The organism is Amycolatopsis sp. NPDC028719 (assembly GCF_055565395.1).
On record NZ_JBVHUL010000001.1, the window covers coordinates 1308997 to 1362968 of the forward strand.

The following is a 53972-nucleotide window of genomic DNA, read 5'->3' on the forward strand; positions in this document are numbered from 1 at the left end:
GGTCGGCGTACCCGGCCAGCCGTTCCCCGGCGGCCGTGAGCTTCCTGGTGGCGCGGTCGAAGAGCTGCGACCCGAGTTCGGCTTCGAGGGCCTGGATCTGTTCGGTGACACTGGACTGCGCGTAGTGCAGCTCGGCGGCGGCGTGCGTGAAGTTGAGCGTCCGCGCGACGACGCGGAAGGTGCGCAGGTGACGCAGTTCCATGACGGCCCCCATCGGCGTTCCCGATACCCGCCATCGTAACTGCCTGCTTCCGCCGGTGTCACGGAGAGTCCAGGCTTCTTCTTGTGGCAAGACTCCTCACCGGCCTTTCGCTGGGCTACTTCCTGGTCATGCTGGACACGACGATCGTGACGGTGGCGCTTCCCGCGTTGGCACCGTCCTTGTCGGACCAGCAATGGATTTCGAACGGCTACACGCTGACGTTCGCGGCGTTCCTCTTGACGGCCGGCGCGTGGTCGGACCGCTTCGGCGCACGCCGGGTGTTCTTCACGGGCCTGACGTCGTTCGCCGTGCTGTCCTTGTTGTCGGCCTTGGCTTTCTCGCCGGTCGCGTTGATCGTCCTCCGCGCTCTGCTCGGCGTGGCGGGTGCGCTGTTGGTGCCGTCATCACTGTCTTTGATCGCTTCGGCCTACCCCTCCGCCGCCGCGCGAGCGAGAGCGATGGGCGTGTGGGCGGCGGTGAGCGGAACGGGCCTGGTGGCAGGCCCGCTCCTGGGCGGCCTCCTGACGCAGGCGTTCGGCTGGCGCGCGATCTTCGTGGTGAACGTCCCGGTGGCGTTGGTGGCCCTGGCGCTCTCCCGTTCGGCCCCCGCGACGCCGCCCAAGCCGCGCCGGTTCGACGTGATCGGTCAGCTCTCGGTCGTAGCCGCTTTGTCGACATTGACGTACGCGCTGGTCGAGGCCGAATTCTGGGTGCTCCTGCTGTCCTTGGCGGCGGCCGCGGTGTTCGTGGCGTCCCAACGCCGTCCGGGTGCGATGCTGCCGGTTTCCCTGCTTTCCGGAAAGCTCCTGGCGGGCGCGATCGTGAACTTCGGGTTGTCGGGCGTGTTGTTCGTGCTGTCGCTCTATTTCCAGGAAACGCGCGGTTATTCGCCGTCGGCCACGGGCCTGGCTTTCCTGCCATTGACGATCCCGACGGCGTTCAACCCGATCTTCACGGGTCGGCTGGTGGCCAGGATCGGCCCCCGCGTCCCGGCGATCTCGGGTTTCGTGCTGATGGCGTCGGGTGTGTTCCTCCAGGCATTCACGTCCTGGTCGGTGCCGGCGCTGGCGCTGCTGGGTTTCGGGGTTTCCCTGGCCATCCCGTCGTTGCTCACGGCGGTGGTGGGCTCGGCCCCGCCCGAGCTGGCGGGCACGGCGGGGGGAGCGCTGAACGCCGCCCGTCAGACGGGCGCTGTCCTCGGCGTGGCCGTCCTGGGCGCGCTCCTGAGCACGACCTCGACGACGACCGCGCTCGTCGTGGCCGGCGCCGTACTGTGCACCGGCGCCTTTCTGTTTCCGGAAAGGTGACTGTTTCCTATTTCCGCAGGCAACAGGAAACGCCTTGTTGACGCACGCCGCCTGACGAATCCTGGGTGCAGGGCCCGGAAATCCTCCGGAATCCCTGAAAACCACCCATTCCTTTGGAGGATTCGTCATGTCCATGCCCAAGAAGCTGGCCAGAATCGGCGGCCCCGTGCTGGCGCTCTGCATCATCGCGGCGGCGCCGCTGATCGGGTCCACCACGGCGTTCGCGGACGGCGACGGCACCACCCCGCCGCCGCCCACCACCAGCGGCCCGCCGCCCGCGGGCACCGACGGCAACCCTTGGCACGGTTGATGTGCGCCGGGCCGGCCGGGCTCCGGCCGGCCCGGACCGCGTCAGCGCGCGGCGCAGGCGCAGTCCAGCGCGGCGCGTTCGTCCCGCACCGCACCGGCTTCCGGCAGATCGAGCGCGTCGAAGCCGGTTTCGGCGGCCGTCCAGTGCGGGACAGCGCCCGTGTGCTCACCCAGCGCGTGGAGCGTTTCGGCGACACCGCGGTGCGCGCGCGCCTGGTACGCGCGGTTTCCACTGCCGTCGGCGAGGTCCAGCGCCGCTTTGCTCGCGGTCAAGGCGTCCCGCCGGGCACCCCGGGCGAGCGCGGTCGCCCCGCGGTCGAGGTAGAGCTGGATGCGCAGATCGGCGTCCGGCACGTTCGCCGCCACCTCACGAGCCTTGTCGTGGTAGCGCACCGCCTGGTCGAACCGCCCCTGCTTGCGGTGCACGTTCCCGAGGTTGTTCAGCGCGTAGGCCTCGACGCAGTGGTCGCCGACCTCGGCGGCGTGCGCGTGCGCGTCGGTGTAACTGGCCAGCGCCTCCGCAAGCAGGCCCAGGTTCTCCTGCACGGACCCGAGGTTGTTCAGCGCGTGCCCCACGCCCTGGACGTGGCCGATTTCCTTCAGCATCCGCGCGGCCGCCGAGTGCTGGCCCAGCGCGACGTCGAGGTTGCCGTGCAGCTCGTTGAGGTAGCCGAGCATGCTCAGCGCGTGGGCCTCGCCCCGCCGGTCTTCGGTCTGCTCGTACTTCGTCAGCGCGACCTCGAGGTGGGCGATCGCCTGCTCGTGCTTCCCCAGCTCCATCGTGGGAATCGCGAGCGCGCACAGCGTCGCCGCCTCACCCCGCGGATCACCGAGGCGGCGCCACTTCGGCAGCGCCCGGGCGGCCAGCTCCAGCGCCTCCGCGAGCTGCCCGCGCCGATCGTGCGCGGTGGCCAGCCGCAGCAGCACGTGCGCCTGGCCGTAGTCGTTGCCCGGATCCGCCGAGACGATCTCCCACGCGAGCTCGAGGGTGCCGATCCAGTCCTCGAACTGGTTGGTCGTGTTGAAGTAGCGCCACAGCAGCACGGCGAGGCGCCACGTGTGCTCGGGCAGGTCGTGCCGGGCGGCGTAGTGGATCGCGGCCACGAGGTTGTCGCGCTCGGCGACGATCCACCGCAGCCCGGCGCCGGAGTCGGCGAAGTCCGGGGTCACCGCGCAGGACCGGTCGGACGCGGGCAGCTGCGCCCGGTCGAAGGGGTACGCGGCCCCGACGGCGGCCGCCAGCGTGACGAGGTAGAAGTCGAGCAGCCGCACCAGCGCCGGCCGGGGCGCCGGCTCGACGGCGGCGAACTCCTTGAGCGGGTCCAGCATCTGGTACCGCTCCGGCGCGGCTTCCTCCAGCAGGCTGACCTCGTGCAGGTCGTCGAGCAGCAGCCGGGCTTCGGTGACGTCGCAGCCGGCGAGCGCGGCGCCGCCGGCGACGTCGACGTCCGGCCCGGGCAGGCTGCCGAGCAGCCGGAACAGGGCGCGTTGCGGTTCGCCGAGCTGCTGGTAGGACACCCGGACGGCGGCGATGCCGTCTTCGTCGTCCGCGCCCCAGGGGCCGTTCTCCTCGAGCAGCCGGAGGAGGTGGTCGAGCGGCCACCGGTCGTGCCGCCGGAACAGCGCGGCCGCCACCCGGATCGGCATCGGCAGGTACCCGCAGCGCTTGACGATCAGCGCCACTTCGGCCGCCCGTCCGCGCACCCGCGGCGGTTCGGTCAGCGCGTGGAACAGCTCGGCCGCTTCTTCCGGCGGCAGCGGCGAAAGCCGGATGTTCTCCCCGGTGTCCGCGTCGCCCATCCGCCGGCTGGTGACGACGGCGAGGCAGCCGTCGGCCTCGGGCAGCAGCGGCCGGATCTGCTCCGGCGAGGCGGCGTTGTCCAGCACGACCAGCGTGCGCGTGCCCCACAACGTCGTCTGGTAAAGCGTGGCCTTCCGGCCGACGGTGGCCGGGATCTGTTCGGTCGGCACCCCGAGCTCGACCAGCAGCTCGGTGAGCGCGTCGCCGACGCTGGTCTCGGGAACGCCCGGGGTGAAGCCGTTCAGCCGGGCGAGGAGCTGGCCGTCGGGGAAGCGCTCACGCAGCCGGTGCGCCGCCTCGACGGCGAGACCGGTCTTGCCGACGCCGGGCGCGCCGCTCACCCAGACGGCGTGGCGCCCCTTCGCGGCGGCCTTCTCGATCATGGCGATTTCGGTGGCGCGGCCGGTGAACCCACCGGGCCGCGACGGCAGGGAGCTGGGTGGTTCCCCGTGTTCGGCGCGCGCGGCGAGGTTGCGCAGCACGGGACCCGGCTCCATACGCAGCCCCGCGAGAGCGTCGCGAGTGCTGTTGAAGACGCGCAGCGCGCCGACGCGGTCGCCGCCGGCGATCAGGGCGCGCATGAGGAGTTCGGCGTGCTTCTGGCCGGCCGGGTCGGACCGGACGAGCGGCCGCAGCCGGTCGCGCGCCGAGCGGTGGTCGCCGGTGTCCAGCTCCAGCTCGGCGAGGTCACCGACGGCGTCGGGCAGGCTTTCCTCCGGGAGCACGACCTCAGGCCCGCCGACGCGGTCGATGTCGATGTCCTCGAGGAACCGCCCGCGCCACAGGCCGACGGCTTCCCGCAGGAGCTCGATCTTCCGCCGCGGGTCGTCGGTTCGGCCGGCTTCGGCGCGCAGCCGCTCGAACCGGACGGTGTCGAGCTGGTCGTCCCCGATGCGCAGGAGGTAGCCGGTCGGCGTCGTCTCGATGCCGACGCCGCCCGTGTCCTGGACGATGTCGCGCAGCCGCTTGATGTAGCCGCGGATCAGGGTGGGCTTGGCTTCGCGGTCGGCCCAGACGATCTCGGCGAGCCGGGCGCTCGAAACGGGCTTGTTGGCGTTCAGGAGCAGCACGACGAGGACGAACCGTTGCTGCTGGTCACCCAGCTGGACCGGCACGCCGTCGTGCCACGCCTCCAGCGGGCCGAGCATCCGAAACTCCACGCAGCCTCCCCGGCGTCAGCTTGCTGTCCCCGATTGGTGTCGCGCAATCGACCGTTGGAGTTTCGGTAATCCGCATTTCTTGCACGTTCGATACACACCGGGTTGCCAGACTCCGCCGGTCGTATCAGGGGTGAAGGAGAAACCGGTATGGGGTCCGACGTGTTGCCGTGTTACGTGGCGTGCGACATCTCGCTGTCGATGGCCGACCACATCGACGAGCTGAACAGGGGGCTGCGCGAGTTCCGGGGGGCGGTCCACGCCGACGCGTCGGTCGCCGACCGCGTGCTCTGCAGCGTCATCGGCTTCGGGGAGGAGCCTGCGGCGGTCCACGGGCTGTACCTCGCGGGCGAGGTCGCCGAGCTGCCGCCGCCGGGCCCGTGCACGGGCACCAACTTCGGCCCGGTGTTCGCGTACCTGCGTTCGGCCATCGACACGGACGTCCGGCTGCTGGAGACGCACCGGGTGCGGGTGCACCGGCCGCTGGTGTTCTTCCTGTCCGACGGCCAGCCGACGGACCCGGTGACCTGGCCGGCGGCGTTCTCGTCGTTGTGCGACCCGGCCTGGCCGCGCCGTCCCCGCGTGGTGACGTTCGGCGTCGGCGACGCGGACGAAGAGGCACTGGGCCGCATCGGCACGTTCCGCACGTACCTGAGCCGCGACGGCGTCCGCCTGGGGACGGCGCTGATCGCCTCGGTGATGCACGTTCTGTCCACTTCCGGTCCACCGCCCGGCCGCACTCTGTCCTGAAAGGGGGTGCCGACCATGGAAACGCACTGAAGGAGAAGGACCGTGAAGCGTTCCGAGCTGGTCCAGGAGCTGAAGACGCTGCGCAAGGGACGCGGGCTGGCGGGCCGCGTCGAGGACCGGGTCGGACCGCTGCTCCGCTCGGCGTGCTCGGTGGCCGACGACGACGGGCTGGTGGCGATCCGGGAGAAGGTGTCGGGCCGCCTGTCCGAACTGGCGGCGCACCTCCCGGACGACCTCCGCTTGGCGGCGCTGGCGGCCTTCGCGATCTGCGCGGAGGCCCGCCAGCCGCTGTACCAGGACCGCGTCCGCTGGGCGGCTGCGCGCGTGGACCGTGACCCCCGGACGGTCCGCCGCCGCGTGGACGAGGCGATCGACCTGCTGGCGGAGCTGGCTGCATCGACGTCTTCACCACCGCCCGTTCCCGGCGGCCACTGGCACACGGCATCGCTGGCCATCGCTCTGGAGCTGGACGAGCTGCTGGTCCTCGAGCGCCGTCGGATCGTGGCCGACCAGGAGGGGCTCCGGTCGCTCGACCTGGCGGTGTCACTCCCGGCGGGACGCCCGTCAGCCACTGTTCTCTATGGAGGGACTCTGGTGGATCGGGGGATGGAAACGTCTTCGCGCTGGGGGTACGGACTGGAGCTGCCCCGCCCGTTGTCCCGGGGCGAGCCGTGGGAGGTGGCGATGCTGTTCCGGCCGTCGTCGTTGCGGCCGTACATGGTGACGGTGCCTCGGCAACCGTGCGATTCGTTCGACCTGCGGGTCCGGTTCGGCCGGGTTGTGCCTTCCGGGGTTTGGGTGCTGGACGGAGCGTTCCAGCGGGACGTGTCGGATCCGGGGTACCGCGGCCGGCCTCAGGCGGTCGATTCCTCGGGGGAGGTGCACCTGCGGTTCCGCGGACTGATGCCCGGGTTGGCGTATGGAGCGCGGTGGGGGTCGTCGGAGCATCTGGCGGAGTCGCGAAAGTGAATGAATCACTGGGGCAGTTTCGGCGGCGATCCCGCTGACCATGATGGAGCGGTTCGAACGGTCCGGCCTCTGACACGGCCTGCTCAGGGCAGGTCAGGATCGGGATGTTCGGCGGCGAACCGGTCGGCGGTATCACGGTCGACGAGCGCGTTGTCGGCCAGCTATTCGACCGCACGGCGTCGCGCCCGGACGTCGCTGAACGCGTGCCAGGCGGGGAGAAGCTCCGGGTGTTCTTCGTACAACTCGTTCTTGAAGCGGCGAAAGACGCCCTTGCCCTGGATGCCCCTCGCCAGCCGCCGGCCGGCCCGCTCATCATTGATGCCTTCGGCGAAGTCCGCCATGTCCTGGTACCAGACATAGGACGGCAACGGCTCGATCGCGATCAGGTCCAGCTCGTCCAGGTCGACCGGGTGCTCGCCGTCGATTCCGCCGTCCGTGGTCCAGAACCCCATCTCGCCGGTCCGGGGGTCGACCAGGTGGAAGTACTCGAAGTCGGTCTGGTCCTGCAGGGCTGCCCCGATTTCTTCGAGCTCGAACTTGTCCAAGCCGAGCATGCGAAAAAGGTTAGCTCACCTCTTGCCCCTCCGACTCTGCCCAAAAGTGTTCGCTCCGCTGACCGCGTGCCAGTGTCCGAACGGGCGTTACGGCAGGCTCGGGTGCGAACGATCCGACTACGCAGGGGAGTTGCCGATCGCGTTCACGGTGGACACCTTCCAGGTCGGGCTGTACGGCGGCATCGTGCGGAACCACCACGACGACGCCAAGACCGCGGAAGGATTCGCCCAGGCGAACCTGCAGATCGGTGCGCAACCCGGGTTGATCGCCGAACTGGTCGGCAGCCACGCACAGGCCAAGGGTGAAATCGTCAAGGCGCTGACAGCTCTGACATCGGTGTGTGAAGCGAGCAGCGTCGAACTCGATCGCGCCCGGCAGATGTACGACCGCGTCGATGCGGGTTCAGCCGAGCGGCTGGACCAGACGTATCCCGACCCCGGGAGCCCACCGCAGACGTCGTCGGTGCCGGGGCTGCCCGCGGCCGCCAGTACCCAGGCCGTCCGGCTATTGGACACAGCAGTTCCTCGACGCCACCATCCAAGTCAACCCGGTCGAGGAGTTTTCGAACTGGGTAGCGGGCGACTGGGAGCAGTTCGCGAATGCGTCGGACGCCCTGGACTCGTTGGCCTTCTTCTGCGCCGACCTCGCCCAGGACCTGAAGACGAACATCACCAAGCTCCTGACGAGCTGGACCGGCAACGCTGCCAACGAAGCCTTCCAGTACTTCAGCGGCCTGACCGGCACAGTGAACGGTTGCGCGGTCGGCCTCGGCGCCCTGCGACAAGTACCGTGAAGCAGCTCAGGGGGTGTGGGAGTTCTCCGAAACAATCAACGACGTCCAGAACACGGTCCGCCTCATCCGCGGCGGCGTCCTCGACGTCATCGGCTCCGGCGGCAGCTTCGAAGCGCACCCGCTACCCGCCGGCTACGACCACCCGGGGGCTTGAGCCGTGGCCCAGGAATTCTCTCCGGACCCGGTGAAGAACCGCGCCGTCACGTACTTCTGACCAAGCTGGCGGCCACCACGCCGAATCCGGCGGCGGCCGAACCGGCCAGAGAGCTTCTGGCCGGCAAGGTGACCCCGCGCGGAGTCTTGAGTTCGAATGTGTATGCCGGCTTGCTCGGCAGAAGCACCTCCGGTTTCGCCGAGTGGTACGGCAACCTGTCCGAGTCCGAGAAGGACACGCAGGCCGAAGCAGGACGGAACGCCTTGTCCCAGTTGGCATCCGAGGACAAGCCGCACCGCCCCGCCGCCGGCGAGACTCCGTGGACGAAGAGGACTTCTCAGAGGTGGACTGGCTCGATGGCTGACCAGCGAAACGACTCACCGCTGTTCGACGCCGAGCTATCCTCCGCAAAGCGTATTTCGGTGTTTGGCTCCTCAGCCTCGTCTTCACCGGCTTCGCCATTTGGGGCGTCATCGGCTATCCCCATTGGTCGTGGGCGCTGCCCATCGTCGCGGCCGCGGTCGCACTGGCCGCGAACCACCGCCTGCGCATCGCGAATCGCCGTGGCGAAACCGTGCTCCTGGCGGTCGCGACCTTGGTGTTCGTCGTGGTCTCGGGCGCAATGCTCGGCGTCGCCCTGCGCCTGGCTCGTGCTTGACTACGACGTGAGGGTGCCCCCGGCAGGATTCGAACCTGCGACACCCGCTTTAGGAGAGCGGTGCTCTATCCCCTGAGCTACGAGGGCTGACACTTCGTGGACAGCCTACCCGACAGTCGGCAGGAGGGCGTAGGGCCCGCTGGCGGTGCCCCGGGCTCGCTCGGCGCACCTTCCGACGCTACTTTCGTCGGTAAGCGACAGGGCGGGAACCGCGGTGCGTACCTACTACGACCAGGACGACTACGACGGCTACGAAGCGGGCCAGGACCTCCTGGTCCGCCGCTTCACCTCCTGGGCCGACGCTCAGCGCCTCGAGATCGACCCGTATGCCGTCGTCTCGGCGCTTCAGTTCCGGCACACCTCTGTCGATGGGCGGCTCGCTCACTGGACTGCCGCGCTGGTCCGGGACTTCCTGCTGGGTACGTGCCACGCACGCTGTCGGCCACCGCCGATGAGGCCGCTCTCGTGCCTGAGACGCTCCGGCTGTTCCTCCGGTACCTGCACGAGAACGGGCTGGCCGATCCCTGGGTGAGCCCTTGGCGGATTTCGAGGACGCCGTCGCGAAGGCGGCCGCCGCAGTCCCCGCCGCGATGGCCGACGAGCGCAAGTTCGGCGTCAGCAAGTACTGGGTGATGACCGCCGACCGGAAGGGGGTCGACCGGGCGGACCTGGATGCCATGAACGCTTTCTTCGCCTGCCGGTCGCGCTGCCGCCCGAGTCGGAACTCGTGGACGCCGCGAAGAACTCGTCGCTGGTGATCAAGCTGCGTAAGTTCGTCGAGTGGGTGGGTGACGGCCGGACGGTGACCGGCACCGGCACCCTGAAACTTGCCGATGCCCGCGAACTGGTGTCGCTGCTGGACACCGGCGATGAACTCGACCGTGCGGGCAGCAGCGTCCGCAGCAGCGCCGATCTGCCCCACTCCGCCGTCCTGTTCGAGGTCGCCAAGCGTGCGCGGATCGTGCGGGTGGTCAAGGGCAAGCTGGTGCGCGTGGCGAAGGCCGCTCCTGTCTTGAAAAACGCTCTTGCGTTGTGGACGGCGGCGTTCGACGCCGTTCCCGGGCCGGGCCTGCTGGTCAAGCAGGGCGGCTGGGGCCCCGGCTACGCCGAGCTGCTTGACAGCCGCCTCGGCATCGTGCTGCCGGACGTGCTCAACACCCTCTACGGCATGCCGGAGCCGGTTCCCGTGGTCCGGCTCGCCGAAAGCGTGTGGCTGTCCTGTGTCGAAGGCGGCTTCCTCGATCTGGCACCGTCGAGCGAGCCGATCTGGCGGGACGGGCTCACGGGTGAGTTCCGCCGGTTGCTCACCACGCTGGCCGGATTCGGTGCGGTCGAGCTGACCACCGGCCCGGCCGATCCGATGTACAGCATGGATCTCGTGCCGGAGAACGCCGAGCTCCCGCCCGACGTCCACTGCGGGAGGGCCGGTTCGCGCCCTTGGTGGGTGAGCTGGTCACCGCCGCTCCCGCCGGCGTGCTCGGGGTGGTCGCGGAGCACTACAGCGAAGAGGAGGCCGCGGCGGAGCTCGCCGGCTGGCTGGCCGCGCACGGTGGCCGGGAGGCGGGACTGCCCCTGCTGCTCGACGCCGTCCGCGCATGCCCGTTCCGCACGCGGGCGTCCGTCATGCTTCAGCTCCTCACCGACTTCCTGTCGGACGGCGACGCGCTGCTGCACGATCTGCGCACCGACCCGCGTGTGGGTCCGATCGCGACGCAACTGCTCGTCGAACGCGGCGCGCTGGCGATGGACGACCTCGACGAACGCGAGGGCCTGCTCGGGGTGACCGAGCAGTTCCTGCAGATGCTCGAGACGGCCGGCCCGGAAGCGACGTCCGCGATGCTGACCGAAGTGCCGGGCGACGAGCGCGGGCATCTGGCGAAAGCGATCCTCGCCTCGGGCCATCCGGACCAGGCCGGCCTCGCTGAGCTGGCCGAGGTGTTCGAGGAGATCCGGGCGGTGCGCAATGCCCATCCGCTGGGTGGTCTGGCCCGGACCTCGCGCGCCAAGGGGAAAGGCAAGAAACGCCGTCGCTGAACCAGACTCTCGTCGTCACCCAGGTGAGTGGTTCTGCGGCGTGTCCAAGCCCCGGGATACACCCTGCCGGACCGCCCACCCGACCTGACCTGGACGGACCAGCGCCTCACCTGGTCGTGTCTGGTTTCGAACTGCTGAACAACAGTAGGTAACCTTCGTTAACGGGACGCGGGGAGCCGCCTCCTACTGGCTGTTGCGGAGGGCTTCGTTGATCAAGCTCATGTTCGCCGACGACGAGGAACTGGTGCGCTCGGGGTTGCGCGCGATGATGTCCGGGGCTCAGGACATCGAGATCGTGGGCGAGGCCTCCGATGGCAGATCCGCAGTGGAGGTCGCCCGGCGGTACCACCCCGACGTCGCCCTGCTCGACATCAAGATGCGGGCCCCCGACGACGGTATTCGCGCACTCCGGGCCATCCTCGCCCTGCCCGATCCGCCCACCGTGGCGATGCTGACCACCTTCGACATCGACGAGTACGTCAGCCTGGCCCTCCGGCTCGGCGCCAACGGCTTCCTCCTCAAGGACATCGATCCGGCGGCCCTCCTGCGAGCAGTCCGGGACCTGGCAAGAGGGGGTGCTGTCCTTGATCCGGGTGTCGCCGCGCGGATGGTCCAGTCCCACCGGGACGAACAGCGCGCGGCCCAGCCTGCCCGGAAGCTGCTCGCCTCACTGTCCGAACGCGAACGCGAGGTCGTCGCGCTCATCGGCCAGGGACTGAGCAACGCCGAAATCGGCGGGCGCCTGCACCTCTCCGAAGCCACCGTCAAGGGATACGTCTCCGCGGTGCTCTCCAAGATCGGGGCGGCCAACCGGGTGCAGGCCGCGCTGCTGGCCTACCGCGGTGGGCTTCTCGACCAGTAGATGCTGCTCACGGCGCTGGAGTTCCTCGGGCTCGTCGCCTTCGCGGCGTCCGGGGCGCTCGCCGCCGTGCGGGCGCGGCTCGACGTCTTCGGTGTGGTGGTCGTCGGGCTCACCACCGCGCTCGGGGGCGGCGTCATCCGGGACGTCCTGCTCGGCATCCACCCGCCCACGACGCTGCGGAACTGGCCTTACCTCGCCGTCTGCGCCGTGACCGCCCTGGTCGTCTTCGCCTTCCACCCGCAGGTCGCGCGGCTGCGGCGGGGCGTGCTGCTCGCCGACGCGCTCGGGCTCGGCGTCTTCGCCACCTCCGGGACGACCATCGCGCTGAACGCCGGCGCGACCGTCTACGCCGCGTGCCTGATCGGCATGACCACCGGCATCGGCGGTGGCGCGGTCCGGGATCTCCTGCTCCGGGAAATCCCCCTCGTCCTGCGGAAAGAGATCTACGCCGTGGCCGCGCTGGCCGGTTCCGTGCTCGTCGTCGTCGGTCACGCTGTGCGACTGCCGGAAGGGCCGGTCACCGTGATCGCGGCCGCCGGCGTGGTCGCGATCCGAATGATCGCGCTCTGGCGGCACTGGAACGCGCCGGTCGCGCGAACGCCGGAGTGAGGGATTCTCTTTGTTAGTTCTGTGTGTGTTCTTAGGCGAGTCTCAGCACGCTGAGTAAAACTGTCGCCATGCGCATCCTTGTGGTGGACGACGACCGCGCCGTCCGTGAGTCGCTCCGGCGGTCCCTGGAGTTCAACGGTTACCAGGTTCAGCTGGCCAGCGACGGTGCGCAGGCGCTGGAAGCGATCATCGCCGACCGGCCGGACGCCATGGTCCTGGACGTCATGATGCCCCGGCTCGACGGCCTCGAAGTGGCGCGTCGCCTGCGCAGCACCGGCGACGACCTGCCGATCCTCGTGCTCACCGCGCGCGACACCGTCTCCGACCGGGTGTCCGGGCTGGACGCCGGCGCCGATGACTACCTGCCGAAGCCGTTCGCGCTGGAAGAGCTCCTCGCCCGGCTGCGGGCGCTGCTGCGCCGCGCCAGCCCGGAGGCCCAGAACGGCCAGGCTTCGGAGATGTTGTCCTTCGCGGACCTGACGCTCGACCCGGGCACGCGCGAAGTCCGCCGTGACGGCCGCGAGATCAGCCTGACCCGGACCGAGTTCGCGCTGCTGGAACTGTTCCTTTCCTACCCGAAGCACGTCCTCACGCGGGGCCGGATACTGGAGGAAGTATGGGGTTACGACTTCCCGACGTCGGGCAACGCGCTGGAGGTCTACGTCGGCTACTTGCGCCGCAAGACGGAGGCCGAGGGGGAGCCGAGGCTGATCCACACGGTGCGGGGAGTGGGCTACGTCCTGAGGGAAACCCCGCCGTGACCGAACCCGGCGATCCCCGTGGCACGCGCTGGGGGACGCGCCGGTTCTCGCTGCGCGGCCGGGTGACGCTGCTCGCCGCCGCCTGTGTCGCCGGCGCCGTCGCGCTCGTGTCGCTCGGGGCGTACATGGTCGTGCGCAGCAACCTCTACCAGCAGCTGGACGACGGCCTGATGGCGCGCGCCCAGGCGGCCGTCGCGTCGCCGCAGGTGCAGACCGAGCTGCGGCAGGTGCCCGGCGCCTTCCTGGCCAGCGCCGACCTGCAGATCGGGCAGCTCACCGCCGCGCCCGACGTCCAGCACGCCGTGATGACGTACCCGCTTTCGAGCTCGGCGCCGCCGTTCGGCCAGGACGAGCTGAACGTCGCGAACGGGGACTCGGCGGAGTCGATGCGGACGGACTTCCGCACCGACAGCCGGGTCGTCGCGCTGCCGACCGGGCACGGCGAGGCCATCGTGCTCGCGCAGTCGATGGGCCCGACGAAGCGCACGCTGAACGAGCTCGCGCTGGTGCTGTTCCTGATCGGCGGCGCCGGCATCCTGGTCGCCGCCGCGGCGGGGACGGCGGTCGCGCGGACCGGCCTGCGCCCGGTCGACCGGCTGACGTCGGCCGCCGAGCGCGTCGCCAGGACCGGCGACCTGCGGCCGATCCCGGTCAGCGGCGACGACGAGCTGGCGCGCCTCACCACGACCTTCAACACCATGCTCGGCACGGTCGCGGACTCGCAGGAACGCCAGCGCCAGCTGGTCGCGGACGCGGGACACGAGCTCCGGACGCCGTTGACGTCGCTGAGAACCAACCTCGAGCTGCTGCTCGCCGCGAGCAAGCCGGGGGCGCCACCGCTGCCGGACGCCGACCGCGTCGACATCGTCGCGGACATCAGCGGGCAGCTCGACGAGCTGACGCAGCTCATCGGCGACCTCGTCGAGCTCGCGCGCCAGGACGAGCCGCGCGAACGCTTCGAACGCGTCGAGCTGCTGGACGTCGTCGAGCGGGCGCTCGACCGGGCACGGCGGCGGGCGGGCGAGATCAACTTCGACGTCTCGCTGCAGCCGTGGGTGCTCACCGGCGACAACAGCTCGATCGAGCGGGCCGTGCTGAACCTGCTGGACAACGCTGTGAAGTTCTCGCCGCCGGACGCGACGGTCTGGGTGCGGCTGTACCCGCTCGGCGACGGCACCGCCGTGGTCGAGGTCGCCGACGCCGGCCCGGGCATCGCCGAGGAGGACCTGCCCAAGGTGTTCGACCGCTTCTACCGCTCGTCGGAGGCGCGGACGCTGCCCGGTTCGGGCCTCGGCCTGGCGATCGTGAAGCACGCGGCCGAGCGTCACGGCGGCGCGGTGTACGCGGCGCGGGCGCCCGAGGGCGGTGCGCTGATGACGATCCGGCTGCCCGGGGCGCCCGGCTGATCCGAGCGTTTTCGAGACGTCGCGGGCGGCATCGGCCAGGATCGGCGGATGTCCGCCCGCGAGCTGGTCCGCCGTTGCCTCGTCGCGGCGGTGAGCGGGCCGCTCGCGACGCTGGCCTTGTGGGCGTTCCCGGCGAAGGACCTGTGCACCGGCGCGGAGTGCTTTTTCGTCGCGCTCGTCGCGGTACCGCTCATGGTGCTCGGGGTGGCGCTGCTCGCGTATGCGCTCATGGCGCTGGCCCGGGTCCGTCCGGCCTGGCCGGTCGCGCTCGGCGGGCCCCTCGTGGTCCTCTCGCTGTTCACCACCGTGCTCGACGTGTCGTCGTTCCCGGTCTTCGCCGCCGTGGTCGCCGGCTGCTACGCGCTCGCGGCGCTCGTCACCGCGGACGGCATGCCGAACGCGTGGCGGGTTGCGCTCGGGTCGCCGGTGGTGGTGTTGTTCGCGTGGGGCGTGGTGTGGCCGATCCTGCGGTGACCTGGTCATTCGAAGTTCACCCACGCTGATCCTGCGAATCTCGTGTTGAATCGTGTAGGATTTTGTGTGGTTGAGGTGTGACGGGGACGGAGTTGAGCGGTGCTGGCGCGTCAGCGACAGGCGGTGATCCTGGAAGAGGCACGCCGGACCGGAGCGGTCCGGGTCAGTGACCTCGTGACCAGGCTGGGCGTCTCCGACATGACGGTGCGGCGCGATCTCGACGTCCTCGCCGGGCGCGGGCTCGTCGAGAAGGTCTACGGCGGCGCCACTTCGATCGTCGGCAAGAGCACCGACGAACCCGGCTTCGAGGCGAAGTCCGTGCGCCAGCGCGCGCAGAAGGAGGCCATCGCCGAGCTCGCCGCGACACTCGTCCGGCCCGGCACCGCGATCGGCATCTCCGCCGGCACCACCACGTGGACGCTCGCCCGCGCGCTCGACGCCATCCCGGGGCTCACCATCGTGACCAACTCGATCCAGGTCGCCGACGTGCTCCGCGCGTCGACGCAGCCGGAGCGCACCGTCGTGCTCACCGGCGGGGTGCGGACGCCGTCGGACGCGCTGGTCGGGCCGGTCGCCGTGCACAGCCTGCGGTCGCTGCACCTCGACGTCGTCTTCCTCGGCGTGCACGGGATGGCCGACGGGCCGGGCTTCACGACGCCGAACCTCACCGAGAGCGAGACCGACCGCGCGCTGGTCGAAGCCGGGCGCAAGCTCGTCGTGCTCGCCGACCACACCAAGTGGGGCACCGTCGGGATCTCCACGATCGCCGACCTGGACGAGGCCGACGTCGTCGTCACCGATGACGGGATTCCCGACGAGGCCAAGGAAATACTCGCCGAAAGGGCAACGGAACTCATGATCGCCGAAACGGCGGAGACAGTCGAGGCCGAAGAAGCGTGAAGCGCACCGTACGACACCTGGCCGACGGCCGGGAGATCATCTACTTCGACCAGCCCGGCGCGCCCGACCGCGTCGCCGAGGACACCCGCGACCTGCCGCCGGTCTCGGCCGCGTCGGAGATCCGGCTGGACCCGCTGACCAACGAGTGGGTCGCGATGGCCGCCCACCGGCAGACGCGGACCTACAAGCCGCCGGCCGACCTGTGCCCGCTGTGCCCGAGCAAGCCCGGCAAACCGAGCGAGATCCCCGAAAGCGACTACGACGTCGTCGTCTTCGAGAACCGCTTTCCTTCCTTCGCGGAGGATGTCATCGGCGAGCCGTCCACTGTGGATGGTCTCGGGCTGGTGCCGGTGCGGCCCGGCCGCGGGCGCTGCGAGGTCGTCTGCTTCACCAGCGATCACGACGGCGCTTTCTCGCGGCTGAGCGCGAAGCAGGTGCGCGCCGTCGTCGACGCCTGGTCGGACCGCACCGCCGCGCTGTCCGAAGTGCCCGGTGTCGAACAGGTCTTCCCGTTCGAGAACCGCGGCGAGGAAATCGGCGTCACGCTGTCGCACCCGCACGGGCAGATCTACGGCTACCCGTTCGTCACGCCGAAGACCGAGCGGATGCTCGACGTCGCCCGCGCCTACCAGGCCGAGCACGGCCGCCCGGTGCTCGGCGACGTGCTGGCCGCGGAAATCGAGTCCGGTGCGCGCGTGGTGGCGTCCGGCGAACACTGGACGGCGTACGTGCCGCCGGCGGCACGCTGGCCGATCGAGGTGCACGTGGTGCCGCACCGGCAGGTGCCGGACATCCCGGCCCTGACCGACGCCGAGCGTGACGACTTCGCCGACGTCTACCTGGACGTCCTGCGCCGGTGTGACGCGCTGTACGACCGGCCGCTGCCGTACATCGCCGCGTGGCACCAGGCGCCCGTGCGCCGCGACCGCGAGCTCGGCTGGCTCCACCTGGAACTGTTCTCCGTGCTGCGCGCCAAGGACAAGCTGAAGTACCTGGCGGGGTCCGAATCGGGCATGGCGGTGTGGATCAACGACGCGACGCCGGAGCAGATCGCGGAAAAGCTCCGCGCGGCGGGCTGATCCGGCCATACTCATCTCCGATGCACAGGTTCGGCTCAGGAACCTCTCAGGACCATCGCGCAAGGTGAGGACATGACCGAGAACGACCCCAGCGCGCACGACCCCGCGGCGCCGCGGCACCCCGAGACCGGCCAGCAGGCCGCTCAGGGCGGTTGGGCGGGGAGCCCGTACGGTGACCAGGCCGCCACGCCCGAGTCCGGCGGCACGCCGCAGTACTCGGCGCCGGAGCCGTCCTACCACGCGGTGACCGGGGCCGATCCGTCCTACGGGGCGGCGAACCCCTGGTCCGCGCAGGGGACGCCGTCGGGCCAGACCCAGCAGAGCGTCTACCCGCCGCCGAACCCGAACCCGTACGCGCAGTCCGGTACGTCCGTCTACGGCGTGCCCCCGGCGCCGCCCGCCCAGCCGAAGCGGTCCGGCGGGAAGCTGCTCGCCGGCGTCGCGCTGGTGGCGCTGCTCGTCGGCGGCATCGCGGGCGGGGCGGTCGGGTACCTCACCGGCGGTGTGGCCAACGGTCCGGCGAGCAACGCGCTCGACGCGCCGAAGCCGGCCCAGCAGACCGGCAACGCGCCCGCCGGCTCGGTCGAGGCGGTCGCGCAGAAGCTGTCGCCGAGCGTCGTCGAGCTGCAGGTCAGCGGCCAGCAGGGGGCCGGCGAGGGCTCCGGGTTCGTCATCAGCACCGACGGCTACATCCTGACCAACAACCACGTCGTCGAGGTCGCCGCGAACGGCGGGCAGATCCAGGCCGTGTTCCAGGACGGCAAGAAGGCCGCCGCCAAGGTCGTCGGCCGCGACCCGACGACCGACATCGCGGTCGTCAAGGTCGACGGCGTCGCCAACCTGACCCCCGTGGAGATCGGCCGGTCCGACGACCTGCGGGTCGGCCAGTCGGTGGTCGCCATCGGCTCGCCGTTCGAGCTGGCCGGCACGGTCACCTCGGGCATCGTCAGCTCGCTGCACCGGCCGGTGCGGGCGGGCGGCGGCCAGGGCGGGCAGGAGACGGTGATGGACGCCGTCCAGACCGACGCGGCGATCAACCCGGGCAACTCGGGCGGTCCGCTCGCCAACATGTCCGGCCAGGTCATCGGCATCAACTCGGCGATCTACAGCCCGCAGTCGGCGTCCGGCGGCCAGGGCCAGGGCGGCTCCGAGAGCGGCAACGTCGGCATCGGGTTCGCCATCCCGATCGACCAGGCCCGCCGCACCGCGGACACGATCATCAAGACCGGCCAGGCGGTGCAGACCTACATCGGCGCGCAGGTCACGGACGCCCCACAGGGCGGCGCGAAGCTCGGTGCCATCACCGCCGGCAGCCCGGCGGAGAAGGCCGGCCTCAAGTCCGGCGACATCGTGACGAAGATCGATGACCGGAACATCGACACGTCCGACACGCTGGTCGCCGCGATCCGCACCCGCGCCCCGGACGAGAAGGCGACGTTCACCCTCTCCGACGGCCGCACGGTCGAGGTGACGCTCGGCGGACAGCCCGTCCCGGCCAACTGATCCCTTCCAGACGCTCGGCCGCCCTGGTGCGGCCGAGACCAGCACTGGCTCGACCCCCGCATCTCGGGGCCGGACCCACAAGGCCACGCGCGACCGGGCACTTCATGCCGGTCGCGCGTGGCCGTTTTCGTGGCCGGGTTCAGGTGCCCGGGGAGTCGGTTCGCGTGTCTGGAGGGGCATCTCGCGTGATCGAGGGGGCATCTCGCGTGATTGGAGAGGCATCACGTGTGTCTGGAGGGACGGCACGCGTGCTTGGGCGGACGACACGGCGGGCGAGGGGAGTCAGGAGGACGGCCAGCCAGACCGCGGCCAAGGTGAGGGCCAGGCCCAGGGCCGGGTTGCCGTCGTGGAGGCCGGGCATCGGCGGGGTTCCGTAGGGGCGCCAGAGGAGCGGGAACGCCAGGATCAGCAGGACTCCGGTGAGCACCGTGCCAGTGACCACCGGGACTTTCCAGGGACGCGGGAGGACGCGGGCCAGGACGACGCCGAGCACCGCCGTCAGCGGGGCGACGACGCCGTCGTTGAGCAGCGGGCCGCCGACGATCCAGCCGACCGTGCCGAACACGTCCGGGCGCAACGGGAACGCGTACTCGACGAACAGCACCACACCCCAGGCCAGCGCCGCGAGGCCCGGCAAGGCGAGCAGAGCGCGAGCGGTCTTCACAGCGCCTCCAGCTTCGTGACCCACTTCGTCTGCAGCACCCCGGGCCGGTTCGGGGCGATGATCCGGCACGGGAAGCCGTGGTCGAGGTCGAGCACCTCACCGTTCAGCTCCAGCGCGAGCAGCGTCAAGTCGTCGGCCGTGTGCTCGCCGGGCAGGACGCTGACGCCGTACAGCCCGGAACGCTCCGAAGAGGACACTCGCACGGCCGTGCCCGGTGCCTCGCCGACGGCTTTCAGCAGCGTGGGCAGGGAAATCCCGCGCCAGGTCGCCGACTGGCTCCAGCCCTCGACGCACGCGATCGGCAGCTCCGCGGTCGTCTGCGGCAGCGCGCGCAGCTCGTCGAGCGAGAACTTCGTCGTGCCGCGCGGGGTCACCACCGAGAGCCGCCAGTCCGCCGGCCACGTGACGCCCGCGGCCGCCGCCGTCCGGTTCACCGGGAGGTTCTGCGTTCCCTTGCCGGTCTTCCACGCGAGGCCGGAAACACCGCGCAGGAAGGGAACCGTCGCACCCGCGGTGGCGACGACGGCGACGCCCGTCGCGAGCCCGGTGGTCCGCAGGAACCCGCGCCGGGACAGCCCGGCGGCCGGCGGCTCCTCCTCGGGTGTTCCCCGGCTCAGCGCTCGCCGGATGACCGGCAGCTTCACCGCGACGTGCACCAGGATCGACCCGATCGCCAGCCACGCGACCGCGTAGTGCACCTGCGGGAAGTAGAAGCCCCACGGGTAGTTCTGCGCGACGTTCAGCAGCCCGGTCGTCAGCTCGAAGAACGCCGCCCCCGAGAGCACCAGGATCGAGAGGCGCTCCAGGGCGTGGGGAAGCGAGCGGACGAGCGGCCGGCCGAACAGCTTCGGGTAGACACTCCACAGCTTCGCCAGCAGCAGCGGGATCGACGCCACGCCGGAGATCACGTGCAGCCCCTGCGTGACGCGGTACAGCCCGACCGGGCGGCTGGGCCAGAAGAACCACTCCGGCGGGTGCTGGATCAGGTGGCTGATCAGGCCGGTCACGAAGCACGTCGTGAACGTGACCGCCAGGGCCAGGCCGATCTTCGACGTCACGCGCTCGTGGTGCGCCGGCGCCGTGAACTGTTCTTCCTTCGGGATCGGCAGCTTCACGACCGCTCCAACCGGGCGAACCAGCGGTGGCCGTGCCGGGTGGTCCAGCCGACGCGCAGCCCCGCACGCATGGCCACTTCGGCGATCGCGTCCACGCCGACCCACGCCCAGGTGAACCAGGCGCTGTCGGTGTGCCCGGGCCGCAGCCGGACGCGCTCGTGCCGCAGCCCGCGCCCGGGCGGTTCCAATTCGACGAGGACGTCACCGTCGCCGGCGATCAGCTGCGCCACGCGCCGCAGCAGGACCACCGGGTCACCGCCGATGCCGATGTTGCCGTCGGCGAGCAGCGCGTGCCGCCACCGTCCTTCGCCGGGCACGTGGTCGAAGACATTGCGGTGCAACGCACTCCCACCGCGACGGTGCGTCAGCCGCACGGCCGTGCGGGAGCTGTCCACGCCGAGTGCGACGACCCCGCGCGCGGCCAGGGCCGCGGTGAGCCGTCCCGGGCCGCAGCCGATGTCGAGGGTCGGCCCGGCGCAGGAGTCGAGCAGGACCTCGTCGCCATCGGACGGCGCGGTCCACCGCTCGACCGGCAGGTCGACCCGCTCGCCGGTGGCCAGTTCGAGCCAGCACCGCTGGCCCAGCAGGCCCCGGTCGAACTCGTTGCCGATGAGTGCCGTCTTCATGCGACCGCCCGCCCTGTCACTGCAGCGACGGCGCGGGCGAACCGGCCGTCCGGGCACGCCGCCGCCACCGCACGGGCGTCCACCATGGTGTCCACATCGGACAGCCGGGCGGCCTGCCGCGGTCGCAGCCCGCACGCGGTGAGGGCGTCCAGAGTGCGTTCACCGGTGTCGTCCTGCGACATCGGGACGCCCGCGAGAACCTGCGCGTGCCGCGGGTTGGCGAGCGCCAGCGCCCACCAGCCGCCGTCCTCGGCCGGGCCGAGCACCGAGTCGTGCCCGCCGTGCACCACCGGCGCGGCCGCCGCGGCGAGCGACTCCGGTGTGACCTGCGGGGTGTCCATGCCGATCTGCAGGATCGGGAGGCCCGCGTGCACCGCGGCGGCGTCCGCGTGGGCGTTCGCCAGCCGGGCGCCGAAGTCCCAGCCCCGCTGCGGGATCATGGTGACGCGACGCAGCGCCAGGCCGATTTCGGTGGCCAGGGCGGCGGCGCCGAGGTCACCGGTCATCGCGACGACGGGCGCGGCGCCGGGGACGGCGCACACGGCGTCGAGCGTGTCGAGCAGTGCGGCCGCGGCGATCCGCGCCGCCTGGGCCGGTGTCGCCGGCGGGCAGAGCCGGGTCTTGGCGAGCCCCGGCACCGGTGCCTTGGCCACGACCAGCAGGACGAACCGGGTCGTCATCGCGCCAGCACCCGCCCGAAGTCGCGGACCGCGCGCAGCGTGCCCCGCACCGAGCCGGACACCTTCGACTTCGTTCCCTTGGCGCGCTCGCCGTAGCGGACGTCGAACTCGCGTACCCGCCACCCGGCCCGCTGAGCCTTGATCAGCAGCTCGAGCGGGTAGCCGAACGCGCGGTCCGTGACGCCCAGGCCGAGCAGCGCCCGCCGGTCAGCGGCGCGCAGCGGCGCGATGTCCCGCACCGGCAACCCGCGGCGCCGCAGCAGCTGCGCCAGCACGACGTTGCCGGCCCGCGCGTGCCACGGCCACACCCCGGGCCCGGTCGGCACCCGCCGTCCGACGGCCAGGTCGGCGCCGTCCTCGACCGCGGTCACCAGCCGCGGCAGGTCGCCGAGGTCCAGGGACCCGTCGGCGTCGGCGAAGCACACGATGTCCGCGGTGGCGGCCTCCAGGCCGGTGTGCACGGCGGCGCCGTAGCCGCGGCGCGGCTCGTGGACGACCTTCGCGCCGAGCGAGGCCGCCACTTCGGGCGAGCCGTCGGCCGAACCGTTGTCGACCACGATCGCGCGGTAGCCAGGAGGCAGCCCGGCCAGCACTCCGGGCAGGGCGCCCGCTTCATCGAGGCAAGGGAGGACGACGTCCACTTCCGTATCAGTCACGCGCCGACCGTAAGTCCGGGGTGGACCGCGGAAAACCCTTGCGCTCCTTACTGAATCATGACGAGTGAGGAGTTCTTACCGGGTCGTTACGGCTGCCTTCGCCGGCCCGCGGAACCACCGCCGTGGACCTAGGGTGGACAGCGATGAGCGAGCCGAACCCGGCAGCCCGGCTCGCCGAGCCGCCTGCCCGCGAACCCGAACTCCCGGCACCCGATCGGCCCGGACGTCGCGCCCACCGGGCCGATCTCCTCGCCGTCGCGGCGGCCGTGGTGCTCGTGGCCGCGGCCGCCGCGGTCGGCATCTACTACAACCGGCCGCATTCCGGTGTCGTCATCTTCGTTTCGTCGCCGCCGCTGTTCGCCGACTGGCTGCCGCACGTCGGCCCCGGTTCGGTCTTCGCGGTGCTCATCGCCGTCGCCGTGGTGCTCCACGGCCCGGCGCTGGCCGCCCGCCTGCCGTGGCGCCGGGCGCTCGCCGCTGGCTACCTGGCCTCCCTCGCCTGGATCTTCTCGCTGGCCATGGTCGACGGCTGGTCGCGCGGCTTCGCCGGGCACCTCACCATTCCGCAGGAGTACCTCCACGAGGTGCCCGGCATCACCGACATCCCGCGGATGCTGCGCGAGTTCTCCTCCCGCATCCTCGACTTCCAGCCGGACTCGTGGACGACGCACGTGTCCGGGCACCCGCCGGGCGCGACGCTCGTCTTCGTCTGGCTGGACCGGCTCGGCCTGCACGGCGGCGCGTGGGCCGCGACGGCCGTCGTGCTCGTCGGCAGCCTGGTCGCGGTGGCCGTGCCCGCGACGGTCGCCCTGCTCGGCCGGCCCGACGCGGCCCGCGCGGTGCTGCCCTTCGCCGTCCTGACTCCCGGCGCGGTGTGGATCGGCGTGTCGGCGGACGGCCTGTTCGCCGGGGCGACCGCCACCGGGCTGGCGCTGCTCGCCTTGTCCGCCAAGGGTTTCGGCCACGGCCGCCGGTACGCCGTGCCGGCCGGGCTGGCGGCCGGCGTGCTGCTCGGCTTCGGGATCTTCCTTTCGTACGGCCTGGTGCTGCTCGGCTTGCTCGCGCTGGCCGTCGCCGTCCTCGGCCGGCAGTGGCGGGCCGCCGCCCTCGCCGTCGCAGCGGCGCTGGCCGTCGTGGGCGTCTTCGCGTGGGCGGGCTTCTGGTGGCTCGACGGCTACCACCTCGTCGTCGAGCGCTACTACCAGGGCGTGGCGCTCGTCCGGCCCTACTCGTACTGGGTCTGGGCGGATCTCGCGGCGGTGGTCGTCGCACTCGGCCCCGCGGTGGTGGCCGCCCTCCGCCGGGGTCTCGCCGACGCCTTCCTGCCCCGCCCGGGTCGTGGCCTGGTCACCGATCCGGTGCTGCTCCTCGGCGTCGCCGCCCTGCTCACCATCGTGTTCGCCGACGTCTCGGGCCTGTCGAAAGCCGAGACCGAACGAATCTGGCTACCGTTCGGGGTGTGGTTGCTGCCGATGACGGCCCTGCTGCCGCGGCCCGGACACCGGTGGTGGCTCGCCGCCCAGGCGGCGACGGCGCTGGCGGTCAACCACCTGCTGCTGACCGGCTGGTGAGGGAGACGTGATGAACGATCAGGCCGGACGCGTGCTCGTGGTCGACGACGACGAGACGGTCCGTGACGTCGTGCGCCGCTACCTCGAGGTGGCCGGGTTCACCGTCGACCAGGCCGGCGACGGCGCCCAGGGGCTGGCCCGGTTCGCCGCCCACGAGCCGGACCTCGTCGTCCTCGACGTCATGATGCCGGGGATCAACGGCCTCGAAGTGTGCAAGCGGCTGCGGCAGGTCAGCCAGGTGCCGATCGTCATGCTCACCGCCCTCGGCGAGGAGGAGAACCGGATCGCCGGGCTCCAGCTCGGCGCCGACGACTACGTCACGAAACCCTTCAGCCCCAAGGAACTCGCCCTGCGCGTCGCCTCGGTGCTGCGCCGCGCGCGGATGCCGCGCCCGGCACCGGCCGCCGCCGAGCTGGCGGACGGCGACCTGCGCCTGCAGATGACCGCGCGCACCGCGACGCTCGCCGGCCGCGAACTGCCGCTGACCTCGCGGGAGTTCGATCTGCTCGCGTTCTTCCTCGCCCACCCCGGCGTCGCCTACTCTCGCGCGGACCTGCTCGAGAAGGTGTGGGGCTGGGACTTCGGCGACCAGTCCACGGTGACCGTCCACGTGCGACGGTTGCGCGAGAAGATCGAGCGCGACCCGGCCAAGCCGGCCCGGGTGGCGACGGTGTGGGGTGTCGGCTACCGCTACGACCGGGGGCAGCCGTGATCGGCTCTGGTGAATCCGCCGCGGAGATGATGACGCATCTCTGGCACATCCTGCCGTTCGCGCTGCTGTTCTCCCTGCCTGTCGCGGCACTGGGCGGCGTGGTGCTGTACGCCCTGCGCCGTGGCTCGCTGGCCACCACGCTCACGGTGCTGGTGCTGATCCCGGTGCTGTCGACGCTGGTCGGCGTGCTGGGTGTCAGCGGGTTCATGTTCACCCCGGCGCTCACCACGATGCTGCTGGTCTGCCTGCTCGTCGCCCTGGTCACCGTGCCGGCGGCGATCATCCTCGGCCGGGCGATCGCGCGCCGCAGCGTGTGGGAGCGGGAGGCACGCGACCGCGAACGCGCGGCCGAGGCGTCACGACGCGAGCTGGTCGCGTGGATCAGCCACGACCTCCGCAGCCCCCTGGCCGGTATCCAGGCGATGGCCGAGGCGCTGGCCGACGGCGTGGTGTCCCAGCGGCACGAGGTAGCCGACTACGCCCAGCGGATCAGCGGCGAGACCAGACGGCTGTCCGCGATGGTCGGCGACCTGTTCGAGCTGTCGCGCATCACCGCCGGCGCGCTCGAGCTCACCATGTCCGCGGTGCCGCTGCGGGACGTGGTCAGCGACGCCGTCGCCGCCCAGTCACCGGTCGCCGAGCGGAAACGCGTGCGGGTGCTCGCCAACGCGTCGACCTGGCCGGTCGTGACCGGCAGCGACCCGGAACTGGCCCGGATCGTGCGGAACCTGGTGTCCAACGCGATCCGGCACACCCCGCCCGACGGGACGGTCGCGGTGCAGATCGGCGTCGACGGCGACGAGGCCCTCCTGGCCGTCGACGACTCCTGCGGCGGCATTCCCGACGACGAGATCAGCCGGGTCTTCGACGTCGCCTTCCGCGGCACCCAGGCCCGCACGCCCGAGCGTGGCGGGACGACCAGCGGCGGCGGGCTCGGCCTGGCCATCACCAAGGGGCTCGTCGAGGCCCACCGCGGGAAGATCGGCGTCCACAACCACGGTCCGGGGTGCCGCTTCGAGGTGCGGTTGCCGCTGGCGCTGTCCTGAGCTACTTCCCGTAGTGGACCTGGTCCTCGTTGCGATCCGGGGTGACCAGTAACCCCGGAAGCCGTGAGCTTGGGGCCTTCCAATCTCCGGGCCGCGAAGCAGGTAGACGATTTCCTTGAGTGACTGGTAGTCGTCAAGGGAAACGATCACAACCGGCTCATGCCCAGCGCGAGTGATCACGATCTCTTCGCGGTTGCAAGGGATGCCTGACCGTGGTTGGCGTGGTGCGCCGCCTCACCGGTCCGTATCGGAGGTGACCGGGTCGCGCAGTTCCGCTGTCGCGAAGTCGGCGATTCCCTCCGCGAAGCCGATTTCCGCGGTGAAGCCCAGCAGTTCGCGGGCGCGGGCCGGGTCGGCGACGACGTGGCGGACGTCTGCCGCGCGGGCGCCGCCGGCCACCTTCGGGGTTGGGCCGGCGCAGGCGCGCGCCAGTTCCTCGGCCAGCTCGCCGACCGTGTGCGGGGTGCCGGAGCAGACGTTGACCGGTGTGATGTCGCCGGCCGGGCCGGCTGTCCGGAGAGCCAGGACGTTTGCCCTGGCGACGTCGTGGACGTGCACGAAGTCGCGTTGCTGGCGGCCGTCCTCCAGCACCAGTGGCGCTTCGCCGCGCTCCAGGGCCGAACGGAACAGTGACGCCACCCCCGCGTACGGGGTGTTCTGCGGCATTCGCGGGCCGTAGACGTTGTGGTAGCGCATCGCCCACACGCTGCCGCCCGTCTGCCGCGCCCACGCGCCGGCCAGGTGTTCCTGCGCGAGCTTCGTCGCCGCATACGTGCTGCGAGGGTTCAGCGGTGCGTCCTCGGGCACCAGCCGCCAGCTGAGTTCGGCTTCGCAGGCCGGGCACCGCGGCTCGAACCGGCCGGCGTCCACATCGGACGCGCGGCGCGGTGACGGCGGGACGACGCCGTCGTCCGGGCACTCGTACCGGCCTTCGCCGTAGACGACCATCGACGAGGCCAGCACCAGCTTCCGCACGCCGGCCGCGTGCATCCCGGCCAGCAGGACCGCCGTGCCGTAGTCGTTGTGCAGGGCGTACGACGGCGCGTCCGACGGGTCGACGCCGTGCCCGACCACCGCCGCCTGGTGGCAGACCGCGTCGACGCCGTCCAGCAGCTCGGCGACGATCTCGGTGTCGGTGACGTCGCCGCGCAGGAACCGGTGCCTGCCGGTGTACGCGGGCGGGGTTCGGGAGCCGTGGGCCGTCGGGAGGAGGTTGTCGAGCACGATGACCTCGTCACCGCCGTCCGCCAGCAGATCGGCGATGTGGGACCCGATGAACCCGGCTCCGCCGGTGACCAGTACGCGCACACGGCCACGCTAGGGGGCCGCGGACCGGCGTGCCCGCCCGCGCGCGGGCACGTCACGGAATCGTCAGAACTCACCCGGCACCTCCCGGCGCCGCAAGGGCGAAACCGACTACGGTGGGCGCCATGGAACGGAGTGCACAACGGCTGGGCCGGGCCCTCGTGGTCATCGTGGACGATCGCGTGGCGCACGGCGAGCACGAGGACACCACTGGCCCGCTGGTCACGGAACTGCTCGAAGAAGCGGGTTTCATCGTCGACGGTGTCGTGGTCGTCGAGGCCGAGACCGCGGGTATCCGCAACGCGCTCAACACCGCCGTGATCGGCGGCGCCGACCTGGTGATCACGGTCGGCGGCACCGGTGTGCTGCCGCGTGACCGCACGCCGGACGCCACCGCCGGCGTGCTCGACCGGCCGATCCCCGGCATCAGCGAGGCCATCCGGGCGTCCGGGCTCGCCGCCGGAGCCGTGGACGCGGGGATCTCGCGCGGGCTCGCCGGGGTGTCGGGCAGCACGCTCGTGGTCAACCTCGCCGGGTCGCGGTCCGCGGTGCGCGACGGGATGGCGACGCTGACCTCGCTCGTGCCGCACGTGATCGACGAGCTCTCGGGCCTCGAAGAGGTCTGATCCCTTCGCACTTCCGCATCGGCGGAGACCTGGAGGTGCGCCGCCTCGGCTTCGGGGCGATGCACCTGCCGGTGGACTCCGCGCGTGACCAGGCGATCGCGGTCGCGCGGCGGGCCGTCGAGCTGGGTGTCACGCTGATCGACACCGCTCACCTCTACGGCGGCGGGGCCAACGAGGAACTGCTCGCGTCGGCGTTGTACCCCTACCCGGACGAGCTGGTGATCACCACGAAGGTGGGGGTCGCGTGCACCGGACCCGGCGGTGAGTGGCGGCTCGACGCCCGGCCGTCGATCCTGCGCGAGCAGGTGGAGCAGGCGCTGCGCCGGCTTCGGGTCGAGCGGATCGAACTGCTCCAGTTGCACCGCATCGACCCCGCGACGCCGCTCGCCGACCAGCTCGGCACGCTGCGGGAGCTCCAGACCGCCGGGAAGGTCGGGCGGATCGGGCTGTCCGAAGTGACCGCCGACGAGCTGGCTCGCGCCCGGGAGCTCGTCGAGATCGTCAGCGTGCAGAACCGGTACAGCGTGCTCGACCGGGAGCACGAGCCGGTGCTGCGGGCTTGCGCCGAGGCGGGGATCGCGTTCCTCCCGTGGCGGCCGGTGACTCCGGCGGCGGCCGACGCGGGCGTGATCGCGAGTATCGCGGCCGAACTGGGAGCCACTGCCGCTCAGGTGGCGCTCGCCTGGCTGCTGGCGCGCTCGCCGGTGATCCTGCCGATTCCGGGGACGGGCCGGATCGCGCACCTGGAGGAGAACGTCGCCGCGGCCGGGGTCCGGCTGAGCCGGGAGCAGCGGGAGCGGCTCGACGCCCTCGTCGACGGCGGACCGTCGTGAACGGGCCGTAGGTTCGCTCTGGAGTTGTCAATCACCGCGTCGTGGGAGACTGGGGGCATGTCCGGCCAGAATCGCGACCCCAAGACCACCAGCGAGCAGCGCCGCCGGGTCGATGAGATCTTCGGGGACGTCCTGCCCGAGACGACCTCCGACGAGCGCGATCCCGATCGGCGCACCGGGCTCCCGGACGACTGGTACCGGGAGAACCGGCCACCGCACCACGATCGCTGATCCGCTCAGTCGCGGCCGTTGTCGCGCTGGGACTGGGCGCGCAGCAGGTCGCGGATCTCGATGAGCAGCTCGACGTCGGTCGGCTCCGACGGGCCCGGCTCCTGGCCGCGCTTGCGCCGCTCCTGGATCTTCTTCACCGGCAGCACGATCACGAAGTAGATCACCGCCGCGACCAGCACGAAGTTGATCGCCGCGTTGATCACACCGCCGAAGTCCAGGAACGTGGCCTTGTTGTTCTCGAAGATCTGGTAGCCGAGCCCCTGCGCGGCGTCCGTGCCGCCGATCGTGCTGATCAGCGGCTTGATGAGACCGTTGGTGAACGCCGTGACGATCGCCGTGAACGCCGAGCCGATGACCACCGCGACGGCGAGGTCGACGACGTTGCCGCGCATCAGGAAGTCTTTGAAACCCTTGAACAACTTGCTCTCCTCACGAACAGGGACGGGGGATGGGCTAGCGGAGAGTAACCGTTACCGGACGCTCCAGTGAAATCGCCGCCACCCTCGTCGCGATCGCCTCGGGGAGCCGGAGCAGCACCAGCGGACCCTTCGCCGCGGACGTCTCCCGCTGTCCCACCGCCACCACCGTCGCGCCGCCGGCCAGGACGGACGCGGGCACGCCCGGCTCCGGCGCCGCGACGACGTCGACGCGCCGGCCCGGCTCCAGCAGCTCGGCGACGCCGGCGTCGGCCAGGCGCACCGGCACCGTCGCCGCCGCGGGATCACCCGAGCCGGGGAGGGTCGTCGCCAGCCGGACGTCGGTCAGGGGTTCGCCGGCGCGCACGGCGCCCGCCAGCAGGCGGCCGTCGATGCCGTCCAGCGTGCTCAACGCCCCCGCCGGACGTGCGGAATCGGGGAGGTCGGCCAGTCGGACGTCGAGAGCGCGCAGAGCCGCGCCGGAGGGGAGGTCGTGTGCCGCGACGACGGTCGGAGTCGTCGGTGCGCCCCGCGCGGAACCGGGGTGTGCGAACAGCAGCGCCCCGGCCAGCAGCAGGCCGGCGGCGAGCCAGCGGCGGACGAGCCGTGCGCGCCGGCCCTGCAGCCGGGTCAGATCAGGAGTGCGGAACCTCGCCAGCACGTCCACGGTGCCCCCTCGGTCGGATCGGGTGCGACGGCGTGCCGCACCTGATCGACGTTAGGGAAGCCGGACGGGCCGCCGGAAGGGCCGCGTCCGGCATCTGTGGACAACCGGGGTGTTGTGGACAACTCCGCGGTCAGGAAGCCGCGGCGGTGGTTTTCGTCGTACCCGAGGAGGAGGATGCCGAGCTCGTCTCGGACTTGGACTCGGACTTCGACTCCGTCTTGGTCTCGGTCTTCGCCGGGGTCGCGGTGGTGCTCGACTTGGCCGAATCGCGCGAGTCGGTGCGGTAGAACCCGCTGCCCTTGAAGACCACGCCGACCGAGCTGAACACCTTGCGCAACGTGCCGGAGCACTGCGGGCACACGGTCAGGCTGGGGTCCGAGAACGACTGCACGGCTTCGAACCGGTGGTCGCATTCTTTGCAGGCGTACTGGTACGTAGGCACTGAGGGCTCCTTTGCTGGCACTCATCCGACCAGAGTGCCAACTCAATTGTGCTTGAAGACATTCCCCGAAAGCAATTCCTGCTTGCTCACAGCGGCAGGTCGAGCACGCCGCGAGCAGGGGTCAGGGCCCCGCTCATGCGCACGTCGTGGGGCTCCCCGGGCAGCCGTTCGACCAGCTCTTCGTCCCGGACGACGGCCAGCAGGGGCACGCCGGCCGCGGCGAACACCAGCGAGCGATCGTAGTGGCCGGCGCCCCGCCCGAGCCGGACGCCCCGGTGGTCGACGGCCAGCGCGGGCACCAGGACCAGCTCGGCCGCCCCCACGGCCTCGGTACCCAGGCGTTTTCCCCCGGGTTCGCGGATCCCGCGGAACCGGCTCGCCACGAGATCGGCCTCGCCGGTGTACTCGGCCCAGTCGAGCGGACCCGGCTCCGGCCGGATGACCGGGAGCAACACCCGCGCGCCGCCGGCCGCGAGCGCGTCGACGAGCGCCGCCGTGCCCGGTTCGGTGCCGAAGGGCAGGTACGCGCACACCGTTCCGGATGTGACCTTCGACACTGCGCTGACCAGTGCGGACGCTTCCCGGGCGTGCGATTCCGGGGTCTGGTCCGCCCGGGCACGCGTCAACCGGTCACGCCACTCCGCCTTGCTCAGGTGCTCATTGCCCAGCGCGTGCATGACCTCACGTTAGGCTCTGCGCCCATGACGGGCGCCGCAACCACCCAGACGTTCAGAACCGCCATCGTGCCGGCCGCCGGCCTCGGGACGCGCTTCCTGCCGGCGACGAAGGCCGTGCCCAAGGAACTGCTGCCGGTCGTGGACACGCCGGGGATCGAGCTGGTCGCGGCCGAAGCCGCCGCCGCGGGCGCGGAGCGCCTGGTCATCGTGACTTCACCGGGCAAGGACGCCGTCGTCCGCTACTTCGAAGAGCAGCCCGAGCTCGAGAAGAACCTCGAGGCCAAGGGCAAGACCGAGCTGCTCGAAAAGGTGCGCCGCGGATCCAGCCTGCTCGCCGTCGAGACCGCCATCCAGGAGCAGGCGCTCGGTCTCGGCCACGCCGTCGCGCAGGCCGAGCCGAACCTGAACCCGGACGACGAGGCCGTCGCCGTGCTCCTGCCGGACGACCTCGTGCTCCCGACCGGCGTGCTCGGGCGGATGAGCGCGGTGCGGGCGCGGTACGGCGGCAGCGTGCTCTGCGCGTTCGACATCCCGAAGGCCGAGATCTCGCCGTACGGCGTCTTCGACGTCACCGACACCGACGACGAAGACGTCAAGCGCGTGCACGGGATGGTCGAGAAGCCGAAGCCGGAGGACGCGCCGTCGACGTACGCCGCGGCCGGGCGCTACCTGCTCGATCGGGCGATCTTCGACGCGCTGAAGCGGATCACGCCGGGTAGCGGCGGCGAGCTGCAGCTGACCGACGCGGTCGCCCTGCTGATCTCCGAAGGACACCCGGTGCACGTCGTCGTGCACCGCGGCGGACGCCACGACCTGGGGAATCCGGGTGGTTTCCTGCGCGCCGCGGTCGATTTCGCGCTTGAAACGCCCGAGTACGGTCCATCTTTACGGGCGTGGCTGACGGAACGGATCGGGACAGAACGCCCATGACGGAATCCCTCGACGCGGCACCGCCCGAAGTGGCCGGGGACGAGACCGAGCTGCGCTCGGTCGACGCGCAGATCTCGATGACCTTGGACGCCGCCGTCCGGCCCCAGCCGGTGCGCGTGGCGATCTCCGAGGCCCAGGGGCTGCTCTGCGCCGAGGAGGTCGTCGCCGAGCACGCGCTGCCCGGCTTCGACCAGGCCGCGATCGACGGTTACGCCGTGCGCAGCGTCGACGTGCGCACCGCCGGGCAGGAGCCGGTGCAGCTGCCGGTCGTCGGGGAGATCGCGGCGGGCTCGCGCCAGCCGCGGCGCCTGCAGCCCGGCCAGGCCGTGCGCGTCGACACCGGCGCGCCGCTGCCGACACTGGCCGACGCGGTCGTGCCGCTCGCCTACACCGACGGGCACCAGGCCCGGGTCACCGTGCACCGCTCGGTGCCGTCGGCCGGCTACGTGCGCCGCGCCGGCGAGGACGTCCAGATCGGCGACGTCGCGGTGCGCCGCGGCGACACGATCGGGTCGGCGCAGGTCGGCCTGCTCGCCGCGGTCGGCCGGGCCAAGGTCCTCGTCTACCCGCGGCCGCGGGTGTCGATCGTGTCGGTCGGCGACGAGCTGGTCGACATCGACCGGACGCCGTCGGTCGGGCAGGTCTACGACGTCAACTCCTACGCGCTCGCCGCGGCCGCTCGCGACGCGGGCGCCGAGGTCAGCCGGGTCGGCATCGTGCCGAGCGAGCCGAAGCGGCTGCGGGAGATCGTCGAGGGCCGGCTGCTGATGTCGGAGATCGTCGTGGTCGCGGGCGGCGCCGGGGGCGCCACCGGCGAAGAGGTCCACGCGGCGCTGTCCGACCTGGGCCGGATCGATATGACGCGGATCGCGATGCACCCGGGTTCGGTGCAGGGGTTCGGCAGGCTCGGCCCCGACTCGGTGCCGACGTTCCTCATCCCCGGCAACCCGATGAGCGCGCTGGTCGTGTTCGAGGTGCTGGTCCGGCCGCTGATCCGGGCGGCCCGCGGGACGCGCAACCCGCACCGGCGGATCGTCGGGGCCCGGCTGCTGTCGCCGATCACGTCGACCGAGGGCCGGCGCGGCTACCTCCGCGGCCAGCTCCTGCGCGACGAGTCCAACGGCGAGTACCTCGTCCAGCCGCTCGGCCAGTCGGGGGCGCACCTGCTCGCGTCGCTGGCCGAGGCGAACTGCCTGATCAACGTGCCGGAGGAGCTGACCGACGTCCCCGCCGGGGAGCAGGTGCAGGTCACCTTCCTCGCGCAACGCGCCTGATGAACCACGTGTCGGGGCTGTCCTACCCGGTCGAAAGCCGGCACCCGGGCTGGCCTGCCCGGCTCGGCCCGCTGCGGGTGCCCGCCGGCGAGGTCGTGATCCGGCCGGTGCGACTGCGCGACGCCGGCGAGTGGAGCCGGATCCGGCTCCGGGACCGGGCCCACCTCGAGATGTGGGAGCCGACCGGCATCGGCCCGTGGCCGGAACGCAACGCCTTCTGGTCATGGCCGTCGCAGTGGGCGGCGTTGCGGTCGCTCGCGCGGCGCGGTCAGTGCCTGCCGTTCACCATCACCGTGGACGGTCGGCTCGCGGGCCAGATCACTGTGGGTAATGTCATCCGGGCGTCGCTGCGGTCCGCCTGGATCGGCTACTGGGTGTCGTCCGACGTCGTCCGCGGCGGGGTCGCGACGGCCGCCGTCGCGCTGGTCACCGACCATGCCTTCGGCGTGGCCGGGTTGCACCGGCTGGAGGCCACCGTGCGCCCGGAAAACGCCGCCAGCCTGCGGGTTCTCACCAAGGCGGGCTACCGGCAGGAGGGCCTGTTCGAGCGCTACCTCGACGTCGCGGGCGCCTGGCGAGACCACTACTGCTTCGCCGTCACGCGCGAGGAGACCGGTGCCGGGCTCGTGTCGCGGCTGGTCGCGGCGGGCCGCGCCGGCTACGCCTGACGGCCATTACCCACCTGGGACCGTGAGCGCGTTACCACATGCTGTGAGATTCACCTAATCCGGTGAGGCATTTCCGTGATCCAACCCGGCGAGCCTCCGTCCGATCTGTTACTCCTGTGACTAGCGTGATTTCAGGTGACGGATCGGGGGAGGTGACGGGGGATGCCCAGCTCAGTGATCATCGTCGCGCTCGCCGCGGCATGGCTCGTCGTTCTCGTGCCCATGGTCGCGCGCCGGCGGCAGCAGGTGGCCCATACGGCCGACTCCGCGCTGGCGGCCAGGGTCGTACGCAGTGGACGCAACGAAGACCGGGAGGAATTCGCCATGTCCGAGGAGACCGTGAAGTCCCGGCCATCGGTCGAGGACGACCTCGCGGAGCTGGAAGCCGACCTCGAACTCGAGGACGAGTACGAGGAGCCGGAGCCCGAGCCGCTCCCGCAGCCCTCCCGCGCGGAGCGGGCCGAGCGGGCCGAACGCGAGCGGGCGGCCTACCGTCCCGGCCGCGGCGGCTTCGACCCCGAAGCCGCGGAGATGGCGGCGCGCGCGAAGTACAGCTTCCGGCAGCGCATCGTCGTCATCCTGCTTGCGATCGCGGTGATCACGGCCGCCGTCGCCGGCTTCGTCATGCCGCTGGTCTGGTGGGGCCACGCGGCGGTCGACGTCGTGCTCGTCGGCTACCTCGTGTACCTGCGCCGCCAGGTGCGGATCGAGGAGGAGATCCGGCAGCGCCGGCTGGCCCGCTTCAACAGCAGTCGTACGCCCCGGCGTTCGACGCCGCGTCCTTCGGCTTCGACACCGACTTCAGCTTCGGTTTCGGCTTCGGCTCCGGTGGCGGACGCGGTCGAGGACGAGCCGGTCGAGGACGTCGAGGATGTGGACGTCGTCGACCCGGTCCGCCGGGATGTCGTCGAGCGCCGTCCGTCGCCGACTTCGCGGGTTCGCCGCAGTGCGGTGGTCGTGGATCTGGATGACGAGGACCCGGCTTTCGAGGAGCTCGACGAGCCCGGGACCGGGCCTTATCGCCGGGCCGTCGGAGAGTGACCCCCTCCGCGAAGTGCTCGTAGGGCACTGCTAAGCTCTACGAGCACAACCAAGGGGCTGTAGCGCAGTTGGTAGCGCGTCTCGTTCGCATCGAGAAGGTCAGGGGTTCGATTCCCCTCAGCTCCACAGATTCCAGGCTCGTGCCCGCAGAGGGCGCGGGCCTTTTCTGTTCCGCGTGTCCTGTGGGGCCGAGCCCCCACGCCCCGCCGGGGGCAAGCCCCCTGGCCCCCGCGTTCGGTTGGGTTCGAATAAGCTCCTCCCAGATCCACCGCAGGTCAAGGGCCGTCCACAGTAGAGTGGGCGGCCCTTTTTCGTTGCCCTCGCTACGACTGCGCCGAGCCGGCCGCGCGGGCGACCCGCTCCAGCTTCCCGCGGTACTCCGCCCACTTGTCCGCGTCCAGATCGGGCAGGTTCGACGCGTCGGCCCGCAAACCGATGGTGCCGTCGATGAGTTCGCGGACGATGTCCGCGTGGCCCGCGTGCCGGTGGATCTCGGCGGTCACGTGCACCAGCACCCGGTGCAGCGTCGTCTCGCGGCGCTCCGGCGGCCACCACGGGACCTCGCCCGCCGCGTCCAGCGGGGTCGACTCGATGGTCTCGTCCGCGAACGCCCAGACGCGCCGGTAGAGCCCGACGATGTCGTCGTGCGACTCGTCCTCGGACGCCCAGAAGTCGGCGCTGGGGTCGGCGTCCGTGTTGTCGTACCACGGGAGCGACTCCGGGAACTTCCGGCCGAACGTGTCGGCGAAGTAACCGAGCTCGACACCGGCCATGTGCTTGACGAGGCCGAGCAGGTTGGTCCCGGTGGGCGTCACCGGCCGGCGCATGTCGTACTCGGAAAGGCCGTCGAGCTTCCACACCAGCGCGTCGCGCGCCGCCTGCAGGTATCGCCGCAGATCGGCCTTGGGATCGGAGTCGGTCATGCGAGGAAGCTACCGATCCGTGGTCGTGACAGTCACGGTGTCAGTTCGGGGTCAGGTGCGTGTCAGGGCGGGCGTTCAGAGTCCTCCCATGACCACTTCAGCGATCACCGCGACGGGCCTCCGGAAGGCCTACCAAGACAAAGTCGTGCTCGATGGCATCGATCTCGATGTCGCCTCGGGGAGCGTTTTCTCCCTTCTTGGGCCGAACGGGGCCGGGAAGACCACCACCGTCAACATCCTCACCACGCTGAGCCGAGCCGACGGCGGGACTGTGCGCGTCGCCGGGCATGACATCGATTCCGATGCCAAGGCCGTCCGGAAGGCCATCGGCGTCACCGGGCAGTTCGCCGCCGTCGACGAGCTGCTCACCGGGCAGGAAAACCTGCAGCTCATGGTCGATCTGAGCCCGGTCGAGAACGGTAAGCGGGTCGTCGGGGAGCTGCTGGAGCGGTTCGAACTGACCGAGTCGGCGGGGAAGCCCACCTCGACCTACTCCGGGGGCATGCGGCGGAAGCTCGACCTCGCCATGACGCTCGTCGGCGACCCGCGGATCATCTTCCTCGACGAACCGACCACCGGCCTGGACCCGCGCAGCCGGCGCACCATGTGGTCCATCGTCAAGGACCTCGTGGCCGACGGCGTCACCATCTTCCTCACCACCCAGTACCTCGACGAAGCCGACCAGCTCGCCGACAAGATCGCCGTGCTCGACCGCGGGCGCATCGTCGCCCAGGGCACGCCCGGCGAACTGAAGCGCCAGATCCCCGGTACGCACGTCCGGCTCCGGTTCACCGGCGTCGCCGAACTCGACGCGGCTGCGCGGGTCATCTCCGGCTCCACGCGCGACGACGAGGCACTGACCCTGCGCGTTCCCGGTGACGGCGACACGAAGTCACTGCGGAACCTGCTCGACCGGCTCGACGAGTACGCCATCAGCGCCGAAGAGTTCTCCGTCCACACCCCCGACCTCGACGACGTCTTCCTCGCCCTGACGGGCCACAACACCACGGAGGTAGCAGCGAAATGAGCGCCCAGACCGTCATGTTGCGCCGCAACTTCAAGCACATCGCCCGGAACCCGACCTCGGTGTTCAACGCGGTCCTGATGCCGATCGTGATCATGCTGATGTTCGTCTACATGCTGGGAGACGCCTTCGACGTCGGAGTGAACTACGTCGACTACGCGACGCCCGGCCTGATGCTGCTCGCCATCTGCTACGGCCTCGGGGCCACCGCGACGTCGGTCAACTCCGACATGACCAAGGGCATCATCAACCGGTTCAAGGTCATGGACGTCTCGCGGGGCGCGGTGCTGACCGGGCACGTCGTCGCGAGCGTCCTGACGAACCTGGTCGCCATCGCCGCCCTCGTCGGAGTGGCCTTCGCGCTGGGATTCCGGCCGAACGCGAGTTTCCTCGACTGGCTCGGCGTGCTCGGCGTGGTCGTGCTCCTGGCCTTCGCGGCCGGCTGGCTGACCGTCGCGTTGGGACTGTTCGCCAAGTCCCCGGAGACGGCCGGCCTGGCGTCCGTGCCGCTGGTCATGCTGCCGTTCTTCAGCAGCGCGATCGCCCCGGCGGACAAGATGGGCCCGGGCCTGCGGGAGTTCGCCGAGTACCAGCCCTTCACGCCGATCATCGAGACCGTGCGCGGGCTGCTCAACGGCACCCCGTCCGCCGGTTACGCGATCACGGCCGTCGCCTGGTGCCTCGGCATCGCCCTCGCCGGCTACTTCTGGGCGCGGTCGACGTTCAAGAAGCGAGCGTGACCTCGGCGAGTTCCCGCCAGTCCGCCCGCGCTCCCTGCTCAGCCGCCTCGGTGAACCCCCCGTCACCGAGGCGGCTTCGCGTGACCTTCTCGATCCGGGCCAGGTCCGGCCGGGAGCGGTCCGGCAGGCCGCGCACGCCGGCACTCGCCGCCAGCAGCCGCGCGGCCTGCTCGTACTCCTCGCGCCGCAGCGCCAGATCCGCGATCCCGACGAGAACCTGCGCGGTCAGGGGCGGGTGGCCCACCTCGGCCGCCGCCGCCAACGCCTCGGCCCGGTGCTCGCGGGCTTCGGCGGGATCCTCGGTGAGATACCCGAGGAGGTCCTGGACAACGGCGCGGACCTGGGCTCGTTCGGCCGCGGAGCCGAGCATCGCCGTCGCGACGTCGAGCTGGCGACGGGCCTGCGCGGTGTCGCCGCTCCAGCGGGCGAGCTCCGCCTTCGAGAGGGCCAGCTCGGTCAGCGCCTCCGGCCAGGCGACCCGTTCCGCGTACCGCTGGGCTTCCGCGATCGAGGCGGCGCTCGACGCCTCGGCCCCGGACAGCCAGTACAGCTGAGCCTGCCGCGCCCGCATCCGCACGACGTCCTCGATGGCACCGACCTCGGTGACGATCGCGATCGCGGCTTCGTAGTGCTCGCACGCCCCGGCGAAGTCGCCGCGCATGGCCATGAGGTCAGCCAGCTCGGTCTGGGCGAACGAAGTGCCCCACCGCTCGCCGAGCGCGCGGAATTCGGCGAGGGCCGCTTCGAAGTACGCGTCCGCGTCCTGCCCCTCCCGGCCGAGCTGGATCCGCATCTTGCCGAGCTGCAACCGGGCCAGGGCGCGCACCCACGGGTCTTCGTCGGTGATCAGCGGTTCCCACGCGGACGCGAACGCGTCCGGCGACTGCACCATGCGCTCCAGCGCGGCGACCAGCGACACCGCCGGGTGCGGGTGCGGGAGGCGCGACGCGATCTCGTGCACCTGGTGGATCCACTCGATCGCCTGGTTCTGGTCGCTTTCGCGGCCGGCGGTCAGGAACCCCGTGACGAACGCGTACACCGTGGCGCGGATTTCTTCGGACACCTCGCCGGGAACGGCGGTGGCCGCCACGAGCAGCTCGCTGCCTTCGGTCTTGTGCCCGGCGAGCCACCAGTACCAGCCCGCGGCCGCCGCGAGCCGCATCGCCTCGGGTGCTTCGCCGGCCGCGAGGGCCCCGCGCATCGCGGCGGCGATGTTGTCGTGTTCGGCGTCGAGGAGGGCGAGCCACTTCAGCTGGCCGGCCCGGCGGAGGTGCGGTTCCGCGGTCTCGGCGAACTCGGTGAAGTACGCGAGATGCGCCCGGCGCGCCGAGTCCGTGCCGCCGGCTTCGGCGAGCCGCTGCTGGGCGTACTCCTTGATCGTGCCGAGCATCCGGTAGCGCGGCGCCTGGTCGCCTTCGGTGACCACCAGCGACTTCTCGGCCAGCGCGGTCAGCAGCTCCTCGGCCGCGTCGGTCGCGCAGACCCGCTCGGCCGCCTCCAGGCTCGCGCCACCGGCGAACACCGAGAGCCGGCACAGGACGGCGCGTTCGTCGTCGGAGAGCAGTTCCCAGCTCCAGTCGATCACCGCGCGCAGCGTCCGGTGCCGCGGCAGCGCGGTGCGGCTGCCGCCGGTCAGCAGGCGGAACCGGTCGTCGAGGCGGTTGGCGAGCTGATCGAGGGACATCGTGCGCAGCCGGGCCGCGGCGAGCTCGATGGCCAGTGGCATCCCGTCCAGCGCCCGGCAGACGCGGGCGAGCGTCGGGGCGTCGGCCACGAAGTCGTTGCGCACAGCGCCGGCTCGGTCCCGCAGCAGCCGGACGGCCGGAGCTTCCTCGATCTTCGCGGGGTCGGCGTCCTCGGCCGGCAGGGCGAGCGGGGCGACCGGCCACAGCGCCTCACCGGTGATGCCGAGGGGTTCGCGGCTGGTCGCGAGGATGCGCAGCCGGCGGCACTCGCCGAGCATCCGGTGGGCGAAGGCGGCCGCGGACTCGATGACGTGCTCGCAGTTGTCCAGGACCAGCACCATGTCGCGGTCCTGCAGCGCGGCGATGACCCGGTCGGTGGGTTCAGCCTCCGACGCGTCCCCGAGCAGGGCGTCGCGCAGCTTGAGCGCGGCGAGCGTCGCCTGGGCCACGTCGCCTTCGGTCGGCGCGAGCTCCACCAGCCAGGCGCCGTCCGGGACGTCGCCGAGCAGTGTGCGCGCCGTCTCGGTGGCCAGGCGGGTCTTGCCCGAGCCGCCTGGTCCGACCAGCGTGGTGAGCCGGTGTTCGGTGACGAGCCCGCGGACGGCGGCGACGTCGTCGTCCTTGCCGACGTAACTGGTCAGCTCGGCGCGCAGGTTCGTCTTGCGAGGCTCTTCGCGCCGGGTCAGCTCGCCGCGCAGCAGCGCGACGTGCAGTGCGGCCAGCTCCGGCGACGGGTCGACGCCCAGTTCGTCGGCCAGCGTCTCGCGTGTGCGCTCGTAGACGCGCAGGGCCTCGGTGTCCCGGCCGGTCGTGACCAGGCCGCGCATCAACGCGCCGACGAGCCGCTCCCGGGCGGGGTGCGCGGCCACCAGGTCGGTGAGCTCGGTGACGGCACCCTGGCCGAAGTCGGTCTCCGCGTCGAAACGGTCCTCGAGGGCGGCCAGCCGGAGTCCTTCGAGCCGGGTGACCGCGGCGTCGAACGCGGCGCTCTCGGTCAGGCCGACGTCCTGCATGGCCGGGCCCCGCCACAACGCCAGCGCCTCACGCAGCTGCCGGACATCGTCGCCGGCCCGGGCGACGAGGCGTTCGAACCGCACGGCGTCGACGGCGTCGGGGTCCACGGTCAGCCGGTAACCGGCGGCCCGGCCCTCGACCTCGCCGTCCGGAAGCACCTTCCGCAGGCGGGAAACCAAGCGCTGCAACGCGTTCGCCGCGTCCGCCGGCGGGTTCTCACCCCAGATCCAGTCGACGAGCGTCGCCTTCGGCACCACGCGACCCGGCTCGAGCGCGAGAGCGATGAGCAGTCCGCGCAGCCGGGCGCCCGGCACGTCGGCCACCACGCCGTCGTCCGCGCGAACTTCGAATGACCCCAGTATCCCGATCTGCACCCGGCCGATGATGCCATGGCGCCTGGGATGTCCGGGCCGTGTCAGCGCCGTGTCAGGTCCGGCGGCGATCGTGGTCGGCACAACCACCACGAAAGGACCTCCGATGAGCGACACCCCGCAGGGTCTCCCGATGGAGCGGGACGCGGGTCCCTTCGACCCGCCCCGCGAGATCACCGAGCTTCGCGAGGCCCGCCCGGTGAGCCCGCTGACGTTCCCGGACGGGCACGAGGGCTGGCTCGTCACCGGCTACGAGGCGGTGCGCCAGATGATGGCGGACACGCGGTTCAGCTCGCGGCTGGACCTCGACGTCGTCCACGTGCCGTTCGAGACGCCCGGCATGCCCGTGGCGACCGAGCCGTCCCCGCAGCTGCCGGGCATGTTCATCGCGATGGACCCGCCCGACCACGGCCGGCTGCGCAAGCGGCTCACCGGCGCCTTCACCGTCAAGCGGATGAAGCAGCTCGAAGAGCACATCGCGGAGATCGTCGAGCAGCAGCTGGACCACCTGGCGCGCCTGGCCCCGCCGGTGGACCTGGTCAAGGAGTTCGCGCTGCCGGTGCCCTCGCTGGTGATCTGCGAACTGCTCGGCGTCCCCTACGAGGACCGGGAGAGCTTCCAGGCCAACTCGGCGCAGTTCATGGTCCGCGACCAGACGCTCGAAGAGAAGATGGGCGCGTACATCGCGCTGAACACGTACCTGTCCGAACTGGTGACGCGCAAGCGCTCTTCGCCGGGTGAGGACATCCTTTCGGACCTGGCCCGCCACGAGGACCTGACGATCGAGGAGCTGACCGGGGCCGCGTTCCTGATGCTGATCGCGGGGCACGAGACGACGGCCAACATGCTGTCCCTGGGCACTTTCGCGCTGCTGGAGCACCCGGCCGAGCTGGCTGCCCTTGCCGCCGACCCTTCGTTGATGCCGGGTGCCGTCGAGGAGCTGCTGCGGTACCTGTCCGTCGCCGACATCTTCTTCCGTTACGCGACGGAGGACCTTTCGCTTGGGGGTGAAACGATCCCCAAGGGGTCCACTGTGGTCGTCTCGCTGCTGGCGGCCAACCGGGACCCGGAGCGCTTCCCGGCCCCGGACGTGCTGGACATCCGGCGCAACGCGCGCGGGCTCCTGTCCTTCGGCCACGGCGTGCACCAGTGCCTGGGGCAGCAGCTGGCGCGCATCGAGATGCGGGCGGGGTTCGAGGGGCTGCTGCGGCGGTTTCCGACTCTCCGGCTCGCCGTCCCCGCCGGCGAGGTGAAGCTGCGGACCGACATGAACATCTACGGTGTCCACGCACTGCCGGTCACCTGGTGAGCTTCGGCCGTGATACGCGAGAAGGACGCTTCTCGCGTATCACGCCGGATCGCGGTACTGGTGCAGCAAGCTGGTGAAGTTCCGCAGCGTGTCGATGGTGTCCTCGGACACCGGATCCGGGTGGAAATGCATGACACTGTTGCGGATCTTCCGGATGTCGTCGAGGCGGTCGATGAAGACTTGACGGTCCAGCGGCCAGCCCAGTTTGTCCCAGACCTCTCGGTTGGCGAGGATGCGCTGGTAATCACCGAAGCCGAGTTCGGTGAAGTTCTTGATCGTCCTGCTGCACAGCGGTTGGACGGTCGGGAGGTCCACCGCGCGGCTCAAGATCCATCGCAGCGTCTGATCCAGCTCGCCCAGCTGGAAGAACGGGGTGGCCATCTCGCCGTAGCGGTGGGCCACGTCCGCCGTCGTGACGATGCCCTTCACTTCCTTGCTCACGTTCGTCACGAACACGAACTCGCGTTGCTGCAGCGTGGGGAGCACTTCGAAGAGGTCGCGGTCGTACGTGACGACTTCGACGTGGGAATCGATCGCATCGGAGACACCCGCGTCGGCCTTTTGGTGCATGGCCTGGGCGATCGAGCGCCAAGTCACCGCACCACGCGCGCTGCGGGGGCCGTTCAAGACGGCGAGCTGTGAGTAGTCGTTGAGGAGCATCTTGGTGATGGCCTCTTCGAGCGAGCTGTGCGGGCTCACTGACTCGACACCGTCGAGGGGAGTCAGGTTTCCCACGGTGAGGCGGACGTTCAGGTCGCCGCCGCCTTCGTCGTCGACTGAGGGTTCTGCCTCGGCGGCCTCTTCCGGCTCGTCCCGGGGCGTGGTCAGCGTGACCATGGCGTCCAGGGTCACCGCCCGGAAGCTGGGTGACGTCACCAGCCCGTGGTTGGCGAGGTCGGCTTCGATCTGGCCGACCTGGTCGCCACGGTCGGTCGCCTTCCAGATGCCGAGCAGTTCGCGGACGGAGATGCGCTCGGGGTCGTGCTGGTCGGCGCGGCCGCGGGCGTGCCGAAGCCGCTCGTGGACGCGCTGCCGCTCCTGGTCCTCGTTCTGCTGGTGCACCGCGGTCGCCGCCGTCGAGATCGCCCGGTCGAGCAGTTCCTGGCGCACCGCGTCGAGCAGGCGATCCTGGTCGACGACGACCCACGCTCGCCAGCCGTCGACCGCCCGCATCCCGGCCGCCACCATGGCCGCGCGCGACGGGGAGCGGAACTCCTCGCCGTCGGGCTCCAGCCGGATCCGGCCCTTGTCGGTCACCGTCGCGTCATAGGTCACCCCGATGCGATTGCGCTTGAACCGGAGCCGCGCCCCCGCCCGGATCAAGCCGGCGTCCAGCAGATCCGACACCATCACCCGGCGGTTACCGAGCAGGTACATCGAGCGGCCGCCGGACTCCTCGGCCACCGGGGTCACCACTTCCGCAGCCCGGCGAACTTGCGCCGGGCGCCGATCGCCTGCTTGAGCACCCGCTTCTGGAGTTCTGACGGGCTCAGCCGGGTCACGCGCGTGAGCTGCAGCTCCGCCGCGACGGCGAGCAAGGCCGCCCGGTCGAGGCGCTGCTGGTCGAGGTAGGCGGCCCCTTCTTCCTCGGTTTCGATCTCTCGCAGGTACGCGGCGACGGAGACCGCGTCGACATCGGACGTCGTTTCCGCGGCCGGTGGCCGCGCTGCTTCGGTCGCTCGGTTGCCGTCCGCCGGAGCAGGGAGCGCGAGCGACGAAGTGCTCGGCTCCTGCGCGGCCGCCGCAGGGCGACCCCGCCCCGCGCTCGCCAGCAAAGCGATGAGGTCGTCCTTGGCGAGCTTGCTGTAGCCGCGCACACCTATCGACCGGGCCACCTCCCGCAGCCCCTTCAGCGCCAGCTTGGCCGAGTTCAGGTAGAGCCGCCGCTCGTCTTCGGCCGGTAGCTTCGTCAGATCCTGCGCCACCTGCAACGGATCGGAGGAAGGGGTCAGGGGCTTGGCGGCCGAGGTTGCCGGTGGAGCCGCGTCGACGCCGACGACGGCGAGCCGCGCTGAGCCACCGGCGATCGCCTGCAACGTCGCCTCGTCTTGTTGGTCCAGGAACGCGTACAGCCGGGCCTGCAGGGCGACGAAGCTCTTCAGGTCGCTCACCGGTTCTCACCCGGCTTCAACCCGAGCGCGCCCAGTACCTCGTCGGCCAGCTGGTCGAACTCCCGGACCACCTCGTCGCGGCCGGCCGCCCGCAGCATCGCCGGCACACCGCTCTCGCCGGCGTCCCCGAAATGGCGAGGACTGTTGCGGATCTTGCTCTCCAGGACGGGCACCCTCGAGTTCAGCCGCACCTCCTCGATGTACTGGTGCTGGGCGAGAACGACCTGTTGCGAATAGATCTGCACCATGGTGAAGACGACCCCCAGCATGCCGGGGTCGATCGAACGGTGCCCCTGGTCGCCGCCCTTGTGGTGGACGTAGTCGTTGAACTGCTCCACCAGCGTGGTCAGATTGCCGACCAGGTAGTCGAGTCCCAGCGTCGACAGGTAATCCGCTTTGGCCGGCACGAGGACGTGCTCGCTGGCCACGATCGCCGTCTTCGTGACGAGGCCGAAGTTCGGTGCGCAGTCGATGAGCACCAGGTCGTACCCGGTGAACTGGTGGTTGCCCATGAGGGCCCGGCGCAGGCAGCCGTGCAGGTCGAGGAACTTCCGCTTCGACCCCTCGAGCGTGGTGGCGCCACCCAGCCGGGCGGCCAGTTCGAGATCGATGTCGATGAGGCCGAGGTGTGACGAGATCAGGTCGACGCATCCGCCGGTGTCACGGAGGACCGTGTTGACCCGCTCCGGCGTGACGACGAGGTCGGCGAGGGACGTCTCCCTGCCGGGCAGTTCGTCCTCGTACCACCGTTTGATCGTGCGGTCGGTGTCCTTGAGCTGGTGGTGCCACTCGTCGATCGAGTAGAACGAGAACGTCAAGTTCGTCTGTGGATCGAGGTCGATGAGGAGTACTCGCAGACCGCGGCTCGCGGCGACCGCGCCGAGGTTCGCGGTGAGGGTCGTCTTGCCCACGCCGCCCTTGTAGTTCATGACCGCCACGACCCGCATGCGTTTCTCCCCGTGGTCTCGTGCCCGACGACCTTTCCAGCCGTGAGGCCGGATCGACGAGACATGGGCGCGGACTGTCATAAAGCTGTCAATAATGTGGGCTGTCCGGCTTCAGCTGCGAGCCCGCATCCACAGCACGACGTCGAGGCATCTCAGCAAGCTGATGTCCTCGATGCCGCCCGCTTCGGTGCGGAGCTCGGCCAGGGCCGACGTCCGGGCCGGATCCGTGTGGAACCAGCTCCACAGGCAGTTCCACGGGCTCGCGGGCGCCTTGAGGATCGCGCTGACCTGGCTGTCGTACACCGGGGTCAGGCGGGGGCGCTTGCGGGCCAGCAGCTTGGACGCCGTCACCGGGCGGTGCTTGCCGCCGCACTGCCTGAACAGCTCCCACAGCTGGTCGGCCGGTGCGCCCGGCTCGTACGTGGACCACGGGGCCGAATGCATGGACACGTCCGCCGGGATCTGCTCCAGCAGCTCCCGGATCCGGTGGGCGTGGGTCATCGTCGTGTCGATCGCGACTTCCGCCAGGCTCGTGATGCTGAGGAAGTTCAGCGCCAGGACGTCCGCTTCGGTCACCGTGTTGGCCACCGACAGGCCGTCGCCGCCGCCGGCGAAACGCTCGAACCAGCGGCCGGTGTAGCGGCGCTCGTCGAAGTAGCGACGGAGGGCCGTCAGTGATTCCTCGCGGTGCTCGCCGCGGACGCACTGGTCGAGTACGTGGTACTGGTGGGCGTAGTCGATCATGTCGAGTGCTCCCCTCATCGCCGAATGAGGGTCGCGCCCGTCCGACCGACCGTTACGACAGCGTTTTCAGCCAGTTTCCCACCACGCCGAAGTACGTCGGCGCGTTCGGGGCGTAGTTGATCGCGTGGCCGTAGCCGTTCAGGATGTACGTCTGCAGCCGCGAGGTGCCGAAGAACGGTGCCTCCGACGCGCGCAACGCCTCGGGCGACGAACAGTCGCTGCCCAGGAGCCCGCAGAAGTTCGGGTCGTTGCCGACCACCAGCAGGACCGGCGCCGTGATCTGCTGGGACGCCGGGGTGACCACAGTCGTCAGCGTCAGGCTGTCCACCGCCTCGGTCGCCGCGAAGACGTCCTTCGTGGACTCGTCGTAGGCCATCGCGGCGGTGTCGTAGGGGCCCGGGGTGTGGAAGGCCGCGTAGCGGGTGCCGGGGTCGGTGGTCAGGTAGCCCGCGTCGCGACCGGGGACGGCCGGGTCCAGCGGGGCCGGGATCATCTGGGCCAGCGTCGGGATCACCGAGACCAGGTTCATCCGGTGCGTCATCCCGGTGACGAGCACGCCGTCGACGTCGCGGTAGCGGCCGGCCTCGATCATCGCCATCGCCGAACCGATCGAATGGCCGCCGACGACCACCTTCGCGAACCGCGGGCGCACGGCCTGGACCACCTGGTGCGCCGCGGTCGCCTGGACGGACGCGCTCAGCAGCGCGCTCAACGGCTTCGAGCTCTGCCCGGTGCCGAGCCGGTCCAGGGCGAGCGTCGCGATTCCCGCCTGGTTCATCGCCAGCCGGAACGACCGGATCTCCGGCGTGTAGCCGATGTCCCAATAGGACGCGCGGTACGTGCCGCCGGGAATCAGGACCACGACGGTCGACGCGCCGGCCGGGGCGCACAGGCGCCCGTGCATCGTCTGCGGCAGGAGCGCGACTGTGACGGGGACGTACAAGTCCTGGCAGGTCGTCGCCGCCTGGGCCGGAGCGGGCACGAACACCGTGGCCGCGAACAGCACGAAGACAGCGAAAAATCGGCGTAGCACGGGGAAAGACCCTTCTACTGGTGACGGGGGACAGCCGTCATCGGCAGGCTGTCCGGGTAGGCGGCGGAGGTGAACTTCACGCGCACCGGCCGGCCCGGGACCGGGACCAGCCGCCAGCGCGCGGCCACCGTCGCCACCGTGATGACGATTTCGTGCTGGGCGAAACGGTTTCCGATGCACTGCCGCCCGCCCGCTCCGAACGGGACGAACGCGCCCTTCGGCAGCCGCGCCACCCGCTCCGGTGCCCAGCGGCCGGGATCGAACCGGTCCGGGTCGGGGAACGACGCGGGATCGTGGTGCAGGGCGTGCGGGCTGACGATCACCTCGGCGCCCGCCGGGATCCGCGTGCCGCCGAGGTCGACCTCCTCGAGCGTCCGGCGCATCAGCATCCACAGCGGGTAGCAGCGCAGCACCTCGTCGACGACCTGCCGGACGTAGGTCAGCCGCGCGATGTCGTCGATCGTGATCGGCCGGCCGCCCAGTACCTCGTCGACTTCGGCGTGCACCCGCGCCTCGACCTCCGGGTGCCGGCCGAGCTCGTGGAACGTCCAGGACAGCGCCAGCGCGGTCGTCTCGATGCCCGCGGTGAGCAGGGTGAGCACCTCGTCTCGGGCCTGCTCGTCGGTCATGCCGGCGAGCAGGAGCGTCGAAAGCAGGTCACCGCGGTCGACGCTTTCGGTGCGCCAGTCGCGGATGACCTCGACGACGATGTCCTGCATCCGCTTGATGGCCTCGTCGAACCGCCGGTTGCCGGGCACCGGCAGGTTTTCGACGAACTTCGGGGACAACGCGCGAATCATTCCCTGCTGGATGATGAGGTAAATGGACCGGCGGGCTTCCTCGACCGCGGCTTTCCCGATTTCCGTGGAGAACAGGGCCTCGCCGACGATCGTCACCGCCAGCCCCTGCAGGTCTTCGTCGAGGGGCCGCACTTCGCCCGGCCGCCACGAGCCGCTCAGCTCCACCGCCGCCCGCCGCATGATGCCGGCGTACGCGGCCAGCCGGTCGCGGTGGAACGCCGGCTGCATCAGCCGGCGCTGCCGGAGGTGGAAATCGCCGTTCGAAAGCACCAAGCCATTTCCGACGAACGGCTTGAACTTGTCGAACATGGCGCCCTTGCGGAACTTCGGACCGGCCGTGACCAGCACTTCGTGCGCCAGTCGAGGGCTGGTGACGAAGTACGCGGGCAGTGGGCCGAGGTGGATTTCGACGATTTCCCCGTGTTCGTGCAAAGAATCGGTGAATGCGGAGCGTCGACGCAGCAGTGCCGGAGTGTGTCCGAGAAAAGGCCACCGGCCCGGAGCCACCGGCACGGTCATGGGGACTCCTCGTTACGCCATTGTGTGGACTTCCCAACGAGACGGCCTACGGTAGGCGCGTCCGGCCGAACCGGACAGTGCCCGATCGGGTGGTATGCGCTCACGCGGATGGCGCAGTCACGGGGCCACGGTGAATCGCTAAGCTCTTTCCGATCCGAGACGGCTGAGAAGGTGTTTTCCGTGACGCGATCACCGGAATGGGTTCCATCGGGTGTCGATATCTCCGTGCCGAGCATGGCGCGCACTTACGACTTCATGCTCGGCGGCGGCCACAACTTCGCCGTCGATCGTGCGGTGGGCGAGCAGATCGAGCGCGCGATGCCCGGGCTGCGCGACGCGGCGCGCGTGAACCGCGCGTTCCTCGGGCGCGCGGTGCGGTTCCTGACCGGCCAGGGGATCCGGCAGTTCCTCGACGTCGGCTCCGGTATTCCCACGGTGGCGAACGTGCACGAGGTCGCGCAGGAGCAGGATCCCGGCTGCCGGGTGGTGTACGTCGACCGCGACCCGGTGGCGGTCGCGCACAGTGAACTCATCCTGTCCGGCAACGATCGTGCAGCGATCGTGCAGGCTGACATGCGGGACCCGGAAAAAATTTTCGATGCGCCGCCGGTGCGTGGTTTGCTCGACTTCGAAAAACCGGTCGGATTGATGATGCTGTTGATGCTGCATTGGGTCCCGGACGCGGATGATCCGCTCGACCTCGTCGCGCGCTACAGTTCGGTATTGGCGCCGGGAAGTTTTCTCGCGATCACCCACGTGACCGGCGACCACCAAGGCGAAAATCTCGGAGAAGCGACCGAAGTGATCAAGGAAAGCCGCAGTCCCGATCAAGTGACGCTGCGCTCGCACGCCCAGGTGTCCGAGCTGTTCACGGGTTTCGAAATCGTCGAACCGGGGCTGGTCGGCTGCGGCGAATGGCGGCCGTCCGGACCGGCGGACATCGCCGCCGCGGCCGAGATGAACATGCTCGTTTACGCCGGAATCGGCCGCAAGAGCTGAGCGGACGCCGCGGATGCCGATGATCGAAGAAGTGCCGGGGCAGCCGGCGAGTCCCGACCCCGAACGGGCGCGGACCGTGCTCGCCCGGAAATGGGCGTACCTGCTCAGCGGCGTGACCGTCGTTTCGCTGAGCCGGGAGCTGCTCGGCGAAGAATTGCGCGGAATGCTCGACACGCTGGTCGACTCCCTGCGTGGCGCGTCCGCGGACACGGCACCCGCCGAGCGGATCGGCGCCCGGCTGGTCGGGCTCGGCTACGTCGGCGAGCCGGGCCTGCGGTGCACGCTCGACGTACTCGGGAAGGGCCTGCCGAGGCTGCCCGAACTGCGGCCGGCGGACCGCTTCGCCGAGCCGATCGCGCTGACGCTGGGCGCGCTCTCCTGCGGCTTCCTGGTCTCGCACGAGCGCAGCGTCCTCGACCAGCAGGAGATCATGCACCTCGCGCTGCTCAAGGCGGTGCGGGACGCGCAGTGGAACCTCAAGCAGAGCGAAGCGCGTTTCGACGAGGTGGTGACGTCGTCCGCGAGCGGCATCGCGCTGGTCTCGCTCGACGGCCGGATCGTGCGCGCGAACGCCGCGCTGGCCGAGATGCTGGGGCACCCGGCCGGCGAGCTGGCCGGGACGCTGGTGGACGACCACGTGCATCCGGAGACCGTCGAGGCCTTCCGCGAGGGGATGACCGCGCTGGTCTGCGGCGGCAAGGAGCGGGTCCGGCAGTCCCAGCGGCTGCTGCGCAAGGACGGCGACGTCGCCCGCATCTCGCTCACCGCGTCGTTGCTGCGCGACGCCGAAGACCGGCCCGGCCACTTCGTCGTCGTGGTGGAGGACGGCACCGAGCTGATGCTGCTGCAGGGCGAACTGAGCCGCCAGGCGCTGCACGACGTGCTGACCGGCCTGCCGAACCGCCAGTACTTCGGCACTCACCTCGAGGCGGCGCTGCGGCGCGCCGACCCCGAGTACGGCGTCACCCTCTTCCACGTCGACCTCGACGCGTTCGGCATGGTCTGCAACAGCCTGGGCACCCGTGTCGGCGAGCAGCTGCTGGTGCACTTCGCCCAGCGGCTGAAGGCCGTCATGGCCCGCGAGCGGGCCATGATCGCGCGGTTTCACGCCGACGAGTTCGGCATCCTCGTCGAGAACTCGGCGACGACGCCGGACATCGACTCCATCGTGCGCGCGATCAACGACGAGCTCGCCGAGCCGTTCTTCGTCGGCGGCCACGGGCTCGCGCTGTCGGCCAGCGCGGGCGTGGTGCACCGGCCGGCCAAGGGCATCGACCCGGCGGAACTGCTGCGCGCGGCCGAGCAGACGCTGCGGCGTGCCAAGGTGCACCGGCGCGGTCAGTGGAAGGTGTTCGACCGGGACGCCGACGCCCAGGACCGGCGGACGCAGGCGCTGGCCGTCGGCATGGCCGGCGCCTGGGAGAACGGCGAGATCGGCGTGCGCTACCGGCCACTGGCGCGGCTGGCCGACGGCGAGGTCGCCGGGTTCGAGGCCCGCCTGCACTGGGATCGGCCGGCCGAAAGGCCGCTGGAGCACGAACTCTGCGCGGAGCTCGCCGAGTCGACCGGGCTCGCGCTGCCGCTCGGGGACTGGCTGCTGCGCGCGGCGGGACGGCAGGGCGAATGGTGGCGGCAGCGCGCGGGTTCCCGGCTGCCGGTGGTCGCCGGGCTCACCGGGCACCAGGTGTCCGACGACGCTCTCGGCACACGCGTGACGCGGATGCTCGCGGACACCGGCCTGCCGCCGGACCAGCTGACGCTCGGCGTGCCGGTCGGCGCGTTGCCGGTGTCCGGGGTCGTCGAGAACGTCACCGCGCTCGCCGGCCTCGGGGTCCGCGTCATGCTCGACGAGTTCGGGCTCGGGGCCGGCGACCTGCGGGCCGTCGAGGACCTGCCGGTCGACATCGTCCGCGTCGACCGGCGGCTCACGCAGTGGCAGGCGTGGTCGGACTCGACGTTCCTGAGCGCGCTGGTGCCCCTCGTCCGGCAGGTCGGCGCCACACTCGTCGTCGACGGGATCCACACCCAGGGCCAGGCGAGCTGGTGGGGCACGGCCGGCGCGGAGCTGGGCACGGGCGACTACTTCGGGGCCGCGACGCCGCCGGGCGAGCTCGTCGGCACCTTCGCCTGAGCCGGCCACCGCGTCAGGCCGACGGCGGCCAGCACGATCACCATGCCGCCGACGACCCGGGGCGTCAGCGGCTCGCCGAGGACGAGCGCGCCGAGCGCGACCGACACCACCGGGAGCAGGTAGCCGACGGTCGCGGCGGCCGTCGGGCCTTCGTCGGTCAGGATCCGGTAGTTGAGGTAGAAGGTGATGCCGGTCCCGAAGACGCCGAGGATCGTCACCGCCACCAGCGCGGTCATGTTCAGGTGCGGCGCCACGCCGGACACGGGCAGGGCCAGCGCGGTCAACGCCGTCGCCGTCATCAGCTGGGCGGCCGACAGCGCGAGCGGTGCGCCGTCAGGTGGCAGTTTCCGGGCCATGTAAGCGAACGCGATCGCGTAGCTGAGCCCGGCCCCGAGCAGCGCGAGCGCGCCGCCGCTCAGCAGACCGGACTGCTGCCACGGCGCGAAGATCACCAGCACGCCGGCGAACCCGAGCCCCAGCCCCAGCAACCGGATCGGACCGAGCCGGCGGTCCGTGCCGAGCGCGACGCCGATCAGCAGTGACCACAACGGCGTCGTGGCGTTCATGACGCCCGCGACGCCGGAGTCCACCGTGCGTTCCCCGATCCCGAAGAGCGCGAACGGCAGGGCGTTGCAGAAGAACGCGGCGACGGCCAGCCGGCCCCACGTCCGCCGGTCGCGCGGCAGGCGCTGGCCGGTGCCGAGGGCCATGGCCAGCAACGTCACCGCGCCGAGCGCGCAACGGACGAGCGTGAGGTGGACGGGGCTCAGCCCGGTCAAGGCCAGCTTGATCCACAGGAACCCCGACCCCCACAGCAAGGCCAGTACCGCGATGCGCACCCATCCAGTCACGCCGTCCACGGTGCCGAAGATGATCTGTCAGGACAAGTGAAGAGTTCTGGAGTGATCTTTAAGGCCTGCTACAGCTTTTGGCCGCCAGAGCCGGTCGCCGAACAAGGCCAGCGCCGCGGGCAGCAGCACGCCGCGCACGAGCGTCGCGTCGAGCAGGATCGCGAAGGCCATGCCCAGGCCCAGCATCTTGTACTCGATCGCCGCGAGGCTCAGGAAGATGCTGAACACGCCGGTCATGATCAGGGCGGCGCTGGTCACGACGCCGGAGCTGCGCGCCGTCCCTTCGACGATCGCCTCGCGCGCGTCGCCGCCGGTCCGTCGTCGTTCGCGGATCCGGCTGAGGATGAAGACGTGGTAGTCCGTGCTCAGCCCGAACAGCAGCACGAACAGGAACATCGGCAGCCAGCCCAGCACGCCGCCGTAGGGGGTGAAACCCAGTAGCGGTGCGAGAAAGCCGCCCTGGAAGACCAGGGTGAGCACGCCGTAGGCCGCGCCGACCGAGAGCAGGTTGAGCAGGATCGACACCGCCGGCACGGCGACCGACCGGAACACGACGAGCAGCAGCAGGAACGCGAGCAGCAGGATGAACCCGAAGACGTACGGCGCTCGTTCCAGGACCTGCGCGGTGAAGTCGTGCGCTTCCGCGGTCCGGCCCGCGACGGCGAAGTGGACGCCGTCCATGCGGCCGATCGTCCGCGGCAGCAGGTTTTCCCGCAACGCCGTCAACGTCCGGTCGGCCGCTTCGTCGTTTCCGGTGCCGCCGAGCGGGATCCGCACGACGAGTGCGTCGTCCACCGGAACCACGACCGCCGGCTTCGGCGTTCCGGCGGCGAGTTCGCCGATCGCCCGGCGGACCGCGGGCGTGTCGACCGGGCCGCGGTCGCTCCACAGGACGACGTGTGCGGGCATCGTCACGCCGGGAAACGCTTCCTGGACGCGCGCGGCCGCGTCGATCACCGGGACACTGCGCGGCAGGCTTTCGGTCGGAGCCGGGTCCTGCAGCCGGATTCCGGCGGCGGGCAGAGCGAGCAGGACCAGCAGCCCGGCGGCGATCCCGCTCCACAGCGCGGGCCGCCGGGTGACGACGCCGGCCACCGCCGCCCAGAACCGCGAACGCGTGCCACGCTTGCCCAGCCACGGGATCCGGAGGCGGTCGACGCGGGTTCCGAGCAGCGAGAGCGTCGCGGGAAGCACGGTCACCGACGCGAGCACGGCGAGACCGACGACGAGGATCGTGCTCACCGTCAGGCCGCGGAGGTTGTCGACCCCGGTGAACAGCAAGCCGGTCACGCACAGCACGACGGTCAGTCCCGACACGACGATCACGTGCCCGGACGTCCGCGCGGCGATCCGCAGCGACTCGTCGACGCCGTGCCCGCGTTCTTCCCTGGCCCGGCGCAGGAAGAACAGGGAATAGTCGACGCCCACCGCCATGCCGATCAGCAACGTCATCGAGGAAGTGGCGCTGTTGACGGGAATCCAGTTGTCCACTGCGGACAGGAACCCGAAGGCCGCGAAGACCGTGGTGCCCGCGAGCAGCACCGGGACGGCGGCCGCGACCAGCGAGCCGAAGACGGCCAGCAGGATCAGCAGGGTGAGCGGCAGCGAGCGCGTCTCGGACCGCTTGATGTCCTCCTTGATGCTCTGGTCGACCGCGCCGGACACGCTGAGGTCGCCCGCCTGCGCGAGCCGGGCGTCCGGGTGCCGGGCGGCGACTGTCGTGACGGCCGAGGTCGCCGTCGCGAGGTTTCGCCGGATTTCTTCGCCGGAGCCGAGGATCCGGAAGGTGACGAGACCGGCGCGGCCGTCGGCGGAGACCTGGGCCGGGTCGTCGAGCGGGGAGCGGACGTCCGCGACCGCCCCGGACGCCGTCAACGTCGTCACCAGGTCGGTGACGACGGCGGTGGCGTCACGGGGGACGAGGACGTTCTCCCAGAACGGTTCGCGGGAGTCCTGGCGGTCGAGGACGGCTTGGCCGGTCCCGGCGTCGCCGGCGGGGCTCGAGCGTGCGTCGGTGCCGGGGGCGAACGTGCCGATGACCCAGGAGAGCGCGACGAGCGCCAGCCAGCCGAAGATCGCGGTGGCGCGGTGGCGCAGCGACCAGTTCGTGACGCGTTCGACCACGGGGGTGCTTGCGGGCAGCATGAACTAAGGTCCTTCCGTGAAGGAGTGATCCGATGAGAGCTCGCCTTCGGGCGAGTGGGTGCTTCTTCTTCCTGGGCCGCCGAGTTGCCGCTCGGCGGTCCAGGGCCTCAGGTCAGTCGACCTCCTTGAGCACGTGTTCGATGGACCGCAGCCGGTCCTGGAC

The 53972-nt window shown here is 70.9% G+C and carries 56 protein-coding genes, 2 tRNA genes and 1 pseudogene (2 of these 59 only partly in view); 33 read left to right on the forward strand and 26 right to left on the reverse strand.

Annotated elements, in window-relative coordinates; all coding sequences use genetic code 11:
* A protein-coding gene (locus tag ACZ4TR_RS06520; protein ID WP_364518586.1) for a LysR family transcriptional regulator crosses the window boundary here: on the reverse strand, positions 1-202 show its start. It extends 641 nt beyond the left edge of the window; only the first 202 of its 843 coding nucleotides appear in the window; it begins with the start codon at positions 200-202; its stop codon lies beyond the left edge, outside the window.
* An 83-nt stretch (positions 203-285) separates the two neighbouring features.
* On the opposite strand from ACZ4TR_RS06520, the gene ACZ4TR_RS06525 reads away from it, so the two are divergent.
* Positions 286-1509 (forward strand): MFS transporter, encoded by a 1224-nt coding sequence (locus ACZ4TR_RS06525; RefSeq protein WP_465286042.1) that lies wholly within the window; start codon positions 286-288, stop codon positions 1507-1509.
* Positions 1510-1636: 127 nt separating this feature from the next.
* The gene (locus ACZ4TR_RS06530) at positions 1637-1819 is read left to right on the forward strand and encodes a hypothetical protein (protein ID WP_465286043.1); all 183 of its coding nucleotides are present in this window, start codon (positions 1637-1639) and stop codon (positions 1817-1819) included.
* A gap of 41 nt (positions 1820-1860) precedes the next feature.
* Here ACZ4TR_RS06530 and ACZ4TR_RS06535 read toward each other — a convergent pair whose 3' ends face one another.
* The gene (locus tag ACZ4TR_RS06535) at positions 1861-4779 is read right to left on the reverse strand and encodes an AfsR/SARP family transcriptional regulator (RefSeq protein WP_465286044.1); all 2919 of its coding nucleotides are present in this window, start codon (positions 4777-4779) and stop codon (positions 1861-1863) included.
* 147 nt (positions 4780-4926) lie between these two features.
* On the opposite strand from ACZ4TR_RS06535, the gene ACZ4TR_RS06540 reads away from it, so the two are divergent.
* Together ACZ4TR_RS06540 and ACZ4TR_RS06545 are read left to right on the forward strand one after the other, a co-directional pair.
* Entirely contained in the window at positions 4927-5526 is a 600-nt protein-coding gene (locus ACZ4TR_RS06540; RefSeq protein WP_465286045.1) for a vWA domain-containing protein, read from the forward strand.
* A 42-nt stretch (positions 5527-5568) separates the two neighbouring features.
* On the forward strand, positions 5569-6495 hold the full coding sequence (locus ACZ4TR_RS06545; protein WP_465286046.1) for a hypothetical protein: 927 nt from the start codon (positions 5569-5571) through the stop codon (positions 6493-6495).
* A 161-nt stretch (positions 6496-6656) separates the two neighbouring features.
* On the opposite strand, the gene ACZ4TR_RS06550 is transcribed toward ACZ4TR_RS06545, so the two are convergent.
* On the reverse strand, positions 6657-7049 hold the full coding sequence (locus ACZ4TR_RS06550; RefSeq protein ID WP_465286047.1) for a UPF0158 family protein: 393 nt from the start codon (positions 7047-7049) through the stop codon (positions 6657-6659).
* A gap of 341 nt (positions 7050-7390) precedes the next feature.
* On the opposite strand from ACZ4TR_RS06550, the gene ACZ4TR_RS06555 reads away from it, so the two are divergent.
* Together ACZ4TR_RS06555 and ACZ4TR_RS06560 are read left to right on the forward strand one after the other, a co-directional pair.
* Positions 7391-7843 (forward strand): hypothetical protein, encoded by a 453-nt coding sequence (locus ACZ4TR_RS06555; protein WP_465286048.1) that lies wholly within the window; start codon positions 7391-7393, stop codon positions 7841-7843.
* A gap of 13 nt (positions 7844-7856) precedes the next feature.
* On the forward strand, positions 7857-7997 hold the full coding sequence (locus tag ACZ4TR_RS06560) for a hypothetical protein (protein ID WP_465286049.1): 141 nt from the start codon (positions 7857-7859) through the stop codon (positions 7995-7997).
* A gap of 672 nt (positions 7998-8669) precedes the next feature.
* On the opposite strand, the gene ACZ4TR_RS06565 is transcribed toward ACZ4TR_RS06560, so the two are convergent.
* Positions 8670-8742, reverse strand: a tRNA-Arg gene (locus ACZ4TR_RS06565).
* A 449-nt stretch (positions 8743-9191) separates the two neighbouring features.
* Between ACZ4TR_RS06565 and ACZ4TR_RS06570 the strand changes: the two genes are divergently transcribed.
* From ACZ4TR_RS06570 to ACZ4TR_RS06620, 11 genes are all read left to right on the forward strand, one after another.
* The gene (locus ACZ4TR_RS06570; protein ID WP_465286050.1) at positions 9192-9413 is read left to right on the forward strand and encodes a hypothetical protein; all 222 of its coding nucleotides are present in this window, start codon (positions 9192-9194) and stop codon (positions 9411-9413) included.
* Complete coding sequence (locus ACZ4TR_RS06575) at positions 9383-10438, forward strand: hypothetical protein (RefSeq protein ID WP_465286051.1); 1056 nt, start codon at positions 9383-9385, stop codon at positions 10436-10438. The genes ACZ4TR_RS06570 and ACZ4TR_RS06575 overlap by 31 nt, the downstream gene beginning before the upstream one ends.
* Positions 10399-10689, forward strand: a complete 291-nt coding sequence (locus ACZ4TR_RS06580) for a hypothetical protein (protein ID WP_465286052.1) — start codon at positions 10399-10401, stop codon at positions 10687-10689. Before ACZ4TR_RS06575 ends, ACZ4TR_RS06580 begins: the two co-directional genes overlap by 40 nt.
* Positions 10690-10897: 208 nt before the next feature.
* Entirely contained in the window at positions 10898-11551 is a 654-nt protein-coding gene (locus tag ACZ4TR_RS06585) for a response regulator (protein WP_003087851.1), read from the forward strand.
* Positions 11552-12160: a trimeric intracellular cation channel family protein gene (locus tag ACZ4TR_RS06590; RefSeq protein WP_465286053.1), complete on the forward strand. Its 609-nt coding sequence runs from the start codon at positions 11552-11554 to the stop codon at positions 12158-12160.
* Between the two features lie 68 nt (positions 12161-12228).
* Positions 12229-12921, forward strand: a complete 693-nt coding sequence (locus tag ACZ4TR_RS06595; protein ID WP_284742850.1) for a response regulator transcription factor — start codon at positions 12229-12231, stop codon at positions 12919-12921.
* Complete coding sequence (locus ACZ4TR_RS06600; protein ID WP_364518646.1) at positions 12918-14327, forward strand: sensor histidine kinase; 1410 nt, start codon at positions 12918-12920, stop codon at positions 14325-14327. The genes ACZ4TR_RS06595 and ACZ4TR_RS06600 overlap by 4 nt, the downstream gene beginning before the upstream one ends.
* A gap of 48 nt (positions 14328-14375) precedes the next feature.
* On the forward strand, positions 14376-14801 hold the full coding sequence (locus tag ACZ4TR_RS06605; protein ID WP_465286054.1) for a hypothetical protein: 426 nt from the start codon (positions 14376-14378) through the stop codon (positions 14799-14801).
* A 99-nt stretch (positions 14802-14900) separates the two neighbouring features.
* On the forward strand, positions 14901-15701 hold the full coding sequence (locus tag ACZ4TR_RS06610; protein ID WP_364518650.1) for a DeoR/GlpR family DNA-binding transcription regulator: 801 nt from the start codon (positions 14901-14903) through the stop codon (positions 15699-15701).
* Positions 15698-16780, forward strand: a complete 1083-nt coding sequence (gene galT, locus ACZ4TR_RS06615) for a galactose-1-phosphate uridylyltransferase (protein WP_364518652.1) — start codon at positions 15698-15700, stop codon at positions 16778-16780. The genes ACZ4TR_RS06610 and galT overlap by 4 nt, the downstream gene beginning before the upstream one ends.
* Positions 16781-16852: 72 nt before the next feature.
* Positions 16853-18283 (forward strand): S1C family serine protease, encoded by a 1431-nt coding sequence (locus ACZ4TR_RS06620; RefSeq protein WP_465286055.1) that lies wholly within the window; start codon positions 16853-16855, stop codon positions 18281-18283.
* A gap of 139 nt (positions 18284-18422) precedes the next feature.
* On the opposite strand, the gene ACZ4TR_RS06625 is transcribed toward ACZ4TR_RS06620, so the two are convergent.
* The 5 genes from ACZ4TR_RS06625 to ACZ4TR_RS06645 are packed head-to-tail and all read right to left on the reverse strand — an operon-like array spanning position 18423 to position 22009.
* Positions 18423-18947 (reverse strand): hypothetical protein, encoded by a 525-nt coding sequence (locus ACZ4TR_RS06625; protein ID WP_465286056.1) that lies wholly within the window; start codon positions 18945-18947, stop codon positions 18423-18425.
* Positions 18944-20062 (reverse strand): molybdopterin-dependent oxidoreductase, encoded by a 1119-nt coding sequence (locus ACZ4TR_RS06630; protein WP_465286057.1) that lies wholly within the window; start codon positions 20060-20062, stop codon positions 18944-18946. Before ACZ4TR_RS06630 ends, ACZ4TR_RS06625 begins: the two co-directional genes overlap by 4 nt.
* On the reverse strand, positions 20059-20688 hold the full coding sequence (locus ACZ4TR_RS06635) for a methyltransferase domain-containing protein (protein ID WP_465286058.1): 630 nt from the start codon (positions 20686-20688) through the stop codon (positions 20059-20061). Before ACZ4TR_RS06635 ends, ACZ4TR_RS06630 begins: the two co-directional genes overlap by 4 nt.
* Positions 20685-21368, reverse strand: a complete 684-nt coding sequence (locus ACZ4TR_RS06640; protein WP_465286059.1) for a TIGR04282 family arsenosugar biosynthesis glycosyltransferase — start codon at positions 21366-21368, stop codon at positions 20685-20687. The genes ACZ4TR_RS06635 and ACZ4TR_RS06640 overlap by 4 nt, the downstream gene beginning before the upstream one ends.
* Positions 21365-22009, reverse strand: coding sequence for a glycosyltransferase family 2 protein (locus ACZ4TR_RS06645; protein ID WP_465286308.1), 645 nt, complete (start codon positions 22007-22009; stop codon positions 21365-21367). Before ACZ4TR_RS06645 ends, ACZ4TR_RS06640 begins: the two co-directional genes overlap by 4 nt.
* Before the next feature lie 158 nt (positions 22010-22167).
* On the opposite strand from ACZ4TR_RS06645, the gene ACZ4TR_RS06650 reads away from it, so the two are divergent.
* Genes ACZ4TR_RS06650 through ACZ4TR_RS06660 form a run of 3 tightly spaced genes read left to right on the forward strand, consistent with a single transcriptional unit; the run spans position 22168 to position 25353 of the window.
* Positions 22168-23595 carry a hypothetical protein gene (locus ACZ4TR_RS06650; protein ID WP_465286060.1) on the forward strand — a complete coding sequence of 476 codons (1428 nt, stop codon included), beginning with the start codon at positions 22168-22170 and terminating at the stop codon, positions 23593-23595.
* Positions 23596-23605: 10 nt separating this feature from the next.
* On the forward strand, positions 23606-24307 hold the full coding sequence (locus tag ACZ4TR_RS06655; protein WP_465286061.1) for a response regulator transcription factor: 702 nt from the start codon (positions 23606-23608) through the stop codon (positions 24305-24307).
* Positions 24304-25353, forward strand: a complete 1050-nt coding sequence (locus tag ACZ4TR_RS06660; RefSeq protein WP_465286062.1) for a sensor histidine kinase — start codon at positions 24304-24306, stop codon at positions 25351-25353. The genes ACZ4TR_RS06655 and ACZ4TR_RS06660 overlap by 4 nt, the downstream gene beginning before the upstream one ends.
* Before the next feature lie 81 nt (positions 25354-25434).
* On the opposite strand, the pseudogene ACZ4TR_RS06665 reads toward ACZ4TR_RS06660, so the two are convergent.
* Together ACZ4TR_RS06665 and ACZ4TR_RS06670 are read right to left on the reverse strand one after the other, a co-directional pair.
* Positions 25435-25533 (reverse strand): annotated as a pseudogene (locus tag ACZ4TR_RS06665) (type II toxin-antitoxin system Phd/YefM family antitoxin); the annotation flags it as partial.
* A 54-nt stretch (positions 25534-25587) separates the two neighbouring features.
* Positions 25588-26661, reverse strand: a complete 1074-nt coding sequence (locus ACZ4TR_RS06670) for an NAD-dependent epimerase/dehydratase family protein (RefSeq protein ID WP_465286063.1) — start codon at positions 26659-26661, stop codon at positions 25588-25590.
* A 122-nt stretch (positions 26662-26783) separates the two neighbouring features.
* Between ACZ4TR_RS06670 and ACZ4TR_RS06675 the strand changes: the two genes are divergently transcribed.
* The 3 genes from ACZ4TR_RS06675 to ACZ4TR_RS06685 are packed head-to-tail and all read left to right on the forward strand — an operon-like array spanning position 26784 to position 28348.
* Entirely contained in the window at positions 26784-27284 is a 501-nt protein-coding gene (locus ACZ4TR_RS06675) for a MogA/MoaB family molybdenum cofactor biosynthesis protein (protein WP_013230045.1), read from the forward strand.
* A gap of 35 nt (positions 27285-27319) precedes the next feature.
* Positions 27320-28117 carry an aldo/keto reductase gene (locus ACZ4TR_RS06680; protein ID WP_465286064.1) on the forward strand — a complete coding sequence of 266 codons (798 nt, stop codon included), beginning with the start codon at positions 27320-27322 and terminating at the stop codon, positions 28115-28117.
* Between the two features lie 57 nt (positions 28118-28174).
* The gene (locus ACZ4TR_RS06685; RefSeq protein WP_364518680.1) at positions 28175-28348 is read left to right on the forward strand and encodes a hypothetical protein; all 174 of its coding nucleotides are present in this window, start codon (positions 28175-28177) and stop codon (positions 28346-28348) included.
* Between the two features lie 5 nt (positions 28349-28353).
* Here ACZ4TR_RS06685 and mscL read toward each other — a convergent pair whose 3' ends face one another.
* From mscL to ACZ4TR_RS06705, 4 genes are all read right to left on the reverse strand, one after another.
* The gene (gene mscL / locus ACZ4TR_RS06690) at positions 28354-28767 is read right to left on the reverse strand and encodes a large-conductance mechanosensitive channel protein MscL (protein ID WP_364518681.1); all 414 of its coding nucleotides are present in this window, start codon (positions 28765-28767) and stop codon (positions 28354-28356) included.
* Positions 28768-28801: 34 nt separating this feature from the next.
* Complete coding sequence (locus tag ACZ4TR_RS06695; RefSeq protein WP_465286065.1) at positions 28802-29431, reverse strand: SAF domain-containing protein; 630 nt, start codon at positions 29429-29431, stop codon at positions 28802-28804.
* Positions 29432-29561: 130 nt separating this feature from the next.
* Positions 29562-29873, reverse strand: coding sequence for an FmdB family zinc ribbon protein (locus ACZ4TR_RS06700; RefSeq protein ID WP_364518685.1), 312 nt, complete (start codon positions 29871-29873; stop codon positions 29562-29564).
* 86 nt (positions 29874-29959) lie between these two features.
* On the reverse strand, positions 29960-30550 hold the full coding sequence (locus tag ACZ4TR_RS06705; RefSeq protein WP_465286066.1) for a 5-formyltetrahydrofolate cyclo-ligase: 591 nt from the start codon (positions 30548-30550) through the stop codon (positions 29960-29962).
* Between the two features lie 24 nt (positions 30551-30574).
* Between ACZ4TR_RS06705 and ACZ4TR_RS06710 the strand changes: the two genes are divergently transcribed.
* From ACZ4TR_RS06710 to ACZ4TR_RS06730, 5 genes are all read left to right on the forward strand, one after another.
* Positions 30575-31480, forward strand: a complete 906-nt coding sequence (locus ACZ4TR_RS06710; RefSeq protein WP_465286067.1) for a UTP--glucose-1-phosphate uridylyltransferase — start codon at positions 30575-30577, stop codon at positions 31478-31480.
* Complete coding sequence (gene glp / locus ACZ4TR_RS06715) at positions 31477-32754, forward strand: molybdotransferase-like divisome protein Glp (RefSeq protein ID WP_364518691.1); 1278 nt, start codon at positions 31477-31479, stop codon at positions 32752-32754. Before ACZ4TR_RS06710 ends, glp begins: the two co-directional genes overlap by 4 nt.
* On the forward strand, positions 32754-33422 hold the full coding sequence (locus ACZ4TR_RS06720; protein ID WP_364518693.1) for a GNAT family N-acetyltransferase: 669 nt from the start codon (positions 32754-32756) through the stop codon (positions 33420-33422). The genes glp and ACZ4TR_RS06720 overlap by 1 nt, the downstream gene beginning before the upstream one ends.
* A 162-nt stretch (positions 33423-33584) precedes the next feature.
* Complete coding sequence (gene sepX, locus ACZ4TR_RS06725; RefSeq protein WP_465286068.1) at positions 33585-34463, forward strand: divisome protein SepX/GlpR; 879 nt, start codon at positions 33585-33587, stop codon at positions 34461-34463.
* Positions 34464-34516: 53 nt separating this feature from the next.
* Positions 34517-34589 (forward strand) — tRNA-Ala (locus tag ACZ4TR_RS06730).
* A 197-nt stretch (positions 34590-34786) separates the two neighbouring features.
* On the opposite strand, the gene ACZ4TR_RS06735 is transcribed toward ACZ4TR_RS06730, so the two are convergent.
* Complete coding sequence (locus ACZ4TR_RS06735; protein ID WP_465286069.1) at positions 34787-35386, reverse strand: DinB family protein; 600 nt, start codon at positions 35384-35386, stop codon at positions 34787-34789.
* 88 nt (positions 35387-35474) lie between these two features.
* Here ACZ4TR_RS06735 and ACZ4TR_RS06740 point away from each other — a divergent pair, with 88 nt between their 5' ends.
* Positions 35475-36413, forward strand: coding sequence for an ATP-binding cassette domain-containing protein (locus tag ACZ4TR_RS06740; protein ID WP_465286070.1), 939 nt, complete (start codon positions 35475-35477; stop codon positions 36411-36413).
* On the forward strand, positions 36410-37150 hold the full coding sequence (locus ACZ4TR_RS06745; RefSeq protein WP_465286071.1) for an ABC transporter permease: 741 nt from the start codon (positions 36410-36412) through the stop codon (positions 37148-37150). The genes ACZ4TR_RS06740 and ACZ4TR_RS06745 overlap by 4 nt, the downstream gene beginning before the upstream one ends.
* Here ACZ4TR_RS06745 and ACZ4TR_RS06750 read toward each other — a convergent pair.
* The gene (locus tag ACZ4TR_RS06750; RefSeq protein ID WP_465286072.1) at positions 37134-40223 is read right to left on the reverse strand and encodes an AfsR/SARP family transcriptional regulator; all 3090 of its coding nucleotides are present in this window, start codon (positions 40221-40223) and stop codon (positions 37134-37136) included. The genes ACZ4TR_RS06745 and ACZ4TR_RS06750 overlap by 17 nt on opposite strands.
* 103 nt (positions 40224-40326) lie before the next feature.
* Here ACZ4TR_RS06750 and ACZ4TR_RS06755 point away from each other — a divergent pair, with 103 nt between their 5' ends.
* Positions 40327-41529: a cytochrome P450 gene (locus ACZ4TR_RS06755; RefSeq protein ID WP_465286073.1), complete on the forward strand. Its 1203-nt coding sequence runs from the start codon at positions 40327-40329 to the stop codon at positions 41527-41529.
* Positions 41530-41568: 39 nt separating this feature from the next.
* Here ACZ4TR_RS06755 and ACZ4TR_RS06760 read toward each other — a convergent pair whose 3' ends face one another.
* The 6 genes from ACZ4TR_RS06760 to ACZ4TR_RS06785 form a co-directional block, all read right to left on the reverse strand.
* Entirely contained in the window at positions 41569-42945 is a 1377-nt protein-coding gene (locus ACZ4TR_RS06760) for a restriction system modified-DNA reader domain-containing protein (RefSeq protein WP_465286074.1), read from the reverse strand.
* The gene (locus ACZ4TR_RS06765; protein ID WP_465286075.1) at positions 42939-43640 is read right to left on the reverse strand and encodes a hypothetical protein; all 702 of its coding nucleotides are present in this window, start codon (positions 43638-43640) and stop codon (positions 42939-42941) included. Before ACZ4TR_RS06765 ends, ACZ4TR_RS06760 begins: the two co-directional genes overlap by 7 nt.
* A complete protein-coding gene (locus tag ACZ4TR_RS06770; protein WP_465286076.1) occupies positions 43637-44587 on the reverse strand; it encodes a ParA family protein in 951 nt (316 codons plus the stop codon). Before ACZ4TR_RS06770 ends, ACZ4TR_RS06765 begins: the two co-directional genes overlap by 4 nt.
* Positions 44588-44698: 111 nt before the next feature.
* A complete protein-coding gene (locus ACZ4TR_RS06775) occupies positions 44699-45331 on the reverse strand; it encodes a DUF6308 family protein (RefSeq protein WP_465286077.1) in 633 nt (210 codons plus the stop codon).
* 52 nt (positions 45332-45383) lie between these two features.
* Complete coding sequence (locus ACZ4TR_RS06780) at positions 45384-46337, reverse strand: alpha/beta fold hydrolase (protein ID WP_465286078.1); 954 nt, start codon at positions 46335-46337, stop codon at positions 45384-45386.
* 41 nt (positions 46338-46378) lie between these two features.
* On the reverse strand, positions 46379-47683 hold the full coding sequence (locus tag ACZ4TR_RS06785) for a cytochrome P450 (protein WP_465286079.1): 1305 nt from the start codon (positions 47681-47683) through the stop codon (positions 46379-46381).
* Between the two features lie 180 nt (positions 47684-47863).
* Between ACZ4TR_RS06785 and ACZ4TR_RS06790 the strand changes: the two genes are divergently transcribed.
* Both ACZ4TR_RS06790 and ACZ4TR_RS06795 read left to right on the forward strand, forming a co-directional pair.
* Positions 47864-48682 (forward strand): SAM-dependent methyltransferase, encoded by an 819-nt coding sequence (locus tag ACZ4TR_RS06790; RefSeq protein ID WP_465286080.1) that lies wholly within the window; start codon positions 47864-47866, stop codon positions 48680-48682.
* A gap of 19 nt (positions 48683-48701) precedes the next feature.
* Positions 48702-50813, forward strand: a complete 2112-nt coding sequence (locus tag ACZ4TR_RS06795) for a putative bifunctional diguanylate cyclase/phosphodiesterase (RefSeq protein WP_465286081.1) — start codon at positions 48702-48704, stop codon at positions 50811-50813.
* Here ACZ4TR_RS06795 and ACZ4TR_RS06800 read toward each other — a convergent pair.
* The 3 genes from ACZ4TR_RS06800 to ACZ4TR_RS06810 form a co-directional block, all read right to left on the reverse strand.
* Entirely contained in the window at positions 50762-51664 is a 903-nt protein-coding gene (locus ACZ4TR_RS06800) for a DMT family transporter (protein ID WP_465286082.1), read from the reverse strand. The genes ACZ4TR_RS06795 and ACZ4TR_RS06800 overlap by 52 nt on opposite strands.
* 27 nt (positions 51665-51691) lie before the next feature.
* Positions 51692-53809, reverse strand: coding sequence for an MMPL family transporter (locus ACZ4TR_RS06805; RefSeq protein ID WP_465286083.1), 2118 nt, complete (start codon positions 53807-53809; stop codon positions 51692-51694).
* 112 nt (positions 53810-53921) lie between these two features.
* A protein-coding gene (locus tag ACZ4TR_RS06810; protein WP_465286084.1) for a hypothetical protein crosses the window boundary here: on the reverse strand, positions 53922-53972 show its 3' end. 198 nt of this gene lie beyond the right edge of the window; only the last 51 of its 249 coding nucleotides appear in the window; its start codon lies beyond the right edge, outside the window; the stop codon is at positions 53922-53924.

What these genes read in the sequence shown, in the direction of transcription:
- ACZ4TR_RS06530 (WP_465286043.1), top strand. Translation starts at nt 1,637, where the DNA reads ATGTCCATGCCCAAGAAGCTGGCCAGAATCGGCGGCCCCGTGCTGGCG.
- ACZ4TR_RS06540 (WP_465286045.1), top strand. Translation starts at nt 4,927, where the DNA reads ATGGGGTCCGACGTGTTGCCGTGTTACGTGGCGTGCGACATCTCGCTG.
- ACZ4TR_RS06550 (WP_465286047.1), bottom strand. Translation starts at nt 7,049, where the DNA reads ATGCTCGGCTTGGACAAGTTCGAGCTCGAAGAAATCGGGGCAGCCCTG.
- ACZ4TR_RS06580 (WP_465286052.1), top strand. Translation starts at nt 10,399, where the DNA reads ATGGACGACCTCGACGAACGCGAGGGCCTGCTCGGGGTGACCGAGCAG.
- ACZ4TR_RS06590 (WP_465286053.1), top strand. Translation starts at nt 11,552, where the DNA reads ATGCTGCTCACGGCGCTGGAGTTCCTCGGGCTCGTCGCCTTCGCGGCG.
- ACZ4TR_RS06595 (WP_284742850.1), top strand. Translation starts at nt 12,229, where the DNA reads ATGCGCATCCTTGTGGTGGACGACGACCGCGCCGTCCGTGAGTCGCTC.
- ACZ4TR_RS06605 (WP_465286054.1), top strand. Translation starts at nt 14,376, where the DNA reads ATGTCCGCCCGCGAGCTGGTCCGCCGTTGCCTCGTCGCGGCGGTGAGC.
- ACZ4TR_RS06620 (WP_465286055.1), top strand. Translation starts at nt 16,853, where the DNA reads ATGACCGAGAACGACCCCAGCGCGCACGACCCCGCGGCGCCGCGGCAC.
- ACZ4TR_RS06635 (WP_465286058.1), bottom strand. Translation starts at nt 20,688, where the DNA reads ATGAAGACGGCACTCATCGGCAACGAGTTCGACCGGGGCCTGCTGGGC.
- ACZ4TR_RS06640 (WP_465286059.1), bottom strand. Translation starts at nt 21,368, where the DNA reads ATGACGACCCGGTTCGTCCTGCTGGTCGTGGCCAAGGCACCGGTGCCG.
- ACZ4TR_RS06650 (WP_465286060.1), top strand. Translation starts at nt 22,168, where the DNA reads ATGAGCGAGCCGAACCCGGCAGCCCGGCTCGCCGAGCCGCCTGCCCGC.
- ACZ4TR_RS06655 (WP_465286061.1), top strand. Translation starts at nt 23,606, where the DNA reads ATGAACGATCAGGCCGGACGCGTGCTCGTGGTCGACGACGACGAGACG.
- ACZ4TR_RS06675 (WP_013230045.1), top strand. Translation starts at nt 26,784, where the DNA reads ATGGAACGGAGTGCACAACGGCTGGGCCGGGCCCTCGTGGTCATCGTG.
- ACZ4TR_RS06685 (WP_364518680.1), top strand. Translation starts at nt 28,175, where the DNA reads ATGTCCGGCCAGAATCGCGACCCCAAGACCACCAGCGAGCAGCGCCGC.
- ACZ4TR_RS06705 (WP_465286066.1), bottom strand. Translation starts at nt 30,550, where the DNA reads ATGCACGCGCTGGGCAATGAGCACCTGAGCAAGGCGGAGTGGCGTGAC.
- ACZ4TR_RS06710 (WP_465286067.1), top strand. Translation starts at nt 30,575, where the DNA reads ATGACGGGCGCCGCAACCACCCAGACGTTCAGAACCGCCATCGTGCCG.
- glp (WP_364518691.1), top strand. Translation starts at nt 31,477, where the DNA reads ATGACGGAATCCCTCGACGCGGCACCGCCCGAAGTGGCCGGGGACGAG.
- ACZ4TR_RS06720 (WP_364518693.1), top strand. Translation starts at nt 32,754, where the DNA reads ATGAACCACGTGTCGGGGCTGTCCTACCCGGTCGAAAGCCGGCACCCG.
- sepX (WP_465286068.1), top strand. Translation starts at nt 33,585, where the DNA reads ATGCCCAGCTCAGTGATCATCGTCGCGCTCGCCGCGGCATGGCTCGTC.
- ACZ4TR_RS06735 (WP_465286069.1), bottom strand. Translation starts at nt 35,386, where the DNA reads ATGACCGACTCCGATCCCAAGGCCGATCTGCGGCGATACCTGCAGGCG.
- ACZ4TR_RS06740 (WP_465286070.1), top strand. Translation starts at nt 35,475, where the DNA reads ATGACCACTTCAGCGATCACCGCGACGGGCCTCCGGAAGGCCTACCAA.
- ACZ4TR_RS06745 (WP_465286071.1), top strand. Translation starts at nt 36,410, where the DNA reads ATGAGCGCCCAGACCGTCATGTTGCGCCGCAACTTCAAGCACATCGCC.
- ACZ4TR_RS06755 (WP_465286073.1), top strand. Translation starts at nt 40,327, where the DNA reads ATGAGCGACACCCCGCAGGGTCTCCCGATGGAGCGGGACGCGGGTCCC.
- ACZ4TR_RS06770 (WP_465286076.1), bottom strand. Translation starts at nt 44,587, where the DNA reads ATGCGGGTCGTGGCGGTCATGAACTACAAGGGCGGCGTGGGCAAGACG.
- ACZ4TR_RS06775 (WP_465286077.1), bottom strand. Translation starts at nt 45,331, where the DNA reads ATGATCGACTACGCCCACCAGTACCACGTACTCGACCAGTGCGTCCGC.
- ACZ4TR_RS06785 (WP_465286079.1), bottom strand. Translation starts at nt 47,683, where the DNA reads ATGACCGTGCCGGTGGCTCCGGGCCGGTGGCCTTTTCTCGGACACACT.
- ACZ4TR_RS06795 (WP_465286081.1), top strand. Translation starts at nt 48,702, where the DNA reads ATGATCGAAGAAGTGCCGGGGCAGCCGGCGAGTCCCGACCCCGAACGG.
- ACZ4TR_RS06805 (WP_465286083.1), bottom strand. Translation starts at nt 53,809, where the DNA reads ATGCTGCCCGCAAGCACCCCCGTGGTCGAACGCGTCACGAACTGGTCG.